This window comes from Streptomyces sp. NPDC026500, from assembly GCF_055567635.1.
In genome coordinates this window covers 1-57,443 of sequence record NZ_JBVHQB010000025.1, presented here as the reverse complement: position 1 = coordinate 57,443, position 57,443 = coordinate 1, and the positions used below count along the sequence as shown (strand labels likewise).

Here is a 57,443-nt window from a genome sequence, read left to right as displayed (position 1 = left end):
GGTGTGTTCGCCTCGTTCTTCGGGACGGTCGCCCTGTTGTCGGCCGAGGACCAGGCGCTCGTCGCCGGGTTCCTCGTCAACAAGTTCCGGGGTGACGTCAGCCTGCTGGAGCCCGGGCTCGACATGCTGCACGGCCTCACCGGGCGGCGCTCCTACGGCGTCCTGCCCTTCCAGCACGGTCTGGGCATCGACGAGGAGGACGGACTGCGTGTCTCGCTGCGCGGGGCGGTCCGGGAGTCGGCGGTCTCCTCCCCCGTGGGCGCGGACATCCTGCGGGTCGCCGTGTGCGCGGTCCCGCTGATGTCCAACTTCACCGACGTGGACGCGCTGGCCGCCGAACCGGGCGTCGTCGTGCGATTCGTGGACCGGGCCGAGGAACTGGCCGACGCGGACCTGGTCGTCGTGCCCGGGACCCGGGGCACGGTGAAGGCGCTGGCGTGGCTGCGCGAGCGCGGCCTCGCGGACGCGATCGCACGCCGGGCGGCGGAAGGACGGCCCGTCCTCGGCATCTGCGGCGGCTACCAGCTCCTCGGCGAGCACATCGAGGACGAGGTCGAGTCGCGCGCCGGTCATGTCGACGGGCTCGGACTCCTGCCCGTCCGCGTGCGGTTCGCGAGGGAGAAGACGCTGACACGGCCGGTCGGCGAGGCCCTCGGCGAGCACGTCGAGGGCTACGAGATCCACCACGGCGTCGCCGAGGTCACCGGCGGCGAGGCGTTCATCTCCGATGCCCACGGACACAGCCTGGACGGGTGCCGGGCCGGCGCCGTCTGGGGCACGCACTGGCACGGCTCGCTGGAGTCGGACGGTTTCCGGCGGGCCTTTCTGCGCGAGGTGGCCGCCGCCGCGGGCCGCCGCTTCGTACCGGCGGCCGACACGTCGTTCGCGGCGCTGCGCGAGGAGCAGCTGGACCGGCTCGGCGACCTGATCGAGGAACACGCGGACACGGACGCGCTGTGGCGGCTCATCGAGTCCGGCGCGCCGCAAGGACTGCCCTTCATTCCACCGGGAGCACCCGCATGAGCACAGTGTTGTTGTTGTCGACCGCCGACACGGATCTGCTGGCGGCCCGCGCCAGTGGCACCGCCTACCGGATCGGCAATCCGACCCGGGTGGACGTCACGGGCGAACTCCCCGCGCTCGTCGAGGGCGCGGACGTGGCCGTCGTACGGCTGCTCGGTGGCAAGCGGGCCTGGGAGGACGGGCTGGCCTTTCTGAAGGCGTCCGGCATCCCGACCGTGCTGCTCGGCGGCGAGTCCGTCCCGGACGCCGAGCTGATGGCCGAGTCGTCGGTGCCCGCGGGGGTCGTCGCGGAGGCGCTGCGCTATCTCGTCGAGGGCGGCCCGGCCAACCTCGCCGAGCTGGCCCGGTTCCTCTCGGACACCGTGCTGCTGACGGGTGAGGGCTTCGAGGAGCCGCACAAGACCGCGGAGTTCGGCGTCCATGGCGAGCGCGCCTTCGTCGAGGGCAGGCCGACCGTCGGGGTGCTGTTCTACCGGGCCCACGAACTGTCCGGGAACACCGCGTTCGTGGACACGCTGTGCGAGGCGATCGAGGCGCGCGGCGCCAACGCCCTCGCCGTGTACTGCGGTTCGCTGCGTGGAGCCGACCCGGGCCTGTACGAGATCCTGGGCCGGGCCGACACGCTCGTCGCCACCGTCCTCGCGGCGGGCGGCACCCATGCCTCGGAGGCGTCCGCGGGCGGCGACGAGGAGGCCTGGGACATCGGGGCGCTCGCCGACCTCGACATCCCGGTGCTCCAGGGGCTCTGCCTGACCTCGTCGAAGAGTGCCTGGGACGCCTCCGACGCGGCCCTGTCCCCCATGGACGCGGCGATGCAGGTCGCGATCCCGGAGTTCGACGGCCGGCTCATCACCGTGCCGTTCTCCTTCAAGGAGCAGGGTCCCGACGACGTCCCGGTGTACGTCGCCGACCCCGAGCGGGCCGCGCGGGTCGCCGGAATCGCCCTGCGGCACGCCCTGTTGAAGCACAAGCCGAACGCGGAGAAGAAGCTCGGGATCGTCTTCACCGCCTACCCGACCAAGCACTCGCGGGTCGGCAACGCGGTCGGCCTCGACACACCCGCCTCCGCCGTACGGGTGCTCGACGCGCTCCGGGACGCGGGCTACGCCCTCACCGAATACCCGGACAACGGCGACGAGTTGATCCACCGGCTCATCGCCGCCGGCGGTCACGACGTCGAGTGGCTGACCGAGGAGCAGCTCGCCGCCGCCCCGGCGCGCGTGCCGCTCGCCGACTACCGGGCGTGGTTCGAGACGCTCGACCCCAAGCTGCGCGAGGGCATGCTGGAGGCCTGGGGCGAGCCGCCGGGCTCGCTCTACGTCGACGGCGACGACATCGTGCTCGCGTGCCTGCAGTTCGGGAACGTCGTGGTGATGATCCAGCCGCCGCGCGGCTTCGGCGAGAACCCGATCGCGATCTACCACGACCCCGACATGCCGCCCTCGCACCACTACATGGCCGCCTACCGCTGGCTGGAGAACAGCTTCGGCGCCGACGCAGTCGTGCACATGGGCAAGCACGGCACGATGGAGTGGCTGCCGGGCAAGGGGCTCGGGCTCAGCGGCGGCTGCGCGCCCGACGCCGTCCTCGGCGAACTCCCCCTGGTCTACCCGTTCATCGTCAACGACCCCGGTGAGGGCACGCAGGCCAAGCGCCGCGGGCACGCCACCGTCGTCGACCACCTCGTGCCGCCGATGGCGCGCGCCGACACCTACGGGGACCTCGCGAAGCTGGAGCAGCTCCTCGACGAGTACGCGCTCGTCTCCGACCTGGACCCCACGAAGGCCCCGGCGGTCCGCGCGCAGATCTGGACGCTCGTCAAGGCGGCCGAACTCCATCACGACCTGCACGTCGACGAGCAGCCGGACGACGGCGACTTCGACGAGTTCGTGATGCACATCGACGGCTATCTGTGCGAGATCAAGGACGTGCAGATCCGCGACGGCCTGCACATCCTGGGCGGCGGTCCGGAGGCCGAGCCGCGGGTGAACCTCGTGCTCGCCGTGCTGCGCGCCTCGCAGGTGTGGGGCGGCACGGCGAACGCGCTGCCCGGTCTGCGCGCCTGCCTGGCCGAGCATTTCGGCCTGGTGGAGAAGGAGTTGCTCGCCGAGCCGGGTGCTCCGGTGAAGGCGCCCGTCGAGCTGACGGACCTCGTCGAGGGCCCGGCCCGTACGGCGGCCGACGCGATCGACCTGCTGGAGCAGCTGTGCCGCCGGGCGGCGCTGGGCATGGAGGAGCGCCGCTGGGACCCGGCCGCCGTCCCGGCGCTCGTGCGTGAGGTGCTGGGCGTCGAACTCCCCGACGCCGTCGCGGTGCTGGAGTTCGCCTCCCGCGAGGTCGTACCGCGGCTCGCCCGGACGACGGACGAGATCGGACACATCCTCAAGGCACTGAACGGTGGTTACGTCCCGGCCGGTCCGTCGGGTTCGCCGACGCGCGGGCTCGTCAACGTCCTGCCGACCGGCCGCAACTTCTACTCCGTCGACCCCAAGGCCATTCCGTCCAGGCTCAGTTGGGAGGTCGGCCAGTCCCTCGCGGACTCCCTCGTCCAGCGGTATCTGCAGGACACGGGCGCCTACCCGACGTCCGTCGGTCTGACGGTGTGGGGCACGTCCGCCATGCGCACCCAGGGCGACGACATCGCGGAGATCCTCGCGCTCCTCGGCTGCCGCCCGGTGTGGGACGACGCGTCCCGGCGCGTCACCGGCTTCGAGGTCGTCCCCCTCGACGAGCTGGGCCGTCCGCGCATCGACGTCACGGTCCGCATCTCGGGCTTCTTCCGGGACGCGTTCCCGCACGTCGTCGGACTTCTCGACGACGCGGTGCGCGCGGTCGCCGAGCTGGACGAGCCCGCCGACCGGAACTACGTGCGCAAGCACGCCGACGAGGACACCGCCGAGCACGGCGACCGGCGGCGCGCGACCGCCCGCATCTTCGGCTCCAAGCCGGGCGCGTACGGCGCCGGTCTGCTGCCGCTGATCGACGCCCGCAACTGGCGCTCGGACGCCGACCTCGCCGAGGTGTACGCGGTGTGGGGCGGCTACGCCTACGGGCGCGGGCTCGACGGGCGCGCGGCGCGCGGCGACATGGAGACGGCGTTCCGACGGATCGCGGTCGCGGCGAAGAACGTCGACACCCGCGAGCACGACCTCGTCGACGCCGACGACTACTTCCAGTACCACGGCGGCATGGTCGCCATGGTGCGGCATCTGACGGGTGCCAGCCCCGAGGCGTACGTCGGCGACTCCGCCGTGCCCGACCAGGTGAAGACCCGCACCCTCGGCGAGGAGACGCACCGCGTGTTCCGCGCCCGGGTGGTCAACCCGCGCTGGATGGCCGCGATGCGCCGCCACGGCTACAAGGGCGCCTTCGAGATGGCGGCGACCGTCGACTACCTCTTCGGCTACGACGCGACGGCCGGGGTCGTGGACGACTGGATGTACGAGAAGTTGGCGTCCGAGTACGTGTTCTCGCCGGAGAACCAGGAGTTCATGCGGAAGTCCAACCCGTGGGCCCTGCGCGGCATCACCGAGCGGCTCCTCGAAGCCGCCGACCGCGGACTGTGGGCTGAGCCGGACGCGGAGACGCTGGAACGGCTCCGCGCCACCTATCTGGAGCTCGAAGGCGACTTGGAGGGCGACGACCAGTGAGTACCCCGTTCCCGTTCACGGCGGTGGTCGGCCAGGACGACCTGAGGCTCGCGCTGTTGCTGAACGCCGTCAGTCCGGCGGTCGGCGGAGTCCTCGTGCGCGGCGAGAAGGGCACCGCGAAGAGCACGGCCGTGCGTGCCCTGTCGGCGCTGCTGCCGGAGGTGGCCGTCGTTCCCGGGTGCCGCTTCTCGTGTGACCCCGCCGCTCCCGACCCGGCGTGCCCGGACGGCCCGCACGAGGCGGCGACCGGCACGCAACGCCCGGCCCGTATGGTCGAGTTGCCCGTCGGTGCCTCCGAGGACCGGCTGGTGGGCGCACTCGACATCGAGCGGGCGCTCGCGGAGGGTGTGAAGGCCTTCGAGCCGGGCCTGCTCGCCGACGCCCACCGCGGGATCCTCTACGTCGACGAAGTCAACCTGTTGCACGACCACTTGGTCGATCTGCTGCTGGACGCGGCCGCGATGGGCGCCTCGTACGTCGAGCGCGAAGGCGTCTCCGTACGGCATGCCGCCCGGTTCCTGCTCGTCGGGACGATGAATCCCGAAGAGGGCGAGCTGCGGCCGCAGTTGCTCGACCGGTTCGGGCTGACCGTCGAGGTCGCGGCCTCGCGGGAGCCCGACCAGCGGGTCGAGGTCGTGCGGCGCAGGCTCGCCCACGACGACGATCCGGACGCCTTCGCGGCGCGCTGGGCCGACGAGGAGGCCGCCGTGCGGACCCGGATCGTGGCGGCCCGCGCGCTGCTGCCCTCCGTGCGGCTCGGCGACGGGCCGCTGCGGCAGATCGCGGCGACCTGCGCGGCCTTCGAGGTGGACGGTATGCGCGCCGACATCGTGATGGCGCGGACCGCGACGGCGCTCGCCGCGTGGGCGGGACGCACCGAGGTGCTCGCCGAGGACGTACGGCAGGCGGCGCTGCTCGCGCTGCCGCACCGGCGCCGACGCAACCCCTTCGACGCGCCCGGGATCGACGAGGACAAGCTCGACGAGACGCTGGAGGAGTTCGGGGGCTCGGACGCCGGACCCGAGGACTCGGACGACGAGCCGGATCCGGATCCGGACGGGCCCGGGGGTGGCGGGCGGCCGCCGCAGGACGGACCGGACGACGGCTCCCCGGCCGGCGACGTGCCCGCACAGGGCGAACCGTCGGAGAACGGGCAGGCGCCGGCCGGGCAGGGTGGCGAGCAGTCCCCCGTACGGGCCGCCGAGCCCTTTCGCACGAAGACGCTGAGCGTGCCCGGACTGGGCGAGGGCGCGGCCGGGCGGCGTTCGCGCGCGCGGACCGAGCACGGCCGCACGACCGGGTCGCGCCGGCCCGGCGGGACGCTCACCAAGCTGCACCTGGCGGCGACCGTGCAGGCCGCCGCCCCGCATCAGCTGGCGCGCGGACGGTCGGGCCGGGGTCTCGTCGTACGGCGGGACGATCTGCGGCAGGCGACGCGCGAGGGCCGGGAGGGCAACCTCGTGCTCTTCGTCGTGGACGCCTCAGGGTCGATGGCGGCGCGGCAGAGGATGGGCGCGGTCAAGGGCGCGGTGCTGTCGCTGCTGCTCGACGCGTACCAGCGGCGGGACAAGGTGGGTCTGGTGACCTTCCGCGGGTCGGCCGCCGAGGTCGCGCTGCCGCCCACCTCCTCGGTGGACGCCGCCGCGGCCCGGCTGGAGTCGCTCCCGACGGGCGGCCGGACGCCGCTCGCCGCCGGGCTGCTCCGGGCCCACGAGGTGCTGCGGGTGGAGCGGCTGCGGGACGCCGCCCGGCGGCCGCTGGTCGTCGTCGTGACCGACGGGCGGGCCACGGGCGGGGCCGAGCCCGTCGCCACGGCCGGGCGCGCGGCCCGGCTGTTCGCGGCCGGCGGGATCGCCTCGGTGGTCGTCGACTGCGAGACGGGACCGGTACGGCTGGGGCTCGCCGGGCAGCTCGCGGGGGAGCTGGGCGGCACGCCGGTGACGCTGGACGAGCTGCGGGCCGATTCGATCGCCGGACTCGTCCGAGATGTGCAGGGGACTTCGAGGAGGGCCGCGTAGTGCCGCAGGGACAGCCGAGTGTCGTACCGGACGACGGTCTGACGACCCGTCAACGTCGTAACAGGCCGCTGGTCGTCGTGCACACGGGGATCGGCAAGGGCAAGTCCACCGCCGCGTTCGGGCTCGCGCTGCGCGCCTGGAACCAGGGGTGGCCCATCGGGGTGTTCCAGTTCGTCAAGTCGGCGAAGTGGAAGGTCGGCGAGGAGAACGCGCTGCGCGTCCTCGGCGCCTCCGGCGAGGGCGGGACCGTCGACTGGCACAAGATGGGCGAGGGCTGGTCCTGGGTCCAGCGCGACGCGCAGATGGACAACGAGGACAAGGCCCGCGAGGGCTGGGAGCAGGTCAAGCGCGACCTCGCCGCCGAGACGTACAAGCTGTATGTGCTCGACGAGTTCGCGTATCCGATGCACTGGGGATGGATCGACACCGACGAGGTCGTCGCGGTGCTGCGGGACCGTCCGGGCACCCAGCACGTCGTGATCACCGGGCGGAACGCCCCGGAGAAGCTGGTCGACCTCGCCGATCTCGTGACCGACATGTCCAAGGTCAAGCATCCGATGGACGCCGGCCAGAAGGGCCAGAGGGGCATCGAGTGGTGACGTCCTCCGTTCCCCGGCTGGTCATCGCCGCGCCCTCCTCGGGCAGCGGCAAGACCACCGTCGCCACGGGGCTGATGGCGGCCTTCGCCTCGCGGGGGCTCACCGTGTCCCCGCACAAGGTGGGGCCCGACTACATCGACCCCGGGTACCACGCGCTCGCCACCGGGCGCCCGGGACGGAATCTCGACGCGTACCTGTGCGGCGCCGAGTTGATCGGGCCGTTGTTCGCGCACGGCGCGCGCGGGTGCGATCTCGCGGTCGTCGAAGGCGTGATGGGGCTGTACGACGGGGCCGCGGGCGAGGGGGAGCTCGCGTCCACGGCGCATGTGGCGAAACTGCTGCGGGCGCCGGTGGTGCTGGTCGTCGACGCGTCCTCGCAGTCGCGGTCCGTGGCCGCGCTGGTGCACGGGTTCGCCTCCTGGGACCCCGAGGTGCGGGTCGCGGGAGTGATCCTCAACAAGGTGGGGTCCGAGCGCCACGAGGCCATGCTCCGCGAGGCGCTGGACGCGTCCGGGGTACCGGTGCTGGGCGTGCTGCGACGGGCGCCGCAGGTCGATACGCCGTCGCGCCATCTGGGGCTGGTACCGGCCGCCGAGCGGCGGTCGGAAGCGGTCGAGGCGGTCGCCGCGATGGCCGCGCAGGTGCGCGCCGGATGCGATCTGGACGCGTTGTTCGCGCTCGCGCGCGGTGCGGGAGCGGTGCCGGGTGCGGCGTGGGACGCGGTCGAGGCGGTTCGTTCCTCGCCTCCGTCGGCCCTCCCCGGCCCCGCCTCGGGGATCGGCTCACCGGACCCCGGCCGGCGCCCCGGACAGTCCCTCCCTCGAACGCCCGACGGGCTGGAGGACGGAGTGAGGGCCGGGGTGCAGGACGGCTCCGAGGGCCGAACTCCGGCCGGGGTGCAAGACGGAACTCCGGCCGGGGTGAGGAGAGTTGCCGTGGCCGGCGGTCCCGCCTTCACGTTCTCCTATGCCGAGCATGCCGAGCTGCTCACCGCCGCCGGGGCCGAGGTGGTCACCTTCGATCCGCTTCGCGACGAGCAACTGCCCGAAGGGACCGGCGGGTTGGTCATCGGCGGCGGCTTCCCCGAGGTGTACGCGCCCGAGCTGTCCGCCAACGAGCCGCTGCGCAAGGCCGTCGCCGAGCTGGCGTTCGGCGGGGCGCCGGTCGCGGCCGAGTGTGCCGGGCTGCTGTATCTGGCGCGGGAGCTCGACGGGCGGCCCATGTGCGGGGTGATCGACGCCGTGGCCCGGATGGACGAGCGGCTCACCCTCGGCTACCGGGACGCCGTGGCACTCAGCGACAGCGTGCTGGCCGCGGCCGGTACCCGGATGCGCGGGCACGAGTTCCACCGGACCGTCGTGGAGCCCGGCGCCGGGGCGGCTCCCGCCTGGGGCGTGCGCGCCCCCGAGCGGCGCGTCGAAGGTTTCGTGCAACACGGTGTGCACGCGAGTTATCTGCACACGCACTGGGCGTCCGAGCCCGGTGCGGCCCGTCGGTTCGTCGAGAGGTGCCTGACGTCATGAGCAGCAAGTTGATCGGAGTCGGGGTGGGCCCCGGCGACCCGGAGCTGGTGACCGTCAAGGGTGTCAACGCCCTGCGCGCCGCTGAGGTCGTCGTCGTCCCCGTGATGGCTGCGCCGGATGGGAAGGACGGCGGCGAGCGCGGGCGGGCCGAGGCGACCGTCCTGCACTACGTGCCCGAGGAGAAGGTCGTCCGGATCGTGTTCGCGCTCAACGAGCGGAGCGACCGGGGGCGCCGCGAGGCCGCCTGGGACGCCGCCGGTGCGCGGGTCGCGGGCCTTCTCGGCCGACACGGCACGGTCGCCTTCGCCACCATCGGCGACCCCAACGTGTACTCGACCTTCACCTATCTCGCGCACACCATCGCGGAGTTGGCTCCCGGCACGGTCGTGGAGACCGTGCCGGGCATCACCGCCATGCAGGACCTCGCCGCGCGGTCGGGGGCCGTCCTCACCGAGGGGACCGAGCCGCTCACGCTCGTCCCGGTGACCGCGGGGGCCGCCGTGCTCAAGGACGCGCTGAACGGGCCCGGCACGGTGGTCGCGTACAAGTTCGGGCGGCAGGCCCGGGAGGTCGCCGAGGCGCTGCGGGACAGCGGGCGCATCGACGACGCCGTCTGGGGGGCGGCGCTCGGTCTGGAGGACGAGTCGATCCGGTCGGCGGGCGAGCTCGACGGCGAGCCGCTCCCGTACCTCTCGACGCTCATCGCGCCCGCGCGCCGCGACGGGAAACGCGGCGGAAAGCTGTGACCCCCACCCACCCGGCGGGCCGTTCGGACTCAGGACGCGATGCCCACCACCAGCCAGATGAAGGCCACGCCCGCGACCGTGCACAGCAGGGTCGAGCGGGCGGGGTGTTCGTGGTGTGCCTCCGGGAGGATCTCGGCGGCGGCGAGGTAGAGGAGTACGCCGCCGAAGAGGCCGAGGTAGCCGCCGAGCAGCCGTTCGGGAATGGTGAAGAAGAGGGTGGAGGCGGCGCCGAGCATGGGGGCCGCCGCGTCCGCGTACAGCATGAGCAGGGCCTTGCGTCGGGCGTTCCCGTACAGGCTCGTGATCGTGTACGTGTTGAAGCCGTCCGCGAAGTCGTGGGCGATCACCGCGAGGGACACCGCGAGCCCCATGCCGCCACCGACCTGGAAGGCGGCGCCGATCGCGACGCCGTCCATCGCGCTGTGGCCGACCATGGCGGCGGCCGCCGTGAGGCCCACCTCGGGCGCGCGTCCTTCGTTCTCCTCGCCGCCGTGCGCGGCCTGACGGTGGGCGAGCAGGCGTTCGACCAGATGGGCCAGCAGAAAGCCGCCCACGAAGAGGAGCAGCGCGGCCGGTACGCCGAACACCTCGGTGCCCGCCGCGGCGAGCGCCTCCGGCAGCAGATCGAGGCCGACCACGCCGAGCATCAGGCCGCCGGCCAGGCCGAGGACCAGATGGCGGCGGTCGGTCACGCGCTGCGCCGTCCAGCCGCCGGCCAGCGTCATCAGGAACGCGCCGAGCGCGACGAGGACCGCCATAGGCCCTTGCTATCCGATCAACCCCCGTTCGCGCACCTGGGGCGACGGCCCCGCACGTACCGAAGCTTTCGCAGCACCCCCGATTTTTCGTAGGAAAGGACCGATTCCCATGGCCGATGCCCCCACCGGCAAGGTGACCTTCGTCGGTGCCGGCCCCGGCGCCGCCGACCTGCTGACGTTCCGCGCCGCGCGCGCCATCGCCGACGCCGACGTCGTGATCTGGGCGGCGAGCCTGGTGCAGGCCGAGGTCCTCGACCACGCGCGCGAGGGCGCGGAGATCCTCGACTCCGCGACGATGTCGCTGGAGGACGTCGTCGCCGTGTACGAGCGGGCCCGCGCGCAGGGCCTGCGGGTGGCGCGGATCCACTCCGGCGACCCGGCCCTGTGGGGCGGTACGCAGGAGCAGGTCGACCGGTGCGCCGAGCTCGGCATCGAGACGGAGATCGTGCCGGGTGTCTCGTCGTTCTCCGCGGTGGCCGCGCTCGTACAGCGCGAGCTGACGATTCCCGAGGTCGCGCAGTCGGTGATCCTGACCCGGCTCGGCGGCGGCAAGACGCCGATGCCGCCCGGGGAGGAGGTTCGGGAGTTCGCGAAGCACGGCACGACGATGGCGCTGTTCCTGTCGGCGGCCCGCAGCGGCCAGCTGGTGCGGGAGCTGCTGGAGGGCGGCTATCCGACGACCACGCCGGTCGTGGTCGCCTACCAGGCGACCTGGCCGGAGGAGCTGATCGTGAAGTGCACGATCGGCACGCTGGAGGAGACCGTCAAGGAACACAAGCTCTGGAAGCACACCCTCTTCCTGGTCGGCCCGGCGCTCGACGCGAGCGGCACGCGCTCGCACCTCTATCACCCCGGTCACTTCCACGGCTTCCGCAAGGCCGACCCCGAGGCGCGGGCCGAGCTGCGCGCGGCGCGCCGGGGCAGTGCGCAGGGCCCCGCGTCGTGAGCGTGGACGTCGTCGGCGCGGAGGGGGAGCCGATCCGCGCGGAGGGAGAGTCCGTCGTCCCGGCGGACAGCTCCGTGGTGATCACCGTCGTCGGTACGGGCACGGGGGCGCCGCTGTCCCCGGACGCGGCGGGTGTGCTCGCCGGGGCCGGGCTGGTCGTGGGTGCCCGGCGGCATCTGGCGGCGGCCGGGCTGCCGGAGCGGGCGGAACAGGTGGTGCTCGGGCCGCTGGCACCGGCCCTCGACCGCATCCAGCGGTACGCGGACGACGGGGCGCGCGGGGGCCCGGTCGTGGTGCTCGCGTCGGGCGACCCCGGGTTCTTCGGGATCGTGCGGGCGCTGGCCGAGCGGTTCGGGGCCGAGCGGCTGGACGTACGCCCCGGTGTCTCGTCCGTGGCGACCGCGTTCGCCCGGCTCGGGCTGCCCTGGGACGACGCGGTGGTGGTCAGCGCGCACGGGCGTGATCTTCGTACGGCCGTCCACGTCTGCCGGTCGCGGCCCAAGGTGGCCGTGCTGACCGGTCCGGGGTCCGGGCCCGCCGAGCTGGGCGCCGCGCTCACCCACCGCGGCGCGCAGCGCGTGCTCGTCGTGGCGAGCGCCCTCGGCGACCCCGAGCACGAGCGCGTCGAGCGGGTCACGCCCGCCGAGGCCGCGGCCCGCGACTGGGGTACGGCGGTCAGCGTCGTGCTGTGCCTGGACGAGTCGCGGGCCCTGGCTCCCGTGCGGACCGTGGCCGGGCCGGTTGCCGGGCCCGACAGATGGGCCCTGGACGAGAGCGAGTTCGCCCACCGCGACTCGATGATCAGCAAGTTCGAGGTACGGGCGCTGGCGCTGGCCCGGATCGGACCGCGGCTCGGCGAGCTGGTCTGGGACGTCGGCGCGGGCTCCGGTTCCGTCGCCGTCGAGTGCGCGCGGTTCGGCGCCGCGGTGACGGCGGTCGAGAAGACCCGGGACGGCTGTGACCGCATCCGTGCCAACGCCGCCGCGCACGGCGTGGACGTGCGGGTCGTCCACGGGGCCGCGCCCACGGTGCTGTCCGACCTGGACGATCCGGACGCGGTGTTCATCGGCGGCGGCGGACGTGAACTGCCCGCCATCGTCACGGCGTGCGCGCGCCGGGCCCGGCGGGCCGTCGTGATCGCCGTGGCCTCGCTCGACCGGGTGCCGGCCGCCCGCGACGCGCTCACCGCCGCCGGATTCACCTGCGACGGCGTCCTGTTGCAGTCCTCGCGGCTCGCCCCGCTGCCGGGCGACGTCTCCCGGCTCGCGGCGACCAATCCCGTCTTTGTGCTGTGGGGCGTCCGGCCTCCGGCCCGTACCGAAGGAGTCCCCCAGTGATCGGCCTGATTTCCGCCACGGCGGCGGGCGCGACGGCCCGTGACCGGCTCGCCGCCGCATGGTCCACGCGTACCCGGGTGTACGACGGGCCCGTGACGGACGCCGTGCGGCGGGCCTTCGCGGAGTGCGACCAGCTGGTGTGCTTCCTCGCCACGGGCGCGGTCGTACGGCTCGTCGCGCCGCTGCTCGTGGACAAGGGGTCGGACCCCGGAGTGGTGTGCGTCGACGAGGCGGGGCGGTTCGCCGTGTCGCTGGTCGGCGGCCACGCGGGCGGGGCGAACGAACTCGCCCGCGAGGTGGGTGAGTTGCTCGGTGCCGAGCCGGTGGTGACGACGGCGACCGACGCGGTGGGGGTGCCCGGTCTCGACACCCTGGGTTTCCCGGTGGAAGGGGATGTCGCCGGGGTCTCGCGGGCCATGCTGGACGGCGAACCGGTGGTGCTGGAGGCGGAGTCGAGGTGGCCGCTGCCCGCGCTGCCGCCGAACGTGGGCAGCCCGGCGCGGTCGGGCGCCGCCGTCCTTCGTGTCTCCGACCGCGACCGGGAACCGGCCGCGCGGGAGGTCGTCCTGCGCCCGCCGTCCCTCGTGGTCGGTGTCGGCGCCTCCCGGGGCGCGCCCGTGGAGGAGGTCCTCGGGCTCGTCGGCGACGCGCTGCGGGAGGCGGGTCTTTCCGTCGGGTCGGTGGCCGAACTCGCCACCGTCGACGCCAAGTCCGAGGAGCCCGGCATCGTCGGGGCCGCCGCGCGGCTCGGGGTGCCGGTCGTCACGTACACCGCCGAGGAGCTGGCGGCGGTGGCGGTCCCGAACCCGTCCGACGCGCCGCTCGCCGCCGTGGGAACGCCGTCCGTGGCGGAGGCCGCCGCGTTGGTGGGCGGGGGTGAACTCCTCGTACCCAAGCGGAAGTCGGTGCGGACGGACGGGCAGCCTGCGATGGCGACCTGCGCGGTGGCGCGCCGGCCGGCCCGCGGGCGGCTCGCCGTCGTGGGCCTCGGTCCCGGAGCCCGCGATCTGCTCACTCCGCGCGCGACGGCGGAGCTGCGGCGGGCCGCGGTGCTCGTCGGGCTCGACCAGTACGTCGACCAGATCCGCGATCTGCTGCGGCCGGGCACCCTGATCCTGGAGTCGGGGCTCGGCGCGGAGGAGGAGCGGGCGCGCACGGCGGTGGCCGAGGCGCGCCGCGGACAGGCCGTCGCGCTGATCGGCAGCGGCGACGCGGGGGTGTACGCGATGGCGTCGCCCGCGCTCGCCGAGGCGTCCGACGACATCGACGTCGTCGGGGTGCCGGGGGTGACCGCGGCGCTCGCGGCCGGGGCGATCCTGGGCGCGCCGCTCGGCCACGACCATGCGTCGATCAGCCTGTCCGACCTGCACACGCCGTGGGAGGTCATCGAGCGCCGGGTGCGCGCGGCGGCCGAGGCGGACATCGTCGTGACCTTCTACAACCCGCGCAGCCGGGGCCGGGACTGGCAGCTTCCCAAGGCGCTCGCGATCCTCGCGGAGCACCGTGAGCCGACGACGCCGGTGGGTGTGGTGCGCAACGCCTCCCGCCCGGACGAGTCGAGCCGGGTCACGACGCTGGGGTCCCTGGATCCGGGAATCGTCGACATGATGACCGTGGTGACCGTGGGCAACACGGCGACCCGTGAGATCGCCGGGCGCATGGTGACACCGCGCGGCTACCGCTGGCAGGAGGAGGCCGAATGAGCCAGGTGTTGCCCGGGAACCGGGTCGTGCACCCCATCGAGCAGGAGTCCTTCCGGCGGCTGCGCGCCCGCCTGGACACCTCGCACCTTCCGCCGCTGACGCGCGCGGTGGTGGAGCGGGTGATCCACTCCGCCGCCGACCTGGAGTACGCGAGCGATCTCGTCACCGACGAGGACGTCCTGGTGCGGGCGCACGCGGCGCTGCACGCCGGGGCGCCCGTCGTGGTGGACGTCGAGATGGTGGCCGCGGGCATCACGCGCCGCGCCACCGTCTGCCGTCTCAAGGACGCCAGGTCGGGCCCCGGTCTGACGCGTTCGGCGCACGCGGTCCGGCTCGCGTACGAGGAGGTCGGGCCCGGCGCGCTGTGGGTGATCGGCTGCGCGCCCACCGCCTTGGAGGAGTTGCTGCGGCTGGACGCCGCTCCGGCGCTCGTGATCGGTCTGCCCGTCGGGTTCGTCGGCGCGGCCGAGTCCAAGGCCGCGCTCCGCGCGAGCGGCCTGCCCGCTGTCAGCAACGTGTCCGAGAAGGGCGGTTCGGCGGTCGCGGCCGCCGCGCTCAACGCCCTGCTGTACCACCCTGTTCCGCAGGCCGACCAGGCCGTGAAGACCGTGCGGGCCGACCGGGCCGCACAGACCGCCCGGGCCGACCGGGCCTCGACGACCGCCGAGGCCACCTCGGCTACCAAGGAGACATCGTGACCACCCCGCCCCCCGCGCTGCTCATCGCCGGACACGGCACCCGGGACGAGGCCGGAGCCGAGGCCTTCCGTTCCTTCGTACGGGAGTTGGGGCGCCGTCATCCCGAGCTGCCCGTCGCCGGAGGGTTCATCGAGCTGTCGCCGCCGCCGCTGGGCGACGCCGTGAGCGAACTCGTCGGGCAGGGGGTACGGCGGTTCGCCGCCGTGCCGTTGATGCTGGTGTCCGCCGGGCACGCCAAGGGTGACATCCCGGCGGCGCTGACCCGCGAGAAGGAGCGGCACCCCGGGATCTCGTACACGTACGGGCGTCCGCTGGGCCCGCATCCGTCGCTGCTCGCCGTGCTGGAGCGACGCCTTGACGACGCCCTCGGCGGCGGCGCCCGGACCCCCGAGGAGCGGGCCGAGGTGACGGTGCTGCTCGTGGGCCGCGGGTCCACCGACCCGGACGCCAACGCCGAGGTGCACAAGGCCGCGCGGCTGCTGTGGGAGGGCCGGGGGTACGCGGGCGTCGAGACGGCGTTCGTGTCCCTGGCGGCGCCGGATGTGCCGTCCGGTCTCGACCGCTGTGTGAAGCTGGGCGCGCGCCGGATCGTGGTCCTGCCCTACTTCCTGTTCACCGGTATCCTTCCGGACCGGGTGCGGCGGCAGACGGAGGACTGGGCGTCCGCGCACCCGCGGGTCGAGGTGGGCTCCGCCGAGGTCATCGGCCCCGAGCCCGAGCTGCTCGACCTGGTCATGGAGCGCTACCGGGAGGCGGTGAAGGGCGACCTGCGGATGAACTGCGACTCCTGCGTCTACCGGATCGCGCTGCCCGGCTTCGAGGACAAGGTGGGGCTCCCCCAGCAGCCGCACTTCCACCCGGACGACGACGGCCACCACGACGGACACGGTCACCACCATCACGGGGGGCACACGCATACCCATGCGCACTGAAGAGGCCGCCGAGGGCGGGCACGATCTGCGGCACCACGGGGACGCCGAGGTGCGCGACGACGGCTCCAAGCTCACCGATCTCGCCGTCAACGTCCGCGCGGACACCCCGCCCGCGTGGTTGCTCGACCGGATCGCCGCGTCGCTGCCGGGGCTCGCGGCCTACCCGGACGGACGGGGCGCGCGGGCCGCGGTGGCGGCGCGGCACGGGCTGCCGGTGGAGCGGGTGCTGCTCACGGCGGGCGCGGCCGAGGCCTTCGTGCTGCTCGCGCGTGCCCTGGAGGTACATCGGCCGGTCGTCGTGCATCCGCAGTTCACGGAGCCGGAGGCCGCGCTGCGGGATGCCGGCCACACGGTGGGCCGCGTCCTGCTGCGCGAGGAGGACGGCTTCCGGCTCGACGCGGCCGCTGTCCCCGAGGACGCCGACCTCGTCGTGATCGGCAATCCGACCAATCCGACGTCGGTCCTGCATCCGGCGGAGGCCGTCGCCGGACTGGCCCGCCCCGGGCGGGTGCTGGTGGTCGACGAGGCGTTCATGGACGCGGTGCCGGGTGAGCGCGAGACGCTGGCCGGGCGGACGGACGTGCCCGGACTGGTCGTGCTGCGCAGTCTCACGAAGACGTGGGGTCTTGCGGGGCTGCGGATCGGCTATGTGCTCGCCGATCCCGGGACGATCGCCCAGCTGGAGCGCGCCCAGCCGCTCTGGCCGGTCTCCACGCCCGCGCTCGCGGCGGCCGAGGTCTGTATGTCCTCGCAGGCGCTCGCGGAGGCGGCGCACGCGGCGCGGCGGATCGCCACGGACCGGGCCCATCTGGTGGCGGGGCTGCGGGAGTTCGGCTGCTCCGACGGGCTGCACGTGGTGGAGCCGGCGGAGGGCCCCTTCGTCCTGGTCCGGCTGCCGCGGGCCACCGGGGTGCGCCGGGTTCTTCGCGATCTCGGGTTCGCGGTACGGCGCGGGGACACGTTTCCCGGGCTCGGGGACGAATGGCTGCGGATCGCGGTGCGGGACCGGGCGACGGTCAACCGCTTCCTGCAGGCGCTGGACCGGGCGATGACCATAAGCGGAAGCGGGGGCGGAACGGGGATGGTTCCGCCCCGGCGCTCCCCTCCCCCGCCCCCGTCCGGCCCGTGTCCGGAGCCGCCGCCCCGGACCTCTTCCTCGGACTGAACGGCCTGGTCCTCGGACGCCGGACGGGCTGAGACCGTTCAGCCCGTCCGGCGTCCGAGGAGCGGGTTCCGGGCGGAGCACCCTGCTGCTGAGCTCCGGGCGGCGGGACCCCGGCGGGCCGTCAGCCTCGGCGGCGCCGGGAGAGGACGACCGCTGCGCCGCCGGCGGCGAGCAGCGCCACCGCACCACCGGCCAGATACGGCGTCATGGAGCTGCCTCCGGTCTCCGCGAGCCCTTCCTGCACGGGAGCGCCCTGCGGTGTCACCTCGGCCACCGGGTCGGAGGCTTCGGAGGGGCCTGCCGGTGCGGCCTCCTGGGCGACGGGCGCCGCCGGCGACTCACAGGTGGCCTTCGCCAGTGTCAGGGTGCCCTCCACCTCGGCCACGTTCAGCTTCAACGGGTTGATGGACACCTTGAGTTCGAGCGCGGACGCGGCGGCCGTCCGGGAGGTGGTCTCGGTCTTGGAGAGGTCGAGCCGCACCTCACCGACCCCGGGGACCTTCACGTGCGTCGGGCCGCCCGTCGTCAGCGTGGCCTTCTTGCCGAGAACGGTGACGGATCCCAGCAGGTTGGCGGTGGCGACGGGCTTCTTCCCGGCCTCGCAGGTCGCCTTCGAGGTCACGTCCTGGACCTCGATCAGCGACAGCAGCGGCAGTCCGGGGACATGGACGGCGGCGTGCGCGAGGCGGGTGGAGCCCTCGGCCTTCCCGGCGGAGACCGTGGCCTCGGCGGTGGCGACGTCCGCGCGCAGCACGCTGAACGGTCGTCCGTGGTCGACGCCGTCCAACTGGGCGGTGAGCGCGGTCTTCTCGGCACTCTGCGGTGCCTGCACGTCGTTCAGGGAGACCGCGAGCGGGACGTTCACGGTCTTGTTGAGGAGCGACACGTCAAGTCCGGTGCGGAGCACGACGGCACTCGCGCGACCGTGGTCGTCGGTCGCGTGGGCGGAGCCCGCTCCGGCCAGCGCGGTGGGACCCACGGCGAGGACGGTGGCGGCCGCGGTGACGGCGAACCGGCGTGCGGGCATGCGGTGGTTGATGCTGTTCAAGGGTGGGACCCCCATAGGAGAAAGCCTGGGACCCGGAAAGAATTACGCACTGAGAGTGAACAGTCAGCCACCTGGCGTGAGTTCACTCCATCGTGGGTTTTTCGTGCACACCTTCGAATCCCGAGGCACGGCTGTTCTCCGCCGTCACTCGATCAACGCCCCTGGACGAACGCGCTGGTTGACGCGCCGGTTGATGACGGGTTGACGCACCGGGGCACGACCGGAGGTGCGTAACGAGCACGCCATCCCGGTCGTCACGCTCCGTCAACCAAGCGCATGTCGGCCGCGTGGCCGGTATCAGCCGTGTCCGCCGCGCGAGCCGGGTGGGACGTGTCAGCCGACGATCCGCCCGTTGAGAACCACCCGTCGCGGAGCCGCCAGGACCCGTACGTCCGCGCGCGGGTCCCCCTCGTAGACCACGAGGTCAGCGGGCGCCCCCTCGTCGAGGCCGGGCCGCCCGAGCCAGCGCCGGGCGCCCCAGGCGGTGGCGGAGAGCGCCTCGACGGGCGGGATGCCCGCGGTGACGAGTTCGGCGACCTCGGCCGCGACGAGCCCGTGCGCGAGGGAGCCGCCCGCGTCGGTGCCGACGTAGACCGGGATTCCGGCGTCGTACGCGGCGCGCACGGTGTCGTAGCGGCGCTCGTGCAGGCGTCGCATGTGCGCCGACCACTGCGGGAACTTGGCCTCGCCGCCGGCCGCGAGGTGCGGGAAGGTGGCGATGTTCACGAGAGTGGGGACGATGGCGACACCGCGCTCGGCGAAGAGCGGGACGGTGTCCTCGGTGAGGCCGGTGGCGTGCTCGATGCAGTCGATGCCCGCCTCGACCAGGTCGCGGAGCGAGTCCTCGGCGAAGCAGTGCGCGGTGACCCGGGCGCCGAGCCGGTGCGCCTCGGCGATCGCCGCCTCGACGGCCTCGCGCGGCCAGCAGGCGCTCAGGTCGCCGGTGCCGCGGTCGAGCCAGTCCCCCACGAGCTTGACCCAGCCGTCGCCGCGCCGGGCCTCCTGGGCGACGTACGCGACGAGGTCCTCGGGCTCGATCTCGTGGGCGTAGTTGCGGATGTAGCGGCGGGTGCGGGCGATGTGCCGGCCCGCTCGGACGATCTTCGGGAGGTCGTCGCGGTCGTCGATCCACCGGGTGTCGGAGGGAGAGCCGGCGTCCCGGACGAGGAGGGTGCCGGCGTCGCGGTCGGTCAGCGCCTGCTTCTCGGAGACGTCCGCCGGGACCGGGCCGTGGGCGTCGAGCCCGACATGGCAGTGCGCGTCGACCAGGCCGGGCAGTGCCCAGCCCTCGACGGTGCGGGCGTCACGGGCGCCGCCGGGGCGCTCGTAGGAGATCCGGCCGCCGACGACCCACAGCTCGTCGCGGACGTCGTCGGGTCCGACGAGGACCCGCCCCTTCACGTGCAGTACCGGGTGATCGCTCATGGAATGCACCTTACTGAGACGGCTCCCCGTCCTCGCCCGCCCGGTCCCGCTCCTCCCGCGCCCGCCCCGTCCTACTCCTCGTCCGGCCGGTCCGGTGTCCTGTCCTCGACGTCCGCCATCGCCGGGTCGAGCAGCCTGGACAGGAAGTGCCGTGTCCGCTCGTGGGCCGGACTGCCGATGACCTGCGCCGGGACACCCTCCTCGACGATCACGCCGCCGTCCATGAACACGACCCGGTCGGCGACCTCTCGCGCGAAGGTCATCTCGTGGGTGACGACCATCATCGTCATGCCCTCGTCGGCGAGCATCCGCATGACGGCGAGCACGTCGCCGACGAGTTCGGGGTCGAGCGCCGACGTCGGCTCGTCGAAGAGCATCACGTCGGGCCCCATCGCGAGCGCGCGGGCGATCGCGACGCGCTGCTGCTGACCGCCGGAGAGCGAGGCCGGATAGGCGTCGGCCTTCTCCGCGAGGCCCACCCGGGTGAGGTTCTCGGCGGCGATCCGGGCCGCCTCCGCCTTGTGCCTGCCGAGCACCCGGCGCTGCGGCAGCGTGAGGTTCCCGGTCACCGACAGATGGGGGAAGAGGTTGAACTGCTGGAAGACCATGCCGATACGGCGGCGTACGGCGTCGATGTCGACGTCGGGGTGCGTGACCTCCGTACCGCCGACGAACACCTGGCCCTTGCTGGGCTCCTCCAGGAGGTTCACACAGCGCAGCAGGGTCGACTTGCCGGAGCCGGACGGGCCGATGACACAGACGACCTCGCCCCGGGCGACCTCCAGGTCGATGCCGCGCAGGACCTCGTTGTCGCCGAAGGACTTGTGCAGGTCCTTCACCTGGATTTCGGGTGTGCTCACTTGGAGACCTCCCCCGACTTCGATTCGAGACGCCGTACGACGAAGCCGAGCGGGATCGTGACGAGCAGGTAGCACAGGCCCGCGACCAGGATCGGCGTGGAGTTGGCGGTCGTGCTCGCCAGGTCGCGGCCGTACTTGGACAGTTCGCGCTCCTCCAGTGTGACACCGAGGAACAGCACCAGCGAGGAGTCCTTGAAGAGGGTCACGAGTTCGTTGGTGAGCGGCGGGAGAATGATCCGGAACGCCTGCGGGACGATGATCGAGACCATGGCCCGCGCATGCGAGAAGCCCAGCGAACGGGCCGCCTCCATCTGCCCCTTGGGCACGGCCTGGATGCCCGCGCGGAAGGTCTCGGCCATGTAGGCGGCGCCCACCAGACCGAGCGCGATGGCGACCTTTCCGTACGTTCCGCCGGGGATCTCCGTGCCCGGGAACGCGAGCGGCACCGCGACGCCCACGAAGATGAAGATCACCAGGGCGGGCAGCCCGCGGAAGACTTCGATGTAGATTCCGGCGAACCAGCGGTAGGGGCCCACCGAGGACAGGCGCATCAGGGCGATGACGATGCCGAGCACGAGTCCGACGACGAAACCGAACGTCGTGTAGAGGACGGTGTTCTTCAGCGCCAGCGTGATGACTTCCGGGAACATCTGCTTGACCAGGTCCCACTGGAAGAACTGGTTCTTCAGACGGCCCCAGTCCGCCGTGACCGCGAAGGCGATCACGACGGCGACGAAGACGGCGTACTGCGCGCCGCGCGCGAGCGAGCGCTTCTGGCGCCGGCTCAGGCCGGACCTGCGGGGCTGGAGGGGTGTGTCGGCACCACTCATGAGGCGGACGGGGAGGCGGAGGCCGCGGCCGCGTCGTACGGGCCGATCCACTGCTCGTAGAGCTTCTTGTACGTGCCGTCGGCCTTCGCGTCCGCGATGGCCTTGTTGATGGCGGCGACGAGCTTGGTGTTGCCCTTCTTCACCGTGAAGCCGTACTGCTCACCGGTGTTCAGGTTGTCGGCCACCTTGAAGGCGTCGGCGTTGGCCTTGTCCTTCAGCCAGCCCTGGACGACCGGGTAGTCGATGATCACGGCCTGCACCTGACCGCTGCGCAGCCCGCTGAGGACCGCGTCGGAGGACTCGAAGGAGACCGGGTCGAAACCCTGCTTCTTCGCGTAGTCCTCGCCGGTGGTCTGCGCCTGGGCACCGAGCTTCTTGCCCTTCGCCTTGACGTCGGCGAGGGAGTTGATGCCGCTGTTCTTGTCGACCAGGACGGCCTGGGTGGCGTTGAAGTACGGGTCGGAGAAGTCGACGTTCTTCTTGCGCTCCGCCGTGATCGTCATACCGGCGGCGGCGAGGTCGCACTGCTCGGAGTTGAGGAACGCGCCCGTCTTGAAGTTCTCGAAGGGCGTGTCGACGATGGCCTGCTTCACGCCCAGGTTTTTGGCGACCAGGTCGATGAGCGAGACGTCGAAGCCCTGCACCTTGCCGTCGATCTCCGACTGGAAGGGCGGGTACGGCAGGTGGGTGCACGTCGTGAGCTGACCGCTCTTGACCAGCGGGACCCCGCTCGCGGTGGTGGTCTTGCCGCCGCCGCTGTCCGAGGAGCAGCCGGCCACGAGCAGCAGCCCTGCCGTGGCGGTGGTGGCGGCCAGAATGCGGGACCGGCGTCCGAGGACCGAGTGCACGGAGACCTCCTGTGGGGGGAACAGAGGGTTCTGATTATAAGGAAAGGTTTGGGTTGCTCAAATCAATCCGATGGCTGCTGGGCCGTCTGGCCTCAGAATTCGCCGGGCCGGGTACGCCGGGGGCCGCCGGTTACGCTCTGATCGTCGACCCCACCGTGAGCGAAGAGAGCACCACCGTGACCCACCCCTTCCTTGACCTGGCGCCGCTGAGCGCCGCCCGCTTCGCGTCGATCGAGGACCGTGTCGCCCGGCTGCTCTCCACCGAGCAGGACGTCGTGATCATGCAGGGCGAGGCACTGCTGCCCTTGGAGGGGGCCATTCGCGGCACGGCCGGTCCCGGCACCACCGCCCTGAACGTCATCACCGGCCCGTACGGCCAGACCTTCGGGAACTGGCTGCGGGACTGCGGGGCGACCGTGATCGATCTGGCGGTGCCCTTCCACACCGCGGTCACCGCGGAGCAGGTCCGCGATGCCTTCGCCGAGCACCCGTCGATCGACTTCCTGTCGCTCGTGCACGCCGAGGCCGCCACCGGGAACACCAACCCGGTGGCGGAGATCGGCGAGGTCGTACGGGAGCACGGCGCGCTCTTCTACCTGGACGCCGTCGCGTCGATCGGCGCCGAGCCGGTGCTGCCGGACGCCTGGGGCGTCGACCTGTGCGTGATCGGGGCGCAGAAGGCGATGGGCGGTCCCGCCGGGGTGTCGGCGGTGTCGGTGAGCGAGCGGGCGTGGGCGCGGATGGCCGCGAACCCCGGCGCGCCACGCCGCTCCTACCTCTCCCTGCTGGACTGGAAGGAGCGCTGGGTCGACGGAGGCCGTACGACACTGCTGCACGCTCCGGCGCAGCTGGAGATGCTGGCTCTGGAGGCGTGCGTCGAGCGGATCGAGGGCGAGGGTCTCGACGCGGTGATGGCCCGTCACGCCTCGGCCGCCGCGGCCACCCGGGCGGGAGCCGTGGCCCTCGGCGGGGGCCTCGCGCCCTATGTCGACGCGGCCTCCGACGCGGCGCCCGTCGCCACCACGCTGCGGGTGGCGGAGGACGTGGACGCGTCCGCCGTGGTCGCCAAGGCGCTGGCCGCGGACCCCTCGCTGCCGCTCGCCGCGGGGGGCGGCGCTCTCGCGCAGTCGATGATCCGCGTGAACCACTACGGCCCCGACGCCACCCGGGGCGTCGTCCACGGCGCCCTCGCGGGCCTGGGCGCGGCGCTGGCCGAGTCCGGCTTCCCGGTGGATCTCGAAGGGGCGCGCCGGGCCGTGGCACTGGCCTGGGGCTGACCCCGGGGCGACCGGCGGAGGCGTCAGCGCCTGCCGGGACGGAGAACCCCGGCGCCTCTGGGCACCCCGAGGCGCCGGGGCGCGGAACTCTGACGCGCCCATTCGACGGGAATTGAACTCCCCTTCATTCACTTATCCTGCCCTTAATTCTCGGCGGAATTATTCGGCGCAGCTTCCCGCATTCTCCTGCCCGCTCCCCGTGTACCTAAACGCAAAGATTTCGCGAACATCGACGAAGCGATTCGGGCAGGTCACCTGCACATTTCACCACCGTGACGCACTCCACAACGCGCCCGCTTTCTGCGGTATTTCCCGGGCGAATCCACCCATAGAGTCGCATGCAATGCCACCCTTCACGGGCGCGTGATAACACACGGGTACGCCATACGTAACCCCGCCCGACGATGCAATTTGAACTTTCCGTCGGTAAATTCAATCCGCATGACCGCCGCACACACAGACCTGTCAGCGGAATTCCTGGAAATGCCGGAGGGCCTTCGGATCGACCGTCCGGAGGTGGCCGACGGGGCCGCCCTCTGGCGTATCGCCAAGGACTCCCGAACCCTCGACCTGAACTCGTCGTACAGCTATCTGCTGTGGTGCCGTGACTTCGCCGGCACCTCGGCGGTGGCGCGCGACGCCGAGGGGCGGCCCGTCGGTTTCGTCACCGCGTACGTGCGCCCCGAGCGTCCCCGCACCCTCCTCGTGTGGCAGGTGGCCGTCGACGCGGCACACCGGGGCCGCGGACTGGCGGCGCGACTGCTCGACGGGCTGACCGCGCGGGTGGCGGCCGAGCGCGGGCTGTCCGTCGTCGAGACGACCATCACGCCGGGCAACACCGCCTCCGAGCGCCTGTTCACGTCGTACGCACGGCGTCATGGCGCGGCCGTCGAGCGCGAGGTGCTGTTCGAGACGGGTCAGTTCCCCGACGGACCGCACGACCCCGAAGTGCTGTACCGCATCGGCCCGTTCTCCCGCTGACCCTCGTCCTCCCGCACGACTCTCCCCCACGTTCTTCCTCCCCCTCCCCCCACGTTCTTCCTCCCCCCACGCACAGAGGAGCCATTCGCCGTGACCATCACCCAGCCGGACCTCAGCGTCTTCGAGACCCTGGAGTCGGAGGTGCGCAGCTACTGCCGCAACTGGCCCACCGTCTTCGACCGGGCCCGGGGCAGCCGGATGTACGACGAGGACGGCCACGAGTACCTCGACTTCTTCGCCGGTGCCGGGTCACTGAACTACGGGCACAACAACCCCGTGCTCAAACGGGCCCTGATCGACTACCTGGAGCGCGACGGCGTCACCCACGGGCTCGACATGTCGACGACCGCCAAGCGCGGCTTCCTGGAGGCCTTCCAGAACCTGGTGCTGCGGCCGCGCGACCTGCCGTACAAGGTGATGTTCCCCGGGCCGACGGGCACCAACGCGGTCGAGTCCGCGCTGAAGCTGGCGCGGAAGGTGAAGGGGCGCGAGTCGATCGTGTCGTTCACCAACGCCTTCCACGGGATGTCGCTCGGCTCGCTCGCCGTGACCGGCAACGCCTTCAAGCGGGCCGGCGCCGGCATACCGCTGGTGCACGGCACCCCGATGCCGTTCGACAACTACTTCGACGGCCAGGTCCCGGACTTCCTGTGGTTCGAACGGCTCCTGGAGGACCAGGGCTCGGGACTCAACCAGCCCGCCGCGGTGATCGTCGAGACCGTGCAGGGCGAGGGCGGCATCAACGTCGCGCGGCCCGAGTGGCTGCGCGCCCTCGCCGACCTGTGCCGGCGCCGCGACATGCTGCTGATCGTCGACGACATCCAGATGGGCTGCGGGCGGACAGGCGCGTTCTTCTCCTTCGAGGAGGCGGGCGTCGTGCCCGACATCGTGACCGTCTCCAAGTCCATCAGCGGGTACGGGCTGCCGATGTCGCTCTGCCTGTTCAAGCCGGAGCTGGACATCTGGGAGCCGGGCGAGCACAACGGCACCTTCCGCGGCAACAACCCGGCGTTCGTCACGGCCGCCGCCGCCCTGGAGACCTACTGGGCCGACGGCTCCGCCATGGAGAAGCAGACCCGCGCCCGCGGCGAGCAGATCGAACAGGCGTTGATCTCCATCACCGAGGAGAACCTCGCCGACATCAAGGAGTACCGGGGCCGCGGGCTCGTCTGGGGCATCGAGTTCAAGGACAAGACCCGCGCCGGACGCGTCGCCCAGCGCGCCTTCGAACTCGGGCTGCTCATCGAGACGTCCGGTCCCGAGAGCGAGGTCGTGAAACTGCTGCCCGCGCTCACCATCACCCCCGACGAGCTCGACGAGGGTCTGCGCACCCTCACCCGCGCCGTCGGCGAGACCGTCTGACAGGCCGCCCGAGAAGCACGAGAGACCCTGGCAGCGCGAGAAACACGAGAAGCACGAGAGAGAGGCATCGCACCACCGTGATAGTCCGTTCGTTCAAGGATGTCGAAGGCACCGACCGGCACGTGAAGGCGGCGACCGGCACCTGGGAGAGCAAGCGCATCGTCCTCGCCGAGGAGAAGGTCGGCTTCTCCCTGCACGAGACGATCCTGTACGCGGGTACGGAGACGCGGATGTGGTACGCGAACCACATCGAGGCCGTGCTCTGCGTGGAGGGCGAGGCCGAACTCACCAACGAGGAGACCGGCGAGAAGCACTGGATCGCGCCCGGGACGATGTATCTGCTGGACGGCCACGAGCGCCACACCCTGCGTCCCCGGACCGACTTCCGCTGCGTCTGCGTCTTCAACCCGCCCGTCACCGGACGGGAGGACCACGACGAGAACGGCGTCTACCCCCTGCTCACCGAACCCGAGGAGGTGTGACACACCGATGACCACACTCACCGATCTGTACCCCAGCCGAGGCGCCACCGAAGTGGCGCTGCCCCGCCAGGACCCGGTCGTCTGGGGCGCGCCGGGCGAGCCCGGCCCGATCCCGGTCCCCGAACTCCAGTCGTACGAGCGCGACGGCTTCCTCTCCGTGGAGGAGCTCATCAGCGAGGACGAGGTCGCCGTCTACCGGCAGGAGCTGGAGCGGCTCGTCACCGATCCGGCGGTCCGCGCCGACGAGCGCTCGATCGTCGAGCCGAGGACGCAGGAGATCCGGTCCGTCTTCGAGGTGCACCGGATCAGCGAGATCTTCGCCCGTCTCGTGCGCGACGAGCGCGTGGTCGGCCGGGCCCGGCAGATCCTCGGCTCCGACGTGTACGTCCACCAGTCGCGGATCAACGTCAAGCCGGGATTCGGGGCCAGTGGCTTCTACTGGCACTCGGACTTCGAGACCTGGCACGCCGAGGACGGTCTGCCGAACATGCGGACGGTGTCCGTCTCCATCGCGCTGACCGAGAACCACGACACCAACGGCGGCCTGATGATCATGCCGGGGTCGCACAGGACGTTCCTCGGTTGTGCGGGGGCCACCCCGAAGGACAACTACAAGCAGTCGCTGCAGATGCAGGACGCGGGTACGCCCTCGGACGAGGCGCTCACCCGTCTCGCGGGCCGGCACGGCATCAAGCTCTTCACGGGCCGGGCCGGTTCGGCGACCTGGTTCGACTGCAACTGCATGCACGGCTCGGGGGACAACATCACCCCGTTCCCGCGCAGCAACGTCTTCATCGTGTTCAACAGTGTGGAGAACGCGGCGGTGGAACCGTTCGCGGCCCCCGTGCGCAGGCCGGAGTTCATCGGGGCGCGGGACTTCACACCGGTGCGGTGACCCGCCTCCCGGTGCGCTGACCCGCTTCCTCCCGGGGTGCGTGCGGCGGGGTTCCTACAGCCACGCCAGTGACGCGGCCCGTTCCAGTACGGCGCCGATCGCGGCGTCGTCCCCCGTCGCCCCCCGGGGCACCTCGCCGGGTGCGTACCGGCCGCCGACCAGCAGGCAGAAGTCGACAGGTTCCAGGACGAGTTCGGCCCGGACGGGCTCGTCCTCGGAGCCGAGCACCCACTGCGCGTCGGGTCCCCCGCCGGCCACCGCGAACAGCACCGGAGGCGCCGTGGGACCGAGGGCCGTTCCGAGGACGCGCACCGCGAGCCGGACGAGCTGCCACAGATGGGGGTCCGGCGGCGGGGGCACGGCCGTCCCGAGGGCCCGTCCGATGTCGTCGGTGTGGATCCACGTCTCGAAGGCCCGCACGACGAAATGGTCCGCGACGGGCAGCCGGGCGCCCATCAACGTGATGGCGTGCGCGGCCCGTTCGGGATCGGTCGCCTCCGGTGCGGCCAGCAGCGCGCCGGCCTGGACGCTCCACGCGGCGACGGTCTCCTCGGGCGGGCGCCGGTGCTCGTACGCGATCACCTCGGCGGTCCGGGCGGCCCAGGCGTCCTGCCAGGGCGTCTCCTCGGCTCCGGCCGGCTCCGGCAGCCGCGCCGCGAGACCGAGGCTCCGCGCCAACGGCTCGTCCGCCGCGATCAGATGGGCGACGGTGGCGTGCACGTCCCAGTCGTGCACGACCGGCGTGCCCCAGGGGCCGACGCCCTCCACCTCCCGCAGCAGCGACCCGAGTCCGGCGACCGCGGCGGCGTAGGGGGCGGCGTGCCGGGCCACTCGGGGAGCGGGCGGGCGGGAGCGAAGGGCGAGGGTGAGGACGCCGTCGGCGGTGCCGTTCGCCGGGACCGGGCGCCGCGGGCCGTCCAGCAGCCGTACCGTCTCGCGCAGCCGTTCCGCCTCCGCGGCGCAGGCCTCGCACTCGGCCAGATGGAGCGGGACCGTCTTCTCGTCGGCGGGGGTCAGCGAGCCGACGGCCCAGGCCGCCAGCAGGTCCCGCATCCGTTCGTGGTGCGTGCTCATCGTGCCCCGCTCCTCCGGGTCAGGTCCGGTACGGCGACCGCGCCCCGCGCCGCCGTGTCCAGCCTACGCACACGTCTTCCGGCCAAGGGCACCCTCGCCGCCATCACGCGCCCCGCTCCCACGCCGGATCGGGCGGGTCGGCGAGGGACTCGGCGAGTCTGCGCAGGGCCGCGCGCAGCCTGGTCTTCGCGGTGCCCTCCGGAATGCCCAGCTCCACGGCGGCCTGCCGGTAGGTGCGGCCCGCGAAGTAGGCGAGGTGGACCACCTCGCGCTGGGGCTGCGGGAGTTCGGCGAGCGCGGTGTGCAGCAGCAGTGAGCGCTCGCGGTCGACGACCGTCTCGTCGGGTCCCGGCGCGGCGTCCGGGATGGCGTGCAGCGCGGCGTCGTCGGCGTGGGCGTCCTTGCGGTGCCGGGCCTCACCGCGCACCCAGTCCACCGCCCGCCGGTGGGCGAGCATGGACAGCCAGGTGCGCAGCGTGCCCCGGCGGGCGTCGAAGGCGTACGGCCTGCTCCACAGCTGCGCGAAGACCTCCTGCGCCACGTCCTCCGCGGCCACCGGGCTGCGGGTGACCCGCACGGCGACCCGCCGGACCAGCCCGCCGTACGCGGCGTACACCTCGCCCAGCGCGGACTCGTCGCCGTACACCAGTCGCCGGTGCAACTCGGCGTCGCTGTGCGTCGGTTCCACCCGCACCACCACCTCGTGGCGCCCTTCCTAGCGCTCCGCCGCGGTCGGCGCCAGAGGGCCGGACCGCGCGCGGCAAAAGCTCAGCCCGGCAGCACGTCGAGCAGCCGGTCGACGTCGTCCGGGGTGTTGTACAGATGGAACGCCGCCCGCAGATTGCCCGCGCGGTCGGAGACCGCGACCCCGGCCCGGCTCAACTCGGGCTGGAGGCGGCCGAGTCCGGGCACGGAGACGATCGCGGAGCCGGGGGCGGGGACCGGTTCGTGGCCCCGTTCCCGCAGGCCGGTGCGGAAGCGGTCGGCGAGCGCGAGGTCATGGGCGTGCACCCGCTCCACGCCCAGTTCCTCGACGAGTTCCAGCGAATGCCGGGCACCGGCGTACGCGAAGAGGGCCGGACTCTCGTCGAACCGCCGTGCGGAATGGGCGAGTTCCTCGACCGGGCCGTAACAGCTGTCCCAGGGGACCTCGCCCGCGACCCAGCCGGCGAACACCGGGGTGAGTCCGCCGAGGTCCTCCGGGACGACCAGGAAGGCCACGCCTCGCGGGCAGACGAGCCACTTGAAGGCGACGGAGGAGACATAGTCGTAGGCGTCCGCGCGCAGGGGGAGCCAGCCGGCGGCCTGGGACGCGTCGATGTACGTACGGGCGCCGTGCTCGCGCGCGGCCTCCCCGATCGCCTCCAGCGCGGCGGTCCGGCCGTCCGCGGACTGCACCGCGCTCACCGCGACGAGCGCGGTGCCGGAATGCACGGATTCGGCGATCCGCTCCAGCGGTACCGCGCGGACCTTGAGGTCGCCGCGGACATGGAAGGGGGTCACGACGGAGCTGAAGTCCGCCTCCGCGGTGAGCACTTCGGCGCCCGGCGGCAGCGAGGCCGCGATCAGTCCGCTGTACACGGCGACCGAGGCCCCGGCCGCCACCCGGCGCTCGGGCACCCCGACGAGACGGGCGAACGACGAGCGGGCCGCCTCGACGTCCGCGAACATGTCGGTGGGCTCCCCAGCGGCCACGGACTCCACGGCGACCTGCATCGCGGCCACGGTGCGGGCCGGCAGCAGGCCGGTGCTCGCGGTGTTCAGATAGGTGTTCTTCGGGGTGAACTCGGCACGGACGAGAGTCTCGAAGGTCTCCATGGAACCACTGTGGGCCCGAAAAATGCCCAAGTCCATTGCGGATTTCTACGCACTTTCCCCAAGGAGCGCTTATGAATGGGCTCCGACCTGCGTCTTTTCGGCGCCGAGGCCCCGGCCCGCGCTTCTCAGTGCTGGGGAACGGCGCAGCCGTCCGGACCGCAGGCCTCCGCGTCGGTGCCCTCGTCCTGGATCAGCGTGAGTTGCGGACGCTCGCCCCAGGCCTGGGCCAGCGCCTGGGCGAAGACCTCGGCGGGCTGCGCGCCGGAGACGCCGTACGTGCGGTCGAGGACGAAGAAGGGGACGCCGTTCGCGCCCAGCTCGGCGGCCTCGCGCTCGTCCGCGCGGACGTCGTCGGCGTAGGCGGCCGGGTCGGCGAGCACCGCGCGGGCGTCGTCGGCGTCGAGCCCGGCGGCGACGGCCAGTTCAACGAGCCGCTCGTCGTCTCCGAAGACGGTCCGCTCCTCGGCGAAGTTGGCCTTGTAGAACAGACCGATCAGCTCGTCCTGCCGGCCTCGCGCCTTCGCGAGGTGCAGCAGGCGGTGCATGTCGAAGGTGTTGCCGTGGTCGCGGTCCCTGGTGCGGTACGGGAGGCCCTCGGCGGCGGCCTGCGTGCCGAGGTTCTCCTCGCCCGCCTGCGCCTGCGCCTCGCTCATGCCGTACTTCTTGGTGAGCATCGTGAGCACCGGCTGGATGTCGCCCTTGGCGCGGCCCGGGTCGAGCTCGAAGGAGCGGTGGACCACCTCCACCTCGTTCCGGTGCGGGAAGGCGTCCAAGGCCTTCTCGAAGCGCGCTTTCCCGACATAACACCAGGGACACGCGATGTCGCTCCAGATTTCGACGCGCATTCTTCGGCTCTCTCCAGGTCGTGCGGATACGGGACACCCTCCAGGGACGTCATTGTGTGAACGTTCAAACGGCTCGGGTCATTCCCCGGGCTGGGAACCGGACCCGGTTCCGGGCCGGGTACCGGACACGGGCCCGGTGACCGCGTACCGCAGATACAGGTGGTGATCGCCTTCGGCGGGCGGGTTCTCCGGGTCGGGGACCCAGCCCAGGCGGGCGTAGAAGGCCTGGGCGCGCAGGTTGTCGGCATGCACGTCGAGCGTCGCCGCGCGCTTCCCGTCGGCCTGCCACTCCTCCACGCAGGCCGCGTGCAGCTCCGTTCCGATACCGGCCCGCCAGTGGTCGGGATCGACGTGGAACTGGTAGAGCTTGACCGTATCGGCGGGTGCGCCCTCGGTCGTACGGAAAGAGGCGATGCCCGCGATCCGGCCGTCCCGCACCACGCACAGCACAGGGCCGTCGGGGCGCTCGATGGCGCTTCGCCAGGCGGCGAGCCAGTCGGTGCCGTCCTGCGGCATTCCGTCCGGGTAGTACGTCGCCCGGGCCCGGGCGTGCAGCTCGGCGACGACGGCCGCCTCGGCGGGCAGCGCGGTCCTGATCACCCGGCGCACTTGCTTCACACGGTCCTCGATCATGCCGATGAGGACGTGACCGCGGACGGTCCGGTTCCGCACCGGCCGAACCGGGCGCGGAACCGGACCGGGCGCGGAACCGGGCCGGGCGCGCTCGCTAGCTGCCGTCGCGCAGGTCGCGCGGCCAGGTCGGCCGGAACTCGATGCCGTCGTACGTCACCACACAGCCCTCCCCCATCGGCGACTGGGTCATGAAGCCCACCAGCGCCGCCCCGGTCTCCTTCTCGCCGGCCAGGGTGAAGAGGCGGACGAAGGTCCAGCGCTCGCCGTCGCGGGAGGCGTGGAAGGCGAAGGCCCGATCCGTGCGGCTCACCCGCAGCCAGACGGAACTGCCCTCCACCGTGAAGGAGTTGGCATCGTCGGAGTGGCCCCGGGTGACCACCGTGCAGACGGTGGGCACGTCCGGCGAGTACTCCAGACACAGCTTCGCCCAGGCCCGCTCCCCGACGTGGACGTAGAGCACGCCCGCGTCGAAGGCCGCCCCGAAGCCGACCGTCACGCGGGCGATCAGCTGGAAGTCGCCCTCCGGCGAGCCGAGCAGCCGCGGCGCGTCCGAAGCCGGGTCGAGTCCTTCACCGGTGGGCGGCACGAAGCGGTCCTGCCGGGGCCCGGCCCAGCCGGTGAGCACGCCGTCCTCGTACGACCAGTGCCCGCCGGGGCCGTAGGTGCGGAGGGAGAAGGGGAGTTCGGGGAGTGTGACGTCCATGGTCCGAGTCTCTCAGGTTCCCGGCCGCGCCCTCCGGGAACGCGGGGTGCCGCGTGATCAACCACGCGGCACCACCACGGCAGCCACGGCCCGCGAAGGACCGGCAGGAACCGGCACGGACAGGTGGTCCGGAAATGGCCTGGAAGGGTCGGCCCCCGCGGGACTAGCGCTCCAGCCGCCCGTCGTACCGGCGGGGCAGCCCCAGCGGGTTGTCGTCGCGCAGCTCGGGCGGCAGCAGCGCCTCGGGCACGCCCTGATAGGCCACCGGCCGCATCCAGCGCTCGATGGCGCTGCCGCCGACCGACGTGGACGTCGAGGTCGTCGCGGGGTACGGCCCTCCGTGGTGCTGGGCCGGAGCGACGGCGACCCCTGTCGGCCAGCCGTTCACCAGCACGCGGCCCGCGAGGGAGGTGAGTTCGGCGAGGATCTCCGCGCCGCGCCCCTCGCCCGCGGCCTCCTCCGCGGAGAGCTGCACCGTGGCCGTCAGGTTGCCCGGCAGCCGGGAGAGCACGGCGCCGGCCTCGGAGTCGTCCTCGTAGCGCGCCACGATCGTGAGCGGTCCGAAGCACTCCTCCAGAAGCAGATCGTGCTCGCCGGGGGCCGCGAGCCTGCTCGCGGGCACGGTCAGGAAGCCGGGGCTCACCGTGTGCTCGCCGCCCGCACCCGGCGTCACCGGGGCCTCCACGTCCGGGAGTCCGGCGCGCTCGGCGACCCCGGCGATGAAGTTGTCGCGCATGCGGTGGTCGAGCAGGACCCCGGAAGCGGTGTCGCTCACCGCGTCCGTCAGGGACTTCAGCAGACGGTCGCCCGCCGCGCCGGCCGGAGCCAGCACGAGACCCGGCTTCACGCAGAACTGGCCGACGCCCAGGGTCATCGACCCTGCGAGTCCCGCGCCGATCTCCTCGGCGCGCTCGGTGGCCGCGGCCTCGGTGACGACGACGGGGTTGAGGGAGCCCAGCTCGCCGTGGAACGGGATCGGCACCGGACGCGACGAGGCCGCGTCGAACAGCGCGCGCCCGCCGCGGATCGAGCCGGTGAACCCGGCCGCCGCGATCAGCGGGTGGCGGACCAGCTCGACGCCGGCCTCGAAGCCGTGGACGAGTCCGATGACGCCCTCGGGGACGGCGTGCCGGACGGCGGCGCGGCGTAGGACGGCCGCGACCAGCTCGGAGAGCGCCGGGTGGTCGGGGTGGGCCTTGACGACGACCGGGCAGCCCGCGGCCAGCGCGCTCGCCGTGTCGCCGCCGGCGACCGAGAAGGCGAAGGGGAAGTTCGAGGCCGAGTACACGGCGACGACGCCCAGCGGCACCTTGTAACGGCGCAGGTCCGGGATCGGCGGGGTCGCCGTGCCGTCGGGGTGGTTGATGACGACGTCCAGGAAGGCGCCCTCGTCGACGATTCCCGCGAAGGCGCGCAACTGGTAGCAGGTGCGGGCGAGTTCGCCGGTGAGCCGGACCGGGCCGAGCGCGGTCTCGGCGTCGGCGGCCTCGACGAGCTGGTCCTTGGCGCCTTCGAGCAGGTCGGCGGCGGTGCGCAGGAACGCGGCGCGTACGGCGCGGTCGACGAGGGCGGGACGAGCGGCGTTCGCGGCGTGGACGGTCTCGTCCACCTCCTGGGCTGTGGCCTCCACCGCAACCTGTTCCCGCTGCTTCCCGGTACGGGGGTCGACACTCCAGACTGGTGCTGCTGCCACCGCGGGTCCCTTCAGATGTGATGCCACAGTTCTTGTGTCACTCACCAGGGGTGTTCGATATGCTGAACGCTGTCTCTGATGGTGAATCTCCTGTTGGAGACTATTTCCCGTCCAACGAAGGGGTCAAGGGCGATGTCGGCAGGCGAGACAGGCGGCGGGGCGCAGGTCAAGTCCGCGGTGCGAACCGTGGAATTGCTGGAGTACTTCGCCGGCAAGCCCGGAATGCATTCCCTGGCCGCGGTCCAGGAGGCCGTCGGTTATCCCAAGTCCAGCCTGTACATGCTGCTTCGCACGCTCGTGGAGCTCGGCTGGGTCGAGACGGACGCGACGGGCACGCGGTACGGCATCGGCGTACGGGCCCTGCTGGTCGGCACCTCGTACATCGACGGCGACGAAGTGGTCGCCGCGGCCCGTCCCACCCTCGACCGCCTCTCCGACGACACCACGGAGACGATCCACCTCGCGCGCCTGGACGGTACGAACGTCGTCTATCTGGCCACCCGGCAGTCGCAGCACTATCTGCGCCCATTCACCCGGGTCGGCCGCCGGCTCCCCGCCCACTCCACCTCGCTCGGCAAGGCGCTGCTGGCCACGCACACCGACGAGCAGGTCCGCAAGATGCTGCCGGAGACGCTCCCCGCGCTGACCGAGCACACGATCACGGACCGGGAGAAGCTCATCGAGGAGCTGCGCCAGGTGCGGGAGCAGGGCTTCGCGGTGGACCGCGAGGAGAACACGCTGGGACTGCGCTGCTTCGGTGTGGCGATCCCGTACCGCACGCCCGCCCGTGACGCGATCAGCTGCTCGGTGCCGGTGGCCCGGCTCACCCCCGCGCACGAGCAGATGGTCAAGGACGCCCTGTTCGACGCCCGCGACCGTCTCACCCTGGCCACCCGCAGGCTCTGACGGGCGGCGGGCCCGCCCGGTGGCTTCATGAGGGATTCATGAGAAAACCGGGCGGATGGGAACGATTCGCTCCCGATCGCTCGTCCTTCTGTGCGGGATGAACAAGACGATCAGGCGTGCCGCCGTCTTCACTCTGCTGCTCGTGCTCTCTCTGCTGGTCAGGGCGACCTGGGTGCAGTTCTACGACGGCCGGGCACTCGCGGACGACAAGAACAACCGACGGAACATGATCTCGCTGTACGCGAACCCGCTCGGGAACATCATCGTGGCCGGCGACGCGATCACCGGCTCCGCGCAGACGACAGGGGGCGACCTCAAGTACAAGCGGACGTACAAGGACGGCAGCTTGTACGCGGCGGTCACCGGCTACAGCTCGCAGGTCTACGGCGCGACCCAGCTGGAGGGCGTCTACCAGAAGCTGCTGGACGGGTCGGACCTCCAGCTGAAGAACCCGCTGGACACGCTCACCAACAGGCACGCCGACCCCGGTGACGTGGTCACGACGATCGACCCGGACGTCCAGAAGGCCGCCTACAACGCGCTCGGGAGCAACAAGGGCGCGGCCGTCGCGATCGACCCGAAGACCGGCAAGATCCTCGCGGTCGTCTCGACACCGTCGTACGACCCGACGTCGATCAGCGCGGGCAACACCGGCGTCTGGCAGAAGCTGACCAAGGACGCCGACAAGCCGCTGGTCAACCGCGCGCTGCGGCAGCCGCTGCCGCCGGGTTCGACGTTCAAGCTGGTCGTGGCCGCGGCCGCGCTGGAGGACGGGCTCTACGCGGACGTGGACGCGAGGACGGACAGCCCGAACCCGTACACGCTGCCGAACACGACGAGGGTCCTGAAGAACGAGAACGCGTCCGCACCGTGCGAAAACGCCTCGATCCGGGTCGCGCTCCAGTACTCCTGCAACAACGTCTTCGGGAAGATGGCCGTCGACCTGGGCCAGGACAAGGTCAGGGCGATGGCGGAGAAGTTCGGCTTCAACGACACGAAGCAGGACGTGCCGGTGCGGGCGTACACCAGCGTGTACCCCTCCGGCATGGACAAGTCGTCCACGGCGCTGACCGGCATCGGGCAGTTCGACGTCACCGCGACCCCGCTCCAGATGGCCATGGTGTCCGCCGCTATTGCCAACGACGGCAAGCTGGTCTCGCCGCACATGGTGTCGCAGACCAGTGACGCCGACGGCGATGTGCTGAGGAACTACGACGACAGCGCCGGGACCAAGGAGATCGTCAGCTCGGAGACGGCCCGGCAGCTCCAGTCCGCGATGCAGACGGTCGTCGAGGACGGCACGGGCACGAACGCCCTCATCCCCGGCGCGACCGTGGGCGGCAAGACCGGCACGGCCCAGCACGGCGAGAAGAACAGCAAGACGCCGTACGCCTGGTTCACGTCGTACGCGAAGGCGGACTCGGGCGGCAAGGAGGTCGCTGTCGCGGTGATGGTCGAGCAGTCGGACGCGGCGCGCTCGGAGGTCAGCGGCAACGGACTGGCGGCGCCGGTCGCCAGGGCGATGATGCGGGCGGCGCTGAAGAACTGAGGCACGCCGGGCTCGTACGGGAGCCGGCCCCGCACCTGATCGGGTGCGGGGCCGGTTCTCGTACGGGCTCCTTCGCGACGGGCCGGTCATTTCACGTACGGGCTCCGTCGCACGGGCTGTCGGCCGGCCATGGTCACCCGTGGCCGGCCGGTATCCCGCGAAGGACCGTTACTTCACACCGAGCAGCTGCTCCACCGGGTCGATCGCGAAGTACACGAGGAACAGCGCCGAGGCCCCCCACAGCAGCCAGTTGACCTCCTTGGCCTTGCCCAGCACCGCCTTGATGACGACGTAGGCCAGGAATCCGGCGCCGATGCCGTCGGTGATGGAGTACGTGAACGGCATGGCGACGATGGTCAGGAACGCCGGGATCGCGATCTCGTACTTGTCCCAGTCGATGTGCTTGACGTGGGTCATCATCAGGAACCCGACCGCGATCAGCGCGGGCGCCGCGGCCTGGAGCGGGACGATGGTCAGCAGCGGAGTGAGGAAGAGCGCGAGGCCGAAGAGACCGCCGGTGATCAGGTTGGCGAAGCCGGTACGGGCGCCCTCGCCGACGCCGGCCGCAGACTCGATGTAGGCGGTGTTGGAGGAGGCGGAGCCCACACCGCCCGCGACGGCGGCGGCGCCGTCGATGAACAGGACCCGGCCGATGCCCGGCACCTGCCCCTGCTCGTCGAGCAGCCCGGCCTCGGCGCTGATCCCGACGATGGTGCCCATGGCGTCGAAGAAGTCCGACAGGACCAGGGTGAAGATCAGCAGGACCGCGGTGAGCACACCGGCCTCGGCGAAGCCGCCGAACAGGCTGAAGTGGCCGACGAGTCCGAAGTCCGGGCTGGCGACGATCTTGTCCGGGACCTTGGGGGTGGTCAGGCCCCAGCTCTTGATGTCGGCGACGGCGTTGATGGCGATCGCCACGACCGTCATGGTGACGATGCTGATGAGGATGGCACCCTTCACCTTGCGGGCGAGCAGCGCGATGGTCAGCAGGACGCCGAGACAGAAGACGAGGACGGGCCAGCCGGTGAGCCGGCCCACGGCGCCGAGTTGCACGGGCACGGTGGTGTGCGCGACGTCCGGGATACGGCTGACGAACCCGGCGTCCACGAAGCCGATGAAGGCGATGAACAGGCCGATGCCGACGCCGATGGCCTGCTTGAGCTGCTGCGGGATCGCGTTCATGATCGCTTCCCGGAGGCCGGTGAGCACCAGGACGCAGATCAGGACGCCTTCGAGGACGACCAGGCCCATCGCGTCGGGCCAGCTCATCAGCGGCGCCAGCTGGAAGGCGACGACGGCGTTGAGGCCGAGGCCCGCGGCGATGGCGAGCGGGAGGTTGCCGCCGATGCCCATGATGACGGTCATCACGCACGCCACCAGCGCGGTGGCGGTGACGAGTTGGCCGGTGTCGAGCGTGTGCCCGAACTTGTCCTTGGCGCTGCCGAGGATGATGGGGTTCAGGACGAGGATGTACGCCATGGTGAAGAAGGTGGCGAATCCGCCGCGTATCTCCCGGCCCACGGTGGAACCTCTGGCGGATATCTTGAAGAACCCGTCGACCCCACCTGGCGCCGGTGTTGCGGCACTTGGCCGGTTGTCGACCTTTTGAGCTTCGGACATGGCGATTCTCCTCGTTGCCTGCGCGCGCGGTGTGCGGATGCTGGCTGGATTGTTCCCCCGTTCAACCGGTTTCAGGTTTTCTCCGTGTTACGGAAATCGAGTTCGGCCCGCCATGCGCCGTTCGAAGGCCCGTACGACCGGCTGGCTCACGCGTCCCGCCCCGCAGAACCCCCTCCCCCACAGACGAATCACCCGGGCGGATCACAGGGGCCGTATACGCCGCACCGGCACCGGTGTCACAGCCGTAGCCGTAGCGGGGTGGGACGTCGCGTACGACCGAGTCCGAAGATTCGTTCGCCCCTCGGAAACAACCCCGCGTTCGTTTTTGACGTCATCGACTGTGAGGACCTGTCGGCCTGAGCCCCCCTCGGCCGGCAGCAGAACGCCCCCGCCGGTGACGACCGGCGGGGGCGTTCGCCCGTGACAAGTGCGTCAGCTCACGAAGTACGTGGGGTTCGGGAGCTTGTAGGTCTTGTCGGCGTAGCCGCCGTCGAGGTCCGAGTACTGGTCACCGAAGTTGGCGACGATGTCGTACCCGAGGGACTCGATGTGCTTGCGGGTGCCGGCCTTGTACTGCACGGTCGTGCAGTTCCAGGCGGCAGCGGTGGCGCAATCGCTCAGGTACGCGGGCGGGTTGGCCGCGTCCTTGAGGAACATGTGCGCGGCGTCGAGGTTGACGTCGACGCCGATCTTCTTCAGGTTCTCGACCGCGGAGACGCGCTGCGACTCCTTCAGGCCCGAGTTGTAGAACACCTCGACGCCCTTGGACGCGGCGTACTCGACGAGTTCGGGGCTGCCGAAGACGGCCGGGCGGTCCGCCTGGGCGACATAGGCGACCCAGGAGGCCGAGTTGTAGGTGTAGTTGGTCTTCTTCTCGTAGTCGAGGGAGAGCAGCAGCGTGTCGTCTATGTCGAAGACGACCGCGGCCTTCTCGTGCCGGTGGTGGGCCTTGCGGGCCGCCTGGTCGATGTGCCGCTTCGCGGCGGCGTCGAGGCGTGCCAGGTCCTTGGCGTACGGGCTGTCGGGGGACGCCTGGTACACCCCGTTGCTGTCGGGCGTGGTGCCGTAGTACGTGTCGATGTCCTTGACGAGGACGCCGATGTTGTAGGGCTCGTGCGTCGAGTTCGCCGTCGACTGACCGGCGGTGGCGACGCCGGTGCCGTACAGGGCGGCACCGGCGACGACACAGGTGGCGGCGACGGCCGCGATGCGGAGTGGCTTATGCATGACAGGTTTTCTACGCGCGTAACGTCCGTGGGCGCGAGGCCTTTTGCCGGATCGATACATACTTTTCGGCCGACTTGAGCCCCACGCCCTGTCCGAGGGGCGTCAGTTCATGGTCGCGCCGATCGTCGTACTTCCCGTCGTGAGGAAGGTGGTCGCGGGCAGCGCGCCACTGGACTGGCGGGCGTTGTAGGTGGTGCTCGCGTCCGTGGAGACGAACGACGGGGTGGAGATGCCGGAGTCCCAGTTGTTGCCGGCCGACGTCACCGAGGAGCCCTTGGACACCGCCGCGGTGCCGTTGCCCACGGCGAGGTTCTTGCCGAGCTTGGCGGCGCTGGTGGCGAAGTAGTAGCCGTACTTGCCGTTGGCGTAGGCGGTGGTGCGGTTGATGACGATGGCGCCGGTGTTGGAGTTCTCGGTGAAACCGCTGCCCGCGTCGTCCCAGGCGGCGGAGTTGTTGACGACGTGTGCGACGACCTCGCCGTCGCCGCCCAGCTTGTAGCCGTTTCCGTCGCCCGCGAAGGCCGAGTCGCTCCAGCGGTTCTTGCCGTTGCCGAAGGACCAGGAGTGTTCGACGGTGACGGGCGAGGAGAACGACCAGAAGTCGATGCCGTCGTCGGAGTTGTTGTACAGCCGGGCCCCGGTGATCAGGTTGCCGGTGCCCGAGCCGAACTTCACGGCGACGCCGTCCGCGTTCTCGCCGTGGTTGGCGGCGTCGTAGTTGCCGTACGAGTCGATGTTCTTCACCGTGTTGTTGACGGTGCCGTCGCCGGTCAGCGTGAAGCCGGAGTCGCCGCCGTTGATGGTCTTGACGTTGTTCCAGACGGTGCCGGTGCAGGACTGGCAGACGACCGCGCTGTCCGGGGAGTTCTGGAAGGTCATGTTGGAGACGTTCCAGTAGTCGGCGGTCAGTTTGAAGATCCACGCGCCAGACGGGAGCGAGGACCCGTCGATCTTCACGGTCTCCGAGCCGTACGCCGTGAGCGTGACCGGCGAGGAGGACGTGCCGTTGGTGGTGGACTGGAGGGTCGCCGTCGGGTAGTAGGTGCCGCCGCGCACCTGGATGACGGTCCCGGCGGTGGCGCCGGAGATCGCGCTGGTCAGTTCGGCGGTGGTGTCGACGACGACGGTGGCGGCCTGCGCCTGGGTGGGGAGGACTGCGAGGCCTGCTCCCAGGATCAGGGGGGCGCATAACGAGAGGGCGGTACGACGAGACATGGAGTGCGGTCCTTTCGTCGTGCTGTCGGATGGAACGGGGGAATCACGGGCACCAGTCGCCGAGGTAGGCGGCACGGGTGTGCCGCTCGGCCTCCGTGTCCGTGAGCTGGGGACGGTTCTCCGGGACGGTGATCGCCGCGCCGGGGCCCGTGTTGCGGTACTCCGCGAAGCGCTGGCTCTGCCACGGATAGGCGGCGGACATGTCGGCGTAGGGCGCGACCGCGTCGATGCCGGCGTCCAGGCGGGTGTCGCGGACGGTCAGCATCGGACGGGCGGTGAGGTCCGAGCCGGGCACCCAGGGGCGGGCCAGCTTGTAGTACGCGTCCGGCGCCGCGCTGCTGATCCGGCTCCGCGTGACCAGATATCCGCGCGGGTCGGCGACCGCCGTGGACGGCGCGAAGACGAAGCCGTACGGGGCGGCGGCCAGGTCCGTGCGGTTCAGGGTGCGGAAGTGGCAGGACTCGAAGACCGCCGTCGCCCGTCCGAAGACGAAGTCCACGTCGCCCTCGACATAGCAGTCCCGGTAGTACTGTCGGGCGAAGGTGCCCAGGGCGAACGAGTCGGCGTACAGCGTGTCCTGGTGCCCGAGGAAGCGGCACCGGTGGAACGCCGAGCGGTCGCCCTGCACCTTGATCGCCACGGCCTGGGTGCCGGTGATCCCCGGGTGGTCGGCGCGCAGCCAGTCGTTGGCGAACGTGACCGCGCGGGCCGTGAATCCGTCGGTGCGCACGGTGGTCGTCGCGGACCCGGTGGTGCCGTAGGTGCCCGAACCGTCGGGCTTGGGCGTGCCGTTGGCGTTGTCGTACACGACGACGACATCACGCGGGTCGCCGGAGGCGCCGATCCAGGTCATCTCGGACCCGGCGGCGCCGGGCCGGCCGGTCGCCGGGTCGACCGTTCCGACCGAGACGGTCTCGCGGTACACGCCGGGTGCGATGACCAGGGTGTATCCGGCTCCGGTCGCGGCGGTCACGGCGGCCTGCACGGTGGTGTGGTCGCCGAGGCCGCCGGGGTGGACGTACAGCGTCTTCGCGTCGAGCCGCGCGGACGGCGAACCGTGGCGTCCGAAGGGCGGGCGCCCGGTGGCGCGGGCGGGGGCCGCGAGCCCGAGAGCCAGTGCGGCTCCGGTGCTCGCGGCGGCGAACGCCCTTCTGCTGACGGGGTGTCCGGCCATGGTCAGCAGATCTTTCCCGCGCCCGCGCGGTCGTCGACGATGCCGGGAACGGCCCTCGGCGGGTCGACCTTCGTCCGCAGTACCGGTGTCCAGCCGGCACCGGACTGGAGCGTCTCGGCCGGGATCTCCGCGTTGTGCACGGCGATCAGATCGGTCAGTACGCCGTTGACGTAGTTGTCGGTGGCGGACAGCGGCGCCTCCTTCCACTTCTTCAGGACCGTGGCGGCGCTGACCGAGTCCGGCAGCGTGAACGCGTTGTGCTCGGCGACGAGTTGGGACTCCATGCCGATGCCGTAGCTGTAGCCGTACGAGGAGTCGGCCACGAAGTGGTTGTTGTAGGAGTCCACTTGTCCGAACCGGACGCGCGGGGCGCGCTCGACGAGGCCGGTGAACAGGTTGTGGTGGAGGGTGACCTTCAGGTGGCCGCGGTCCACGGCGGCGGTCGACACGCTGTCGCTGTTGCCGATCAGGATGGTCTTGTCGTGGTCGGCGAAGACGTTCCAGGAGGCGGTCACGTAGTCGGCGCCCTTGACGATGTCCAGTTCGCCGTCGTGCTGTTCGTAGATCCGGCCGTAGTACGTCGGCAGCGAGCTGTCCGGGTGGTCTCCGTCGGTGAACGTGTTGTGGTCGAGCCAGACATGCGTGGCTCCGTAGATGACCGCGCTGTCGTACTCGGAGTTCCAGTTGCCGGTGTCGCCGTCGGTGGGGTCCCACTGGGGGAAGCAGTCGAGGGGGCTCTCGAAGGCGAGGTTGCGGACGATGACGTTGTCGACGTCCTTGATCTGGAGGCTCGCGCCCTTGAAGCCCGCGTTCCGGCCGATGCCGACGATGGTGGTGTTGGCGGGGACGTACGCCTTGATGGCGGTGTCCTGGTCGGCGGCGGAGGCGGCGCGCAGATCCTCCTGTTCACCGCTGACCACCTGGTCGTAGCCCCACACGGCGGGGTCGTAGTCGGCGAGGTACCGGGCGAAGTCGTAGCCGGGCGCCGCGAAGGAGTCGCAGCCCTCGGCGTTGGCGTCGATCGTGCCCCTGACCTTGATGATCTTCGGCGCGCTGCCGCCCGCGGCGAGCGCGGCCTTGAACTCCGCCCAGGTCGTGACCGTGCTGACCTGCGCGGCCCCGGCGGCAGAGCCGCCGGTCGTACCGGTCCCCTCGGACGCCCAGCCGTCGCCCGCGGCGAGCGTCTGCCGGCCGAGCTCGCGGGGCCCGGCCTCGGCGGTGGTGCCGGTGACGGCGAGCACGAGCGCGGTGCAGCCGATCAGCACGGCCGCTCGGCGCGCCGTGATCGCACTCCACTCGGTGACATGCCCATGCCAGTTCTGTGTGTTCATGGTGCGGCTCTCTTTCCTTCGACTCAAGGACTCGGGTGTTCGGGGGTTCAGGGACTCTGGGGTTCAGCGACTCAGGGGTTCAGGGACTCAGGGGTTCAGGCTGTCGGCCAGGTGATCCAGGACTCGGGTATCTCCGCGTCGAGGCGGCGTACGTCCCGGGGCGTGAGCACCCGGCCGTGCAGCAGTCCCGCCGCGACGAGACGGGCCACGGCTATGGCACCGGGCGGGTTGAAGTGCGTGTTGTCCTGTTCGGTCGCGGTCCAGTTGAAGTAGTTCTTCGTCTCCTCCACGCCGAGTCGCTGCCACAGGGCGAGTGACTGGGCCTGGATGTCGAGGAGCGCCACGTGCTCGTCCGCGGCGAGCGCGCGCATCGACGCGGGGTAGTCGCCGTGCGTCGGCACGGCGTTGCCGTCCGCGTCGAACTTTCTGCGCTCCACCGGGGTGGCGAGCACCGGCCCGGCACCCCGGGCCCGCGCCCCCTCGATGTACTGCCGCAGACAGTCCTGGAACGTCGTCCACGGCTCGGTGTAGCGCGTCGGGTCGGCGGTCTTCTCGTCGTTGTGCCCGAACTGGACGAGCAGGAGGTCGCCGGGCCGGATCACGTCGAGGATCGCGCCGAGACGTCCCTCGTCGATGAAACTCTTCGAACTACGGCCGTTCACCGCGTGGTTGGCGACCACGACGTCCTCGTGGAGGAAGAACGGGAGCGCCATGCCCCACCCCGTCTCGGGTGCGGCGTCGGCGTACTTCTGGGCTGCGGTGGAGTCGCCGGCGATGTGGAGAGTGCGCGACCGGCGGTGCGGGGCGGCGGACGCGGGGCCCGTCGCGGCGACCGTGAGCGGTAAGGCGGCCACGGCCGCCGAGGTGACCTGTCTGCGCGTGAGGGACACGGGGGTGTGCCTTTCGACAGAGGTTCGACAGGGGTGAGGGGCCACCCGCCGTGGTCGGGCACGGCCGGCCACGGCGGGTGCACCGGACTAGTGGTGGGCCTTCCAGTCGGCCTGCGCCTTGTTCAGCTGGTCGGCCAGCGAGTCCAGGAAGTCCTTCGCGCTCATCTTGCCGAGCAGCACCTTCTGGAAGCTCGGCTCGTTGTCGGCCTTGGAGATGGTGTTCCAGTCGGGCAGGTAGTACGGCAGCTGCACGATCTTGGTGCCGGTGCCGTTCAGCGCCTCGGCGGCCAGCTTGGTCGGCTCGGCCTGCTGGATCCACGCGTCCTTGGCGGCGTCGGTGTTCGCCGGCACCTGGCCCGCGGACTCGTTGAACTTCGAGTTCTCCGCCGCCGAGACGGCGAACTCGATGAACTTCCAGGCGGCCGCCTTGTTCTTGCCGGACTTGAACAGGCTCAGCCCGTCGACCGGGTTGGAGATCTGTACGCGCGTGCCGTCGTCCTGCGTGGGGTTCGGGATGCCACGGAACTTGCCGGCCCCGAGCGCCTTCAGGTGGTCCTGGTAGGAACCGAGATTGTGGCTCAGCATGCCGATGGTGCCGCTGTCCCACTGCGCGACCATCTTGGTGAAGTCGTTGTTGACGTCGGCGGACGGGGTGACCTTCTTGTACAGGGCGACGTACTTCGCCAGGGCCGCAACGTTCTTCGGGTCGTTGACGGTGGTCTTGTCGCCGTTCCAGAAGGAGGTGATGCCGCTCTGGCCGTACGCCGCGTCCAGCGCCGGGGCGATGGAGCCCTCACCGCCGCGGATGGTGAAGCCGAACTTGTTCTTGCCCTTGTCGGTGAGCTTCGTGGCGGCGTCGTAGAACTTCGACCAGGAGGTCGGAGCGTCCAGGCCCGCCGCCTTGAACAGGTCGGTGCGGTACCAGAGCGTGCCGTTGTTGGCGGAGGTCGGCACCTGGTACAGCGTGTCGCCGCCGCCCGCGGCCCGGCTGACGTCCAGCAGGTTCTGGCTCAGCCTGCCCTGCAGCGAGCTCTTCTCGATCCTGCTGTCCAGCGGCTCCAGCGCTCCCTGGACGGCGACCTCGGCGAGCATCGCGGTGCCCACGCCGCCGACGTCGGGCAGGCCGCCGCCCTGGATGGCGGTGTCGTACTTGGACTGGGCACTGGCCGCCGGGATGCCGACGTAGTTGACCTTGATGTCCGGGTACTTCTTCTCGAAGTCGGCGATGATCTGCTTCCAGATGTCGGTGCGGACACCGCCGTTGTTGTCCCAGAAGGTGATCTCGCCCTTGCCGGAGCCCTCGGTGCCCTTGTCCCCCGCGCTGCCGCTGCCGTTGTCACCACAGGCGGTGACGCTCAGGGCGAGCACGGAACCGAGGGCGACGGCCATGGCCGCGCGCCTGGCTCCACGGGCACCGGTCTTGACCGGGCCGGTCCCCAGTGGGCTGATCTTCTGTCGGCTGATCTTCATTGGTCGGCTCTCTTCTTCTTCTGGATCCAACAGGGTTGTGGGGCCGTTCAGGTGTCCTAAGAGATCGGCACCCGGCTGCTTCCGGAAGGGACGAACCCTTCCCTCCACATCCGGCAAGCGCTTGCTACGGAGGTGCGTCATTGCGGCTCCCAACAGGCGGACGAACGGCGGGAAGTGACCCTCAGGTGGGCGCGGTGACACGAAAACGCGTGAACGAGGCGGCGCCGGCGTGTCCCCCGCCGGCCGGCGCGAGCGCGAACAGGCCGAGCAGGGCGCCGACCCAGCGCCGGCCGGTCGCGGCGAAGACCTGCCCCGAGGGCTGCCGGCCGCCACCGACGTCGTAGGAGAAACGACAGCGGGCGCCCGCGCCGATCTCGATCCACAGCCGGGCCCGGCCCTCGGGCGCGGTCCGTGCGGGGGCGGCGTCGCGCTCGCTCTCGCACGGCCCCGAGCACGCGGTGGGTGCCGCCCCGGCGACCGTCTCGGCGAACCGGTGCACGAGCCGTACCGATCCGTCCGGCTCGCGCTGGAGTCCGATCCAGCAGAACGCGTCCCCCAGCACCACGAGCCCGGCCCGTGCCCCGGGCTCCTGGCTGTCGAGGCGCAGGTCGACCTGGACGGTGGCGGCCGCACCCGGCATCCGCTGGGTGAGGACGTGGGGCAGTCCGCGCAGGTCGTGCGCGCCCTCCGTACGGACACAGCTCAGCCGGAGTCCGTCGCCGGAGTGCTGGGTGGCCCAGCCGTCCTGCGGGTTGGCGGTCCACTGCCACTGGCGCCCGAAGCGGCCGCCGGGGAAGTCGTCGTCGGTGGCGGGCGCGGACGGCGGCTGCGCCGGCAGTTCCGGCTTCCGGTGTACGGCGACGGGGGCGCCCCGGTCTCCGAGCACCGGCCAGCCGTCCGCGCCCCAGCGCATCGGCTGGAGGTGGACCACCCGCCCGTAGGGCCCGCGCTGCTGGAAGTGCGCGAACCAGTCCTCGCCCGCCGACGTGCGCACCCAGCCGCCCTGGTGCGGGCCGTTGACCCGGGTGTTCCCCTGTTCCAGCACCACCCGCTCCTCGTAGGGCCCGAAGAAGCCGCGTGAGCGGAAGGCGCCCTGCCAGCCGGTCTCGACTCCCCCGGCGGGCGCGAAGATCCAGAACCAGCCGTCGTGCCGGTAGGCCTTGGGGCCTTCGAGGGTGAACCAGCCGGGAATCAGGTCGGCGTCGACGATCACCTTTCCCTCGTCGAGCAGCCCGGTGCCGTCGGGTCGCATCCGGTGTCCGGTGAGCCGGTTCTTCACTCCCGAACGGGACTTGGCCCAGGCGTGCACGAGATACGCCTCGCCGGTCTCCTCGTCCCACAGCGGGCAGGGGTCGATGAGTCCGCTGCCCTCCTTCACCAGCTGCGGCCGGGTCCAAGGGCCTCTGATCTGGGGGGCGTTGACCTGGAAGATGCCGTGGTCGGGGTCGCCCCAGAAGATCCAGAAACGGTCGTCGTGGTGGCGCAGAGAGGGCGCCCACACACCGCAGTCGGGCCGTGGACTCCTGAACTCGCTTGCGGGTTCCAGGCGTTGGAGAGCGTGTCCGACGAGCGTCCAGTTGACCAGGTCCCGTGAGTGCAGCAGGGGCAGACCGGGGACGCGGCCGAAGCTGGAGGCGGTGAGGTAGAAGTCGTCGCCGACGCGCAGCAGATCGGGGTCGGACCAGTCGGCGTCGAGGACGGGGTTGCGGTAGGTGCCGTCACCCAGGTCGGCGGAGTGCAGGGCCATCAGGGGCTCACCGCCTTGCGGACCAGCGCGGCGGCCCCGGCCCGGTCGAGGGTGCCGTCGGCGACGACGGTGACGACCCGGCGTACGAGCGTGCCGCCCGCCTCGACGGTGAGCCGCTTCTCGTGGGCGAGGGAGGAGCCGACGCCCGGGTACTGGGCGGTGCGGACGAACCACGGGTCGCGGCGCGTCGCGCCGGTCCCCCCGGCGAGGACGAGCGTCCAGCCGTCGCCGGCGAGCGCGATCCAGTCGGCGGGACGTGCGTGGACCGCCTCCTCGCCCTCGGCGTCGGCGGTGAACACGCGCGGGGCGTCCGGTTCCTTGCGGGCCCGCCAGAAGAAGCCCCCGTACGCCGCGCCCGGCCGTCCGTTGGTGGCCGGGCTGCCGAGGGAGAGCCCGCGCGCGGTGACATTGGTGAGCGAGAAGGTGAAGTCCAGCGCCCAGGCGGAGTCGGTGAGTCCGACGGCCGCGACCGTACGGCGTTCGCGCAGCAGCTCGGTGCCCGCGGCCATCCAGCGCAGCTCCTCCACGAAGCCGTCCGGGTCGCGCAGCTGGAAACCGATGTGCCGCTGGGATCCGTGGTTGTCGAGCTCGGTCGGTCCCTGGTCGCGGACGTAGGTGCGCCCGCCCCAGAAGTTGTGTCCCTCGACGTCGGGTACGGCTACACCGACGCCGAGGTGGTGTGCGTGGTCGGCCGGGCTGAGCTCGGTGACGGCCGTGCCGGCCAGGGTGGTGACGGGGTGCAGATACGGACGCGGGGAGAGCCGGGCCGGCAGTGCGGGCCGGGTGACGTAGCGGCCGACGGGGCGGCCGCCGATCCGCAGGACCAGCGAGTCGTTGTTCATCGGGTGCTCACCTCTTTCGGGAGGGCCCAGGAGGCGCCCAGCTCGGAGTAGAGGGCGAGGGTGTCGGCGGCCGCCGCGACGAATCCGTCGACCCCGCGCACCACGCGGCGGTTCTCGCCCCGGAGCAGTTCCCAGGCGTGCGGGGGCAGCGCGATCGGGTCGGGCGCCCGCCGGATCGCTTCGACGACCTTCATGAAGGCGCCCGTCGACTCGGGCGCGACCAGCAGCTCGGCGCCGTCCGTCAGATGCTCGACGAGGTTCTCCAGCAGGTCCGTACGGCCGTACTCGATCTCCTCGGGGCCGCGCCCGCACCGCTGCACGAGGACCCGGTCCTGCTTGTACCAGAAGGTGATCCGGCCGCCGGTGCCGTGCACCAGGACATACGGTTCGCCGGGGCGTTCGGCGCAGAGCGTCGCGGCGACCGTGATCCGGCTCCCGGTGGTCGTGATCCCCACGCACGAGGTGTCGTCGGACTCGATGTCGTTGGCGCGCAGCAGCTCGGTCCGGATGTCGGTGACGTCCTCGGCACGGGTCGAACCGTCCAGCGCGAGGGCCGTGGCGACGACGTGGGCCAGCGGGTTCGTCAGGACACCGTCGACCACGTCCACGCCGTCGAGCCGCCGCTTTCCCGCCCAGGGCGCGCGCCGGTAGTACGCCTCGTCGCGCGCCCACGCCCCTGCCCCGCCGATGCCTGTCGCCCGGCCGAGCCCGCCCTCGGTGATCAGTTTCCTGATGGCGGGTACGGCGTGCGAGCCGAGCGACTGGAAGCCGATCTGGCAGACCACTCCGGCCGCCGCGACCCCCTCGGCCATCCGCCGGAACTCGGCGTAGGAGGGCGCGGGCGGCTTCTCCAGGAGCAGGTGGACGCCCTTGCGGGCGGCGGTCAGCGCGAGGTCGGTGTGGGTGGGGATGGGGGTGCAGATCACCGCGACGGCGGCGCCGGTCGAGTCGAGGAGGGCCCCGAAGTCCGCGGACTGCTGGACATGCCGGCCGGCCAGCTCGTCCTCGGTGAGCGGGGTCAGCTCGCAGACCCCGACGAGACGCACCAGGCCCTTGTCCTGGAGACGGCGGATGTTGTCCAGGTGCCAGCGGCCGTGGCCGCGGGCGCCCGCGAGGACGACGGGCAGCGGGAGTCCGGGCGCGGTCGTGCCGGCCGGCGCTGCGGCGGGCGCGGTCCGCGGGCCGTCTCCGCTCACGTCACGGAGGCCGTCTCCGTCCAGGGGACGGACCTGCTGGTGCGAGGTGGTCGTCATCCCTTCACCGCCCCGGCGCTGAATCCGGTGATCAGCCATTTCTGGATGAAGGCGAAGACGACGACCACGGGGACGGCGGCGATGATGCCGCCCGCGGCGAGCGCGCCCAGATCGACGCTGTCCGAGCTCAGCAGGGTGTTGAGGCCGACCGGGATGGTCTGCTTGCTCTGGTCGCTGAGGAACATCAGGGCGAACAGGAAGTGGTTCCAGGCGTGCACGAAGGCGAAGGAGCCGACGGCGATCAGCCCGGGCCGCAGCAGCGGGAGGACGACGATCCGGAAGGCGTCGAAGCGGTTGCAGCCGTCCACCCAGGCGGCCTCTTCGAGGGAGTACGGCACGTTCCTGATGAACCCGCTGATCAGGATCATCGACAGCGGCAGCTGGAAGACCGTCTCGGCGATGATGACGCTGGCCAGCGAGTTGATCATCCGCAGCTCGGCGAAGATCTGGAAGAGCGGGACCAGGAGCAGCGCGCCCGGCACGAACTGCGAGCAGAGCAGCGCGAGCATGAAGCCGCGCTTGAGCCTGAAGTCGAAGCGGGCGAGCGCGTAGCCGCCGGCGAGCGCGACGAGGGTGGTCATCACCAGGGTGGCGACGGCGATGAGCACGCTGTTCTGGAAGTAGGTGCCGAAGCTGCGCTCGGTCCACACCTTGTCGAAGTGTTCGAAGGTCATGGGCCAGGGCACGAGGGAGGTCGACCCCGCGGGGCGCAGCGCGAAGAGCAGGATCCAGTAGAAGGGGATCAGGGTGAAGAGCAGGTAGATGCCGAGGGGGAGATAGATGTGCCAGCGCGGGACCTCGTCCCAGGCGCGGTGCTTCTTCCGTTCGCGCGGGCGGGGCTCCTCGTAGGGCGGGGCGGGTGCGGCCGGGGCGATCGTCCCGGCGTCCTTGGTGATCACTTGTCCCCGCCTCCGAACTTGCTCAGTCGCAGATAGACGATCGAGCAGAACAGCAGAATCACGAACGCGACCGTGGTGAGGGCCGACGCGTAGCCGAAGTTGTGGGCGTCGACACTGGTGTTGGCGATGTAGAGCGGGAGGGTCGTCGTCTCGCCCGCGGGTCCACCGCCGGTCAGGGTGTAGAGCAGGTCGACGTTGTTGAACTCCCACACCGCGCGCAGCAGCGTGGAGAGGATGATCGCGTCCTTGAGGTGCGGCAGCGTGATGTGCAGGAACTGCCGGACGCGGCTCGCTCCGTCGACCTCGGCGGCCTCGTACAGGTCCTTGGAGACGGACTGGAGGTCGGCGAGGATCAGGATCGCGAAGAAAGGGACCCCGCGCCACAGGTCGGCGACCACGGCCGCCGGGAAGACGGTGGAGGTGTCCGACAGCCAGCTTGTCCCGTACGAGCCGATGCCGGCGTCGGCGAGGTATCGGGTGATGCCCGTCTGGGAGTTGTAGAGCAGCACCCAGATCGCGGAGGTCAGCACCCCGGAGACGGCCCACGGCGAGAAGACCAGCGCGCGCCCGAACGCCCGCCCGGCGAAGGTCTGGTTGACGATCAGCGCGAGCGCCAGGCCGAACAGGAGCTGGAGACCGACCTCGACGACGACCCACTTCGCGCTGAAGGTCAGCGTGTCCCAGAACTGGGGGTCTTCGGTGAAGGCGTGCGTGAAGTTGCCGAAGCCCGCGTAGCCGTTGCGCCACGGTTTGGTGGGGTTGTAGTTCTGCAGGCTGTAGTAGAAGACGCTGATGACGGGGTAGGCGATGAAGCCGAGCATCAGCAGAGCCGCAGGGGCGATCAGCAGATACGGAAGCCTGCGCGGGGTCGCGGAAGCACGGCGCCGCCGGGGTGGCGCGGGCGGTTTCGCCACGGCTGCGGCTTGGGCCATGACTGTTCTCCGTTCTAGCGGGTGCCGTGGAGCACTTGCTGGTCCGTAGGAAGCGCTTACTCGATGAACGAGGCCGGTCGCTTCGCTTACGGTGTTCGGGTTGCTGGCTGTTCGGGAGATCCGGCCGTTCGGGTACTGACCGTTCGGAAGATCTGGTCGAGTCACTGGCCGATCGACGTAGTGGCCGTTCGACGTGCTGACCGTTCGAGATTTCCGGCCGAGTGGGGCTCGGCCGTGGGTCGTTCAGCCCGCGTACGGGTCCGGCACCTTGCCCGGCCGGGCCAGGAACGCGAAGTCGCAGCCGGTGTCGGCCTGGGTGATCTGCTCGTTGTAGAGCGCGCCGTAGCCGCGCTCGTACCGGACGGGCGGCGGAGTCCAATCGGCCCGCCTGCGCTCCAGCTCCGCGTCGTCCACGTGGAGTCGGAGTGACCTTGCCTCGACGTCGAGGGTGATCGGGTCCCCGTCGCGCACGAGGGCGAGCGGGCCGCCGACGTACGACTCGGGCGCCACGTGCAGCACGCACGCGCCGTAACTCGTGCCGCTCATCCGGGCGTCGGAGATCCGCACCATGTCCCGCACACCTTGCTTCAGCAGGTGGTCGGGGATGGGCAGCATCCCGTACTCGGGCATTCCCGGACCGCCCTTGGGGCCGGAGCCCCGCAGCACGAGGACGCTGTCCGCGGTGATGCCGAGCGAGGGGTCGTTGATGGTCCGCTGCATCGTGCGGTAGTCGTCGAAGACGACCGCGGGACCGGTGTGCTTGAGCAGCCGCGGCTCGGCGGCGATGTGCTTGATGACGGCGCCGTCGGGGCAGAGGTTGCCGCGCAGGACGGCCACTCCGCCCTCGGCCGCGACCGGGTTCTCCCGGGTGCGGATGACGTCGTCGTTGTGCACCCGGGCGCCCGCCAGCTGCTCGCGCAGGCTGTCGTGGGAGACCGTGGGCCGGTCCAGGTGCAGCAGATCGGTGATCCGCGACAGGAACCCGGGCAGTCCGCCGGCGAAGTGGAAGTCCTCCATGAGGTACGTCCGTCCACCGGGCCGGACGTTGGCGAGGACCGGCACCGTCCGGGCGATCCGGTCGAAGTCGTCCAGCGTGAGGGAGACTCCGGCCCGTCCGGCCATGGCGATCAGATGGATCACGGCGTTCGTCGAACCGCCGAGACCGAGCACCGTCGTCACCGCGTCCGTGAAAGCGTCCGCGGTGAGGATGTCGGACAACGTCCGGTCCTTGTGGACGAGTTCGACGATCCTGAGCCCCGCCGCGGCGGCCATCCGGTCGTGTCCGGAGTCGACGGCGGGGATGCTCGACGCGCCGGGCACGGTGACGCCGAGCGCCTCGGCCGCGGCCGTGAGCGTGGACGCGGTGCCCATCGTCATGCAGTGCCCCGGCGACCGGGCGAGCCCGCTCTCCAGCTCGGTCATCTCGCAGTCCCCGATGAGACCGGCGCGCTTGTCGTCCCAGTACTTCCACATGTCGGTGCCGGAGCCGAGGACCTCATTGCGCCAGTGACCCGGGAGCATCGGCCCGGCGGGCACGAAGACGGTCGGCAGATCGACCGAGGCGGCCCCCATGAGCAGCGCCGGCGTGGTCTTGTCGCAGCCGCCCATCAGCACGGCCCCGTCCACCGGATACGACCGCAGCAGTTCCTCGGTCTCCATCGCGAGCAGGTTGCGGTAGAGCATCGGGGTCGGCTTCTGGAAGGTCTCGCTCAGCGTGGACACCGGGAATTCGAGCGGGAATCCGCCGGCCTGCCACACGCCCCGCTTCACGGCCTGGGCACGGTCGCGCAGGTGCACATGGCACGGGTTGATGTCGGACCAGGTGTTGAGGATCGCGATGACCGGCTTGCCCAGGTGCTCCTCGGGGAGGTAGCCGAGCTGCCGGGTCCTGGCCCGGTGACTGAACGAACGGAGCCCGTCGGTGCCGTACCACTGATGGCTTCTGAGGTCCTCGGGCCGTTTCACAGGGACCATCCGGCGGCTATGGCGGCGACCTCGGAACGCTCGCTCGCGGGCAGCGGCTTGCTCGGCGGGCGGACGTCACGGCGGCACAGACCGAGCGAGGACAGGGCCTCCTTGACCACGGTGACGTTGTTCGCGGAGGCGTTGGCGGCGCGCAGTTCCTCGAAGCGGCGGATCTGCTCCCAGACCTTCATCGCGGCCGGGTAGTCACCGGACCGGAGCGCCTCGATCATGTTCAGCGAGACGGCCGGGGCGACGTTCACCAGGCCCGAGGTGAAGCCGGTGGCGCCGGCCGAGAAGTACGAGGGAGCGTACGGCTCGGCGAGTCCGGCCACCCACACGAACCGTTCGAGCCCGGCGTCCCGCGCGAAGGACGCGAAGCGCGCCGCGTCGGGAACGGCGTACTTCACACCGATGACGTTCGGACAGGCGTCCGCGAGTTCCGCGAGCCGCGCACCCGCGAGCCCGGGATTGCGGATGTACGGCACGACGCCCAGCTCCGGCACGGAATCGGCGATGGCCCGGTGGTAGTCGACCCAGCCGCCCTCCGAGACATAGGGGTGCACGGGCTGATGGACCATCACCATCGGTGCGCCGAGGGCACGGGCGTGCCGCGCGGAGGCGACGGCGGTCGGCACATCGTGCCCGACACCGACGAGGACGACCGCGCGGTCGCCGGCCTCCTCGATGGTCAACTCGGTGACGAGCCCGCGCTCTTCGGGGGTGAGGGCGTAGAACTCCCCGGTGTTGCCGTTCGGGGTGAGGGTACGGACACCGCCGTCGATCAGTCGGCGCAGCAGGGCCCGGTGGGTGTCCCGGTCGATCGTGCCGTCCTCGGCGAACGGGGTCACCGGGATCGCCACGACCTCGGCGAGTGCCGCCCGCTGGGTCTCGAACGTCGCTGTCATTCCTGCCCGTCCTCTTCCTGGCCCTGGGGGAAGGCCCGTTGTACGAACGACGCGATGTGCGCGTGCAGCGCTCCGGCCGCGCCGTCGGCGTCCCCGTCGAGGGCGAGGCGCAGGATCTCCCGGTGCTCGCCGGCCTCCCGCTCCCAGGAGGGATCGGACGCCCAGGCGACGGCCGAGACGAGGGCGGCCTGGTCGCGCACCTCGTCGAGCATCCGGCCGAGCAGCGGATTGCCGCAGGGCACGTACAGGGCGCGGTGGAACTCCCGGTTGGCCAGCGACCGTTCGGCGGTGTCGGCGGCGTCGTCGGCACGGGTGAGCGCGTCCCGGGCGGCGTCGAGGGAGGCTCCGCGACGCACCACCCGACGCAGCGCCTCGGGTTCGAGGAGCAGCCGCACGTCGTACACCTCGCGCGCCATGTCCGCGTCCACCATGCGCACCGTGACGCCCTTGTACTGGTTCATCACGACGAGCCCGGTGCCGGCCAGGGTCTTGAGCGCCTCGCGCACAGGGGTCTTGGACACCCCGAACTGTGCGGCGAGGTCGGTCTCGACCAAAGCCTGTCCCGGGGTCAACTGCCCGGTGAGGATGCGGTGTTTGATCCCCTCCAGCACGAACTGCGTGCGGGACGGAATCGGGGTGGGCACAGAGGTCATGCGCGCCTCTCTGGTCTCACGGCTCGGATCACGGGAGTCGGGCATCCTCGCGGACATCGATCCCGGATCTCGCATATCGCGTCTCATATATGACGTACGAAGTACGACGCGTTGAAGGTAGGAGCGTGGCCGTGTTTCGTCAACGCTTCCGGCAAAGGAATTTGATGTGACGCGCGGGGCGCGAGGCATCGGCGGGTCCGGGTAGCACCCTTGGACGTGAGGCACATCGGGTGTTCGCTTTCGCGATGCTGGTCGAGGTCGACCCCAAAGAGGAACAGGTCCGCGTCGGCGGCGGTCCGACGGGCCGGGCAGAGGTGCGCACCCCCGGAGTACGCGCACAGGCTGCCCGCACGCCTGGCGGACAGCCCGTACAACCCCTCGGCACGGTGGCAACGACAAGGGAACCCGGTGCGGCCCGCCCACGGCGAGACCGGAGATTCAGGACGCCTCCGCCTTCGCCGAATCCATGTGCTTCCGTGATTCAGCGAAGGTGGACGACAGCTCCGCGCTTCCCGCTCCCCCGCTACGGCTTCCAGCCCGGGTCGCGGCCGCTGAGGCCGATCACGCGGTCGAGGAGCGGCCCGTCGTCGGGTACCGGGACGACGGGGCCGAAGATGCCCCCGCCCCGGGTCGGGTCCTCGGCCGCGGCACTGAGGAACCCGTACGACGCCTGCAGGGCGGCTGCGTCGGGCGTGTATTCCTGGCCGGTGGCCCGCGCGAGGTCCCAGCCGTGCACCACCAGTTCGTCGGCGGCCACCGCCGCCGCGACCGCACCCGGCAGCGTCACTCCGCCCGCACGGGTCGTCCCGGTCCAGGCGGCCGGGTCCCGCCAGGCGTCCGCGAATTCGTCGAGCGCCTTCGGCAGGGTCTCGCGCCAGCCGGGTCCGATGTCGGGCACGGAGACGGTCGGGCTGGTGTCGGTGGAGGAGCCCAGGTCCTTGCGACCGGCGTCGCGGAAGGCGACGGCCAGTCCGGTCAGATGCCCGAGCATGTTGTGCACCGCGTACTTCGGACAGGGGGTCGCCCCGTCGAGCTGTGCGTCCGTGACACCCTCCGCGAGGCACGCCACGATCAGGGCCTGCGGCCCGAGGTCGAAGGTCTGGCCGGTCATCCGATTCTCCTCAGAACTCGTGTCCACTTCAGGGGGAGACCTGTGGGGGCAGGCCCGACGGGACAGACCCGTGGGGGCACAGGCCCGTGGGGGCGACCCGCGGGGACACACCCGTGGGACAGCCCCCGTAGGGCAGCCCCGTGGGGACACCCCCGGTAGGACAGCCCCGTGGAGACAGCCCCGGTAGGGCAGCCCGTGGGGACACCCCCGGTAGGACAGGCCCGTGGGGGACGGGCCCGACGGGAAAGGCCCGTGGGGACAGACCCGTGGGGACAGGCCCGTGGGGTAGACCTCGTCCGCACACGAAACTCATCGGTTCCCCGACCCGGGGCTCCCGCACCAGGAGAGCCGGACGGCCCAACACCGGGCGGCCCGCTCCTCCGTATGCAGCAGCGGCGCAGGCGAGTCGATCGCCCGGGGCCGAAGCTGGGCGTGCCCCGGCCCCCGCCCGACTCGGGAGAAACCCATGCCACTGCCCCGCCGCCCCCGACTGCGTCCGACCCTCGGCGCCCTGCTGGCCGCCGCCTGTCTGACCGGCGTCGTGTCCGCACCGGCCGACGCCGGCTCCGGCTCCGCGGACCGCGACCACGACCGGGCACTGCAGAAGCAGCTCGAAGAGCTCGTGCGCAGCCCCGGCGGCCCGCCCGGTGTCATCGCCGTCCTGCGCCGCGAGGGCGAGTCCCGCATCGTGCGCGCCGGAGTCGCCGACATCGACAGCGGCCGCCCGATCGGACCCGACGACCACACGCGGATCGCCAGTACCGCGAAGGCGTTCAGCGGTGCCGTGGCGCTGAGCCTGGTGGACAGGGGCGCGCTCTCCCTCGACGACACCATCGGCCGCAGGCTGCCGTCCCTGCCGCGGAAGTGGCACGCCGTGACGCTGCGCCAGCTGCTGAACCACACCAGCGGGCTGCCCGACTACACCCAGAGTCCCGAGTTCATCGAGATCTTGACGGCCGATCCGCGCCACCACTTCGACTCGCGCCGGCTGCTCGACTACGTGGCCGGCGAGCCGCTGCTGTTCCGGCCGGGATCGCAGTACAAGTACTCGAACTCCGACAACATCGCGGTCGCGTTGATGGCCGAGGCGGCGACCGGCAAGCGCTACGAGCAGTTGCTGCGCGGGCTCGTCTACCGGCCGCTCGGCCTGCGCGACACGAGCCTCCCGCAGGGCTACGAGATGCCCGAGCCGTACATGCACGGCTACGACGTCCAGCCGCCGACCCCCCCGGAGGACGTCAGCGAGGTGCTCAGCGCGTCGGGCGTGTGGGCGTCGGGCGGGATCATCTCGACTCCCGCGGACCTGACCCGCTTCATCCGCGGCTACGCGGGCGGGGCCCTGATCTCCCCGGCCACCCTGCGCGAGCAGCGCCGCTGGATCGACGGTGCCTCGGAGCCGGCGGGACCCGGCGAGAACAAGGCGGGAGAGGCGATCTTCCGCTACACCACCCGCTGTGGAGTGGTCCTCGGCCACACCGGCAACTTCCCCGGCTACACCCAGCTGATCGCCGCCACACCCGACGGCCGGCGGTCCCTGACCTTCTCGCTCACCACTCAGGTGAACCAGGCGACGAAGCCGGAGCTGCTGAAGGAACTGCGCAAGATCGAGGAGAATTTCGTCTGCGCGCTGCTGAAGAACTGAGGGACCCCAGGGCGCCGCAGCCCCCTGTCCGTGCGGCGAGCGGCTGAGCCGCCGCCCGTCGGCGGCCCCCGGCACCGCCCGCGTCTAGGACGGTTGCCCGATCCCCTCGGGCCCGCCTTACTGATCGTTTCAGAATGAGTTGAGACGCAGGTCTTGTGCTCGTCGATCTTGGTCGGCAGGGTGTCCGGGTGCGTGCCGATCTTGTTCCTGACGACCTGTGGGAGCGGGTGGCCCCGCTGC

Annotated in this window: 49 protein-coding genes (1 of these 49 running past the window's edge); 20 read left to right on the top strand and 29 right to left on the bottom strand. The window is 71.4% G+C overall.

Going from position 1 to position 57,443, the window contains the following annotated elements:
• The 6 genes in view from ACZ4N5_RS34610 to cobI are tightly spaced (each overlapping or abutting the next) and all read left to right on the top strand, a layout consistent with a single transcriptional unit that may run on beyond the window.
• Window positions 1-1,023 carry the 3' portion of a cobyric acid synthase gene (locus tag ACZ4N5_RS34610; RefSeq protein ID WP_467760993.1) on the top strand. The gene continues 573 nt to the left of window position 1, outside the view, so the window shows 1,023 of its 1,596 coding nt (coding positions 574-1,596); the start codon falls outside the window, past its left edge; it ends in the stop codon at window positions 1,021-1,023.
• Window positions 1,020-4,673, top strand: coding sequence for a cobaltochelatase subunit CobN (gene cobN, locus ACZ4N5_RS34605; RefSeq protein ID WP_467760992.1), 3,654 nt, complete (start codon window positions 1,020-1,022; stop codon window positions 4,671-4,673). Before ACZ4N5_RS34610 ends, cobN begins: the two co-directional genes overlap by 4 nt.
• A complete protein-coding gene (locus ACZ4N5_RS34600) occupies window positions 4,670-6,691 on the top strand; it encodes a putative cobaltochelatase (RefSeq protein ID WP_467760991.1) in 2,022 nt (673 codons plus the stop codon). The genes cobN and ACZ4N5_RS34600 overlap by 4 nt, the downstream gene beginning before the upstream one ends.
• A complete protein-coding gene (gene cobO, locus ACZ4N5_RS34595; RefSeq protein WP_467760990.1) occupies window positions 6,691-7,290 on the top strand; it encodes a cob(I)yrinic acid a,c-diamide adenosyltransferase in 600 nt (199 codons plus the stop codon). Before ACZ4N5_RS34600 ends, cobO begins: the two co-directional genes overlap by 1 nt.
• Window positions 7,287-8,813, top strand: coding sequence for a cobyrinate a,c-diamide synthase (locus tag ACZ4N5_RS34590; RefSeq protein WP_467760989.1), 1,527 nt, complete (start codon window positions 7,287-7,289; stop codon window positions 8,811-8,813). Before cobO ends, ACZ4N5_RS34590 begins: the two co-directional genes overlap by 4 nt.
• A complete protein-coding gene (gene cobI / locus ACZ4N5_RS34585) occupies window positions 8,810-9,559 on the top strand; it encodes a precorrin-2 C(20)-methyltransferase (protein WP_467760988.1) in 750 nt (249 codons plus the stop codon). Before ACZ4N5_RS34590 ends, cobI begins: the two co-directional genes overlap by 4 nt.
• Before the next feature lie 29 nt (window positions 9,560-9,588).
• Here cobI and ACZ4N5_RS34580 read toward each other — a convergent pair whose 3' ends face one another.
• Window positions 9,589-10,317 carry a ZIP family metal transporter gene (locus tag ACZ4N5_RS34580; protein ID WP_467760987.1) on the bottom strand — a complete coding sequence of 243 codons (729 nt, stop codon included), beginning with the start codon at window positions 10,315-10,317 and terminating at the stop codon, window positions 9,589-9,591.
• Window positions 10,318-10,426: 109 nt separating this feature from the next.
• Here ACZ4N5_RS34580 and cobM point away from each other — a divergent pair, with 109 nt between their 5' ends.
• The 6 genes from cobM to cobC all read left to right on the top strand — a co-directional run bounded on the left by cobM (window position 10,427) and on the right by cobC (window position 17,098).
• Window positions 10,427-11,263: a precorrin-4 C(11)-methyltransferase gene (gene cobM / locus ACZ4N5_RS34575; protein ID WP_467760986.1), complete on the top strand. Its 837-nt coding sequence runs from the start codon at window positions 10,427-10,429 to the stop codon at window positions 11,261-11,263.
• Between the two features lie 77 nt (window positions 11,264-11,340).
• On the top strand, window positions 11,341-12,600 hold the full coding sequence (cbiE, locus tag ACZ4N5_RS34570; protein ID WP_467761058.1) for a precorrin-6y C5,15-methyltransferase (decarboxylating) subunit CbiE: 1,260 nt from the start codon (window positions 11,341-11,343) through the stop codon (window positions 12,598-12,600).
• Window positions 12,597-14,303, top strand: a complete 1,707-nt coding sequence (gene cobJ, locus ACZ4N5_RS34565; protein ID WP_467760985.1) for a precorrin-3B C(17)-methyltransferase — start codon at window positions 12,597-12,599, stop codon at window positions 14,301-14,303. Before cbiE ends, cobJ begins: the two co-directional genes overlap by 4 nt.
• Entirely contained in the window at window positions 14,300-15,001 is a 702-nt protein-coding gene (locus ACZ4N5_RS34560; protein WP_467760984.1) for a precorrin-8X methylmutase, read from the top strand. The genes cobJ and ACZ4N5_RS34560 overlap by 4 nt, the downstream gene beginning before the upstream one ends.
• A complete protein-coding gene (locus ACZ4N5_RS34555; protein WP_467760983.1) occupies window positions 14,998-15,933 on the top strand; it encodes a sirohydrochlorin chelatase in 936 nt (311 codons plus the stop codon). The genes ACZ4N5_RS34560 and ACZ4N5_RS34555 overlap by 4 nt, the downstream gene beginning before the upstream one ends.
• Entirely contained in the window at window positions 15,923-17,098 is a 1,176-nt protein-coding gene (gene cobC / locus ACZ4N5_RS34550; RefSeq protein WP_467760982.1) for an Rv2231c family pyridoxal phosphate-dependent protein CobC, read from the top strand. The genes ACZ4N5_RS34555 and cobC overlap by 11 nt, the downstream gene beginning before the upstream one ends.
• 121 nt (window positions 17,099-17,219) lie before the next feature.
• Here cobC and ACZ4N5_RS34545 read toward each other — a convergent pair whose 3' ends face one another.
• From ACZ4N5_RS34545 to ACZ4N5_RS34525, 5 genes are all read right to left on the bottom strand, one after another.
• Window positions 17,220-18,146, bottom strand: coding sequence for an SCO1860 family LAETG-anchored protein (locus ACZ4N5_RS34545; protein ID WP_467760981.1), 927 nt, complete (start codon window positions 18,144-18,146; stop codon window positions 17,220-17,222).
• A gap of 333 nt (window positions 18,147-18,479) precedes the next feature.
• On the bottom strand, window positions 18,480-19,571 hold the full coding sequence (locus ACZ4N5_RS34540; protein WP_467760980.1) for an amidohydrolase family protein: 1,092 nt from the start codon (window positions 19,569-19,571) through the stop codon (window positions 18,480-18,482).
• A 71-nt stretch (window positions 19,572-19,642) separates the two neighbouring features.
• On the bottom strand, window positions 19,643-20,431 hold the full coding sequence (locus tag ACZ4N5_RS34535) for an amino acid ABC transporter ATP-binding protein (RefSeq protein WP_467760979.1): 789 nt from the start codon (window positions 20,429-20,431) through the stop codon (window positions 19,643-19,645).
• Window positions 20,428-21,261 carry an amino acid ABC transporter permease gene (locus ACZ4N5_RS34530; RefSeq protein WP_467760978.1) on the bottom strand — a complete coding sequence of 278 codons (834 nt, stop codon included), beginning with the start codon at window positions 21,259-21,261 and terminating at the stop codon, window positions 20,428-20,430. The genes ACZ4N5_RS34535 and ACZ4N5_RS34530 overlap by 4 nt, the downstream gene beginning before the upstream one ends.
• The gene (locus tag ACZ4N5_RS34525; protein WP_467760977.1) at window positions 21,258-22,109 is read right to left on the bottom strand and encodes a transporter substrate-binding domain-containing protein; all 852 of its coding nucleotides are present in this window, start codon (window positions 22,107-22,109) and stop codon (window positions 21,258-21,260) included. The genes ACZ4N5_RS34530 and ACZ4N5_RS34525 overlap by 4 nt, the downstream gene beginning before the upstream one ends.
• Before the next feature lie 176 nt (window positions 22,110-22,285).
• Between ACZ4N5_RS34525 and ACZ4N5_RS34520 the strand changes: the two genes are divergently transcribed.
• From ACZ4N5_RS34520 to thpD, 5 genes are all read left to right on the top strand, one after another.
• Window positions 22,286-23,386, top strand: a complete 1,101-nt coding sequence (locus ACZ4N5_RS34520) for a pyridoxal-phosphate-dependent aminotransferase family protein (protein ID WP_467761057.1) — start codon at window positions 22,286-22,288, stop codon at window positions 23,384-23,386.
• Between the two features lie 441 nt (window positions 23,387-23,827).
• Window positions 23,828-24,367: a diaminobutyrate acetyltransferase gene (ectA, locus tag ACZ4N5_RS34515; RefSeq protein ID WP_467760976.1), complete on the top strand. Its 540-nt coding sequence runs from the start codon at window positions 23,828-23,830 to the stop codon at window positions 24,365-24,367.
• 90 nt (window positions 24,368-24,457) lie between these two features.
• Complete coding sequence (gene ectB / locus ACZ4N5_RS34510) at window positions 24,458-25,729, top strand: diaminobutyrate--2-oxoglutarate transaminase (protein ID WP_467760975.1); 1,272 nt, start codon at window positions 24,458-24,460, stop codon at window positions 25,727-25,729.
• 77 nt (window positions 25,730-25,806) lie between these two features.
• Window positions 25,807-26,211 carry an ectoine synthase gene (locus ACZ4N5_RS34505; RefSeq protein ID WP_467760974.1) on the top strand — a complete coding sequence of 135 codons (405 nt, stop codon included), beginning with the start codon at window positions 25,807-25,809 and terminating at the stop codon, window positions 26,209-26,211.
• Window positions 26,212-26,218: 7 nt separating this feature from the next.
• Window positions 26,219-27,106: an ectoine hydroxylase gene (thpD, locus tag ACZ4N5_RS34500; RefSeq protein ID WP_467760973.1), complete on the top strand. Its 888-nt coding sequence runs from the start codon at window positions 26,219-26,221 to the stop codon at window positions 27,104-27,106.
• A 54-nt stretch (window positions 27,107-27,160) separates the two neighbouring features.
• On the opposite strand, the gene ACZ4N5_RS34495 is transcribed toward thpD, so the two are convergent.
• The 7 genes from ACZ4N5_RS34495 to ACZ4N5_RS34465 form a co-directional block, all read right to left on the bottom strand.
• Complete coding sequence (locus ACZ4N5_RS34495; protein ID WP_467760972.1) at window positions 27,161-28,180, bottom strand: maleylpyruvate isomerase family mycothiol-dependent enzyme; 1,020 nt, start codon at window positions 28,178-28,180, stop codon at window positions 27,161-27,163.
• A 103-nt stretch (window positions 28,181-28,283) separates the two neighbouring features.
• Window positions 28,284-28,880: an RNA polymerase sigma factor gene (locus ACZ4N5_RS34490; RefSeq protein ID WP_467760971.1), complete on the bottom strand. Its 597-nt coding sequence runs from the start codon at window positions 28,878-28,880 to the stop codon at window positions 28,284-28,286.
• A gap of 68 nt (window positions 28,881-28,948) precedes the next feature.
• Window positions 28,949-29,998: an aminotransferase class V-fold PLP-dependent enzyme gene (locus tag ACZ4N5_RS34485; protein ID WP_467760970.1), complete on the bottom strand. Its 1,050-nt coding sequence runs from the start codon at window positions 29,996-29,998 to the stop codon at window positions 28,949-28,951.
• A 125-nt stretch (window positions 29,999-30,123) separates the two neighbouring features.
• Window positions 30,124-30,843, bottom strand: a complete 720-nt coding sequence (locus tag ACZ4N5_RS34480; RefSeq protein ID WP_467760969.1) for a DsbA family oxidoreductase — start codon at window positions 30,841-30,843, stop codon at window positions 30,124-30,126.
• A 78-nt stretch (window positions 30,844-30,921) separates the two neighbouring features.
• Entirely contained in the window at window positions 30,922-31,476 is a 555-nt protein-coding gene (locus ACZ4N5_RS34475) for a GNAT family N-acetyltransferase (RefSeq protein WP_467761056.1), read from the bottom strand.
• A gap of 94 nt (window positions 31,477-31,570) precedes the next feature.
• Window positions 31,571-32,179 (bottom strand): DUF1349 domain-containing protein, encoded by a 609-nt coding sequence (locus tag ACZ4N5_RS34470; protein ID WP_467760968.1) that lies wholly within the window; start codon window positions 32,177-32,179, stop codon window positions 31,571-31,573.
• Between the two features lie 163 nt (window positions 32,180-32,342).
• Window positions 32,343-33,872: an aldehyde dehydrogenase (NADP(+)) gene (locus ACZ4N5_RS34465; RefSeq protein ID WP_467760967.1), complete on the bottom strand. Its 1,530-nt coding sequence runs from the start codon at window positions 33,870-33,872 to the stop codon at window positions 32,343-32,345.
• Window positions 33,873-34,004: 132 nt separating this feature from the next.
• On the opposite strand from ACZ4N5_RS34465, the gene ACZ4N5_RS34460 reads away from it, so the two are divergent.
• Complete coding sequence (locus tag ACZ4N5_RS34460) at window positions 34,005-34,778, top strand: IclR family transcriptional regulator (RefSeq protein ID WP_266757298.1); 774 nt, start codon at window positions 34,005-34,007, stop codon at window positions 34,776-34,778.
• 97 nt (window positions 34,779-34,875) lie between these two features.
• On the top strand, window positions 34,876-36,327 hold the full coding sequence (locus ACZ4N5_RS34455) for a peptidoglycan D,D-transpeptidase FtsI family protein (RefSeq protein WP_467760966.1): 1,452 nt from the start codon (window positions 34,876-34,878) through the stop codon (window positions 36,325-36,327).
• Window positions 36,328-36,495: 168 nt separating this feature from the next.
• Here ACZ4N5_RS34455 and ACZ4N5_RS34450 read toward each other — a convergent pair whose 3' ends face one another.
• From ACZ4N5_RS34450 to ACZ4N5_RS34375, 16 genes are all read right to left on the bottom strand, one after another.
• On the bottom strand, window positions 36,496-37,947 hold the full coding sequence (locus ACZ4N5_RS34450; protein WP_467760965.1) for an NCS2 family permease: 1,452 nt from the start codon (window positions 37,945-37,947) through the stop codon (window positions 36,496-36,498).
• A 432-nt stretch (window positions 37,948-38,379) separates the two neighbouring features.
• Complete coding sequence (locus ACZ4N5_RS34445; RefSeq protein WP_467760964.1) at window positions 38,380-39,174, bottom strand: HAD family acid phosphatase; 795 nt, start codon at window positions 39,172-39,174, stop codon at window positions 38,380-38,382.
• Window positions 39,175-39,276: 102 nt separating this feature from the next.
• A complete protein-coding gene (locus ACZ4N5_RS34440) occupies window positions 39,277-40,389 on the bottom strand; it encodes a right-handed parallel beta-helix repeat-containing protein (protein WP_467760963.1) in 1,113 nt (370 codons plus the stop codon).
• A gap of 43 nt (window positions 40,390-40,432) precedes the next feature.
• Window positions 40,433-41,563 (bottom strand): pectinesterase family protein, encoded by a 1,131-nt coding sequence (locus ACZ4N5_RS34435; protein ID WP_467760962.1) that lies wholly within the window; start codon window positions 41,561-41,563, stop codon window positions 40,433-40,435.
• Between the two features lie 2 nt (window positions 41,564-41,565).
• On the bottom strand, window positions 41,566-42,894 hold the full coding sequence (locus ACZ4N5_RS34430) for a pectate lyase family protein (RefSeq protein WP_467760961.1): 1,329 nt from the start codon (window positions 42,892-42,894) through the stop codon (window positions 41,566-41,568).
• Between the two features lie 95 nt (window positions 42,895-42,989).
• Window positions 42,990-43,784: a rhamnogalacturonan acetylesterase gene (locus tag ACZ4N5_RS34425; protein WP_467760960.1), complete on the bottom strand. Its 795-nt coding sequence runs from the start codon at window positions 43,782-43,784 to the stop codon at window positions 42,990-42,992.
• A gap of 87 nt (window positions 43,785-43,871) precedes the next feature.
• Window positions 43,872-45,254 carry an ABC transporter substrate-binding protein gene (locus ACZ4N5_RS34420; protein WP_467760959.1) on the bottom strand — a complete coding sequence of 461 codons (1,383 nt, stop codon included), beginning with the start codon at window positions 45,252-45,254 and terminating at the stop codon, window positions 43,872-43,874.
• Window positions 45,255-45,435: 181 nt separating this feature from the next.
• Window positions 45,436-47,001, bottom strand: coding sequence for a glycoside hydrolase family 43 protein (locus ACZ4N5_RS34415; RefSeq protein ID WP_467760958.1), 1,566 nt, complete (start codon window positions 46,999-47,001; stop codon window positions 45,436-45,438).
• Entirely contained in the window at window positions 47,001-47,843 is an 843-nt protein-coding gene (locus ACZ4N5_RS34410; RefSeq protein WP_467760957.1) for a DUF6807 domain-containing protein, read from the bottom strand. The genes ACZ4N5_RS34415 and ACZ4N5_RS34410 overlap by 1 nt, the downstream gene beginning before the upstream one ends.
• The gene (locus ACZ4N5_RS34405; protein ID WP_467760956.1) at window positions 47,840-49,096 is read right to left on the bottom strand and encodes a Gfo/Idh/MocA family protein; all 1,257 of its coding nucleotides are present in this window, start codon (window positions 49,094-49,096) and stop codon (window positions 47,840-47,842) included. Before ACZ4N5_RS34405 ends, ACZ4N5_RS34410 begins: the two co-directional genes overlap by 4 nt.
• On the bottom strand, window positions 49,093-49,995 hold the full coding sequence (locus tag ACZ4N5_RS34400) for a carbohydrate ABC transporter permease (RefSeq protein WP_467760955.1): 903 nt from the start codon (window positions 49,993-49,995) through the stop codon (window positions 49,093-49,095). The genes ACZ4N5_RS34405 and ACZ4N5_RS34400 overlap by 4 nt, the downstream gene beginning before the upstream one ends.
• Entirely contained in the window at window positions 49,992-50,927 is a 936-nt protein-coding gene (locus ACZ4N5_RS34395; protein ID WP_467760954.1) for a carbohydrate ABC transporter permease, read from the bottom strand. The genes ACZ4N5_RS34400 and ACZ4N5_RS34395 overlap by 4 nt, the downstream gene beginning before the upstream one ends.
• A gap of 243 nt (window positions 50,928-51,170) precedes the next feature.
• Entirely contained in the window at window positions 51,171-52,901 is a 1,731-nt protein-coding gene (gene araD / locus ACZ4N5_RS34390) for an L-arabinonate dehydratase (RefSeq protein WP_467760953.1), read from the bottom strand.
• On the bottom strand, window positions 52,889-53,797 hold the full coding sequence (locus ACZ4N5_RS34385; protein ID WP_467760952.1) for a dihydrodipicolinate synthase family protein: 909 nt from the start codon (window positions 53,795-53,797) through the stop codon (window positions 52,889-52,891). Before ACZ4N5_RS34385 ends, araD begins: the two co-directional genes overlap by 13 nt.
• Window positions 53,794-54,450, bottom strand: a complete 657-nt coding sequence (locus tag ACZ4N5_RS34380; protein ID WP_467760951.1) for a GntR family transcriptional regulator — start codon at window positions 54,448-54,450, stop codon at window positions 53,794-53,796. Before ACZ4N5_RS34380 ends, ACZ4N5_RS34385 begins: the two co-directional genes overlap by 4 nt.
• A 523-nt stretch (window positions 54,451-54,973) precedes the next feature.
• Window positions 54,974-55,561, bottom strand: a complete 588-nt coding sequence (locus ACZ4N5_RS34375) for a TIGR03086 family metal-binding protein (protein ID WP_467760950.1) — start codon at window positions 55,559-55,561, stop codon at window positions 54,974-54,976.
• A 466-nt stretch (window positions 55,562-56,027) separates the two neighbouring features.
• Here ACZ4N5_RS34375 and ACZ4N5_RS34370 point away from each other — a divergent pair, with 466 nt between their 5' ends.
• Window positions 56,028-57,203, top strand: a complete 1,176-nt coding sequence (locus tag ACZ4N5_RS34370; RefSeq protein ID WP_467760949.1) for a serine hydrolase domain-containing protein — start codon at window positions 56,028-56,030, stop codon at window positions 57,201-57,203.
• Window positions 57,204-57,443 lie beyond the last annotated feature (240 nt).

Coding starts and splice junctions, on each gene's coding strand:
- ACZ4N5_RS34370 (WP_467760949.1), top strand. CDS start 56,028: ATGCCACTGCCCCGCCGCCCCCGACTGCGTCCGACCCTCGGCGCCCTG.
- araD (WP_467760953.1), bottom strand. CDS start 52,901: ATGGTCCCTGTGAAACGGCCCGAGGACCTCAGAAGCCATCAGTGGTAC.
- ACZ4N5_RS34485 (WP_467760970.1), bottom strand. CDS start 29,998: ATGGAGACCTTCGAGACTCTCGTCCGTGCCGAGTTCACCCCGAAGAAC.
- ACZ4N5_RS34475 (WP_467761056.1), bottom strand. CDS start 31,476: ATGATCGAGGACCGTGTGAAGCAAGTGCGCCGGGTGATCAGGACCGCG.
- ACZ4N5_RS34460 (WP_266757298.1), top strand. CDS start 34,005: ATGTCGGCAGGCGAGACAGGCGGCGGGGCGCAGGTCAAGTCCGCGGTG.
- ACZ4N5_RS34395 (WP_467760954.1), bottom strand. CDS start 50,927: ATGGCCCAAGCCGCAGCCGTGGCGAAACCGCCCGCGCCACCCCGGCGG.
- ACZ4N5_RS34450 (WP_467760965.1), bottom strand. CDS start 37,947: ATGTCCGAAGCTCAAAAGGTCGACAACCGGCCAAGTGCCGCAACACCG.
- cobI (WP_467760988.1), top strand. CDS start 8,810: ATGAGCAGCAAGTTGATCGGAGTCGGGGTGGGCCCCGGCGACCCGGAG.
- ACZ4N5_RS34495 (WP_467760972.1), bottom strand. CDS start 28,180: ATGAGCACGCACCACGAACGGATGCGGGACCTGCTGGCGGCCTGGGCC.
- ACZ4N5_RS34480 (WP_467760969.1), bottom strand. CDS start 30,843: ATGCGCGTCGAAATCTGGAGCGACATCGCGTGTCCCTGGTGTTATGTC.
- cobN (WP_467760992.1), top strand. CDS start 1,020: ATGAGCACAGTGTTGTTGTTGTCGACCGCCGACACGGATCTGCTGGCG.
- ACZ4N5_RS34380 (WP_467760951.1), bottom strand. CDS start 54,450: ATGACCTCTGTGCCCACCCCGATTCCGTCCCGCACGCAGTTCGTGCTG.
- ACZ4N5_RS34410 (WP_467760957.1), bottom strand. CDS start 47,843: ATGAACAACGACTCGCTGGTCCTGCGGATCGGCGGCCGCCCCGTCGGC.
- ACZ4N5_RS34560 (WP_467760984.1), top strand. CDS start 14,300: ATGAGCCAGGTGTTGCCCGGGAACCGGGTCGTGCACCCCATCGAGCAG.
- thpD (WP_467760973.1), top strand. CDS start 26,219: ATGACCACACTCACCGATCTGTACCCCAGCCGAGGCGCCACCGAAGTG.
- ACZ4N5_RS34420 (WP_467760959.1), bottom strand. CDS start 45,254: ATGAAGATCAGCCGACAGAAGATCAGCCCACTGGGGACCGGCCCGGTC.
- ACZ4N5_RS34540 (WP_467760980.1), bottom strand. CDS start 19,571: ATGAGCGATCACCCGGTACTGCACGTGAAGGGGCGGGTCCTCGTCGGA.
- ACZ4N5_RS34445 (WP_467760964.1), bottom strand. CDS start 39,174: ATGCATAAGCCACTCCGCATCGCGGCCGTCGCCGCCACCTGTGTCGTC.
- ACZ4N5_RS34530 (WP_467760978.1), bottom strand. CDS start 21,261: ATGAGTGGTGCCGACACACCCCTCCAGCCCCGCAGGTCCGGCCTGAGC.
- ectA (WP_467760976.1), top strand. CDS start 23,828: ATGACCGCCGCACACACAGACCTGTCAGCGGAATTCCTGGAAATGCCG.
- ACZ4N5_RS34580 (WP_467760987.1), bottom strand. CDS start 10,317: ATGGCGGTCCTCGTCGCGCTCGGCGCGTTCCTGATGACGCTGGCCGGC.
- ACZ4N5_RS34430 (WP_467760961.1), bottom strand. CDS start 42,894: ATGAACACACAGAACTGGCATGGGCATGTCACCGAGTGGAGTGCGATC.
- ACZ4N5_RS34435 (WP_467760962.1), bottom strand. CDS start 41,563: ATGGCCGGACACCCCGTCAGCAGAAGGGCGTTCGCCGCCGCGAGCACC.
- ACZ4N5_RS34375 (WP_467760950.1), bottom strand. CDS start 55,561: ATGACCGGCCAGACCTTCGACCTCGGGCCGCAGGCCCTGATCGTGGCG.
- cobC (WP_467760982.1), top strand. CDS start 15,923: ATGCGCACTGAAGAGGCCGCCGAGGGCGGGCACGATCTGCGGCACCAC.
- ACZ4N5_RS34385 (WP_467760952.1), bottom strand. CDS start 53,797: ATGACAGCGACGTTCGAGACCCAGCGGGCGGCACTCGCCGAGGTCGTG.
- ACZ4N5_RS34440 (WP_467760963.1), bottom strand. CDS start 40,389: ATGTCTCGTCGTACCGCCCTCTCGTTATGCGCCCCCCTGATCCTGGGA.
- ACZ4N5_RS34415 (WP_467760958.1), bottom strand. CDS start 47,001: ATGGCCCTGCACTCCGCCGACCTGGGTGACGGCACCTACCGCAACCCC.
- ACZ4N5_RS34470 (WP_467760968.1), bottom strand. CDS start 32,179: ATGGACGTCACACTCCCCGAACTCCCCTTCTCCCTCCGCACCTACGGC.
- ACZ4N5_RS34405 (WP_467760956.1), bottom strand. CDS start 49,096: ATGACGACCACCTCGCACCAGCAGGTCCGTCCCCTGGACGGAGACGGC.
- cobM (WP_467760986.1), top strand. CDS start 10,427: ATGGCCGATGCCCCCACCGGCAAGGTGACCTTCGTCGGTGCCGGCCCC.
- ACZ4N5_RS34455 (WP_467760966.1), top strand. CDS start 34,876: ATGAACAAGACGATCAGGCGTGCCGCCGTCTTCACTCTGCTGCTCGTG.